The organism is Microcoleus sp. Pol12B5, assembly GCF_036701335.1.
Classification (GTDB): Bacteria; Cyanobacteriota; Cyanobacteriia; order Cyanobacteriales; family Microcoleaceae; genus Microcoleus.
This window is the reverse complement of sequence record NZ_JAUBQQ010000016.1, coordinates 57,672-102,095: the sequence shown is the minus strand read 5'-3', so window position 1 is coordinate 102,095 and position 44,424 is coordinate 57,672. Positions and strand designations below refer to the sequence as shown.

Here is a 44,424-nt window from a genome sequence, read left to right as displayed (position 1 = left end):
GGGGCGACTTCGCCGGAACTCGTTTGCGCGAAACCAAATTCCCCTTGTCCGTGTAAACCGATGACTCGCGCTTCGGAGTCAAAAACTGGGCCGCCACTCATGCCGCTCCAAGTTACGGCTTGATAGCGCAAAGTGTAACCTTCCGGGCGGTTGCGTGGGCGGCTGGTAACGAGTCCGGGAGAGAGTTCGGGTTCTCGTTCGGCGCCAAAAAGCCCGCCCGTAGCGGGATAGCCGTAAACGAAGATTTGAGTGCCGATGACGGCTTGATCGGAATCAGCGATCGTCGCGACTGGATATTCTTCGGGGCTTTCAAATTTGACTACGGCTAAATCCGGGTCTGTTTCGGCGGTTTGCAAACGGGTGACGGAGGTTGCTTGATAGTTTTTGCCTTTAGACGTGCGAACGGTGTATTTCACGTCTGCTTTTTCTACGACGTGGTTGACTGTTAAAACTGTGTAAGTTTTGCCTGTTTTGGCAATAATTACCCCAGAACCGTCTCCGAGGGAACTGTTAATTTGTACTGTCAGTGGCCCAGCAATGCTGGCGACTTCTTGGGGGGTTTTGGCGATCGCACTTTGGCTGATGACTATGGTTAAGGCGGCCGTAGTTCCTGCTAGCAGGGTGGTTAAGGTGTCGTAACGAGAAAAATTTATATTCATGGCTATTGCTAATTAGTAGTTGGGTAGGGGGATTTGGCGGAGAAAGGGCTATCGGCAGTTTGTGCTTTTTTCTGTTTAGTTTTATTACTGGCTTGACGCAAAGGATCTCGGCTTTGTTCTTTAGTGATAATTTTACTCGCTTTTTTGTTCCGCGATTCGCTATTTCAATGTAGCGTGAGTACGCCGCACCTTACTTAATCTCAACGTAGGGTTCCCACTTACTTATTAAAACTTAAAAATACATGACTCGAACTCGGTGGTTAGTTCTTCCTTAGTCATGGTTCCCCGTGCGACTCCCATGACTAAATCATATACTCCATCGTCGGTCAAATTCAGAGCGCCACCATTCAAACGCAAAAAGGTATCTGTCACCGCAAAAGCCTTTCGTTTATTGCCTGCCGTCAATAAAGGGATGATTCATCGCTATGTGATAGAGATAGGCTGCCAGTTGTTCGCTAATTGTTGGATGCAACGATTGACCGCCAAAAGTTGCTTGTGGCTGAGCCAAAGCCGACTCCAACAAACCTTCATCTCTAACGCCGGGAGTGCCACTAAACCTCTCTATCTGTCTGGCGTGGATACTTAAAACCATACTTTCGCTGACAAAATTAGGAGTTGGCAAGGCAACGGTAAACCTCCTTTCTTTCGCGTTCTGAATCTAGATATGTCTGCCATGCTTTAGCTTCGAGTTTTTGTTTTTTTTCTTCAGTCTTTAAGAACGGACAAATTCAAGAACTTTCAGCAGCAAGGGTTCTGGTACTTGGTCGAGTTCTTGAAGAAGTTGGTCTTTTGCGGTCATGTTTTTTCCTTTGATCGTACAACTATTTTACAACCTCGATTGGGCCCATTCAACGATCGCCTCAGTCAATCCGTCTAAGGTATATTCCTTAGCTTCCACATCTAACTTACCCAATAAATTTTGGCAGCTTTTGGAAGTTTCCGGCCCGATGGATGCGATGCAAACGCTTTCTAACCAATCCTTAGACAGGGACAATTCTGGGCTTTTTTCTAGGAGGTTAAAAAAGTTATGCACAGTTTTTGAACTAGCAAATGTTATGATATTTATGGCTTGATTTTGGAGTGCGGATAGGGCGCTCGGCTCGATAGTTTTAGGAGAGCAAGATTGGTAAGCTGGCACTTCTATTACTTGCGCTCCTTTGGCGGTGAATTCTTTAACTAAAACTTCTCTACCTCCGCTTTCTACTCTCGGAAATAGGATTTTGCAGTTTTGCAAGTTGTCGGGGAAATTCTCGACTAGGGAATCGGCGATAAAGTTGGGGGGAATAAAGTCTGGTTGTAGAGAGTGCGATCGCAAACTTTCTGCTGTTTTTTTGCCGACAACTGCAATTTTAATACCAAACAAGCTGCGGGCGTCTTTGCCTTTTGCTTGTAATCGTTGGAAAAAGCAGTCTACAGCGTTATGGGAAGTGAGAATTAACCAGTGAAAGCTTGACAATTGTGCGATCGCACTGTCTAATCGTTCCCAAGTCGAAGGTGGCCCAATTACCAAGGCGGGCATTTCGATCACGCGGGCTCCTTGTTGCTGGAGTTTATCGCTAAATTCCGCCGACTGAGAAACAGATCGCGTGACTAAAATGGTTTTTCCTGCTAGCGGCAATTTGCTGTTGTTAGCGGTGAGTGGTTTATCGATCATATTTTTGCTTTCTGGCTGGATTAAATATTCGCGCAATCTGACTACTTCCCCAATTACGATCACGCAAGGCGATAAAGATTGACCTGCTGTTTGCTGTACAATGTTGGAGAGAGTGCCGAGCCAAATTTGCTGTTCGGGGCGGCCGCAGTCTCGGATAATGACGATCGGAGTTTCGGTAGATCGTCCGTGCTTTTGCAATTGCCAGACGATCTCACTCAGATTTCGCCCTCCCATCAATATTACCAAAGTTTCTATCTGCACTAATGCTTCCCATTCCAGAGCGTCCGATTCATGGGCGCTCATCACTGCAAAACAGCGACTCATTACCGGATCTGTGAGGGGAATTCCTGCTAGTAAAGGTGCGGCTAGGGCGGAGGAAATTCCGGGTATTACTTCAAACTCGCAGCCCGCTGTGATTAATGCTTGAATTTCCGAACTGGAGCGACCAAAAATAAACGGATCGCCACTTTTTAAGCGGATTACTTGTTTTCCAAGTTGGCAATGTTCTACCAGCAAGCGGTTAATTTCTTGCTGCTGGGTGGAAGGTTTGCCGCCACGTTTGCCGACTTCGATTTTTCGACAAGTTGCTGGGATTAATTCGAGTTGCGGGATGTCGATTAGAGCGTCATAGATTAAGACTTCGGCTTGGGATAGCAGTTTGTGCGATCGCACTGTCATCAAGTTACAATCTCCGGGCCCCGCACCGACTAGGTAAACTTTCCCTTTTTGGTTTTTCACAATTCCTCCTCGATAGTATAGTTGTATGAATATTGCTAGCCTATAGTAAGACGCGCCAAGGCGCACCCTACACTATAGTAAGACGCGCCGAGGCGCACCCTACGGTATACTCCGCAGTTTATTGTATTAGAAAAGCTATTTATGCAGATTATCATCATCACGGCCGCCGATGCAAATTACTTTGAATTGGTGCGAGGCACTATTTTATCGGTGCGGGAAAAACCAGAGGGTGAAAATGTTGCGATCGGCTTTTTCGATCTCGGCTGCACTCCCGAACAGTTGCAGTGGCTGGAAAGACAAGTTAATATCATTCAAAAACCAGATTGGGACTTTGACTTTCCGGGCAGAAATGAATCTCCCGAACATTTAAAAGGACTATTAGTTAGACCTTGTTTGCGAAAATACTTTCCCAATTTTGATATATACCTTTGGATCGATGCGGATGCTTGGGTTCAAGACTGGAGAGCAATTAATTTGTTGGTTGAAGGAGCATCGCGCCGGGGTCTAGCCATTGTTCCCGAAGTTCACAGGGCAAGCTTGCAGCAGTACGGGCAACTGCCTCAGTTTTGGCAGTGGGTTTATCAACAATATGAAGCTAACTTTGGTGAAGAAACCGCTAAAAAATTCTACAGTTATCCTATATTAAATGCCGGAGTTTTTGCCCTCCGAAAAGATGCTTTGCACTGGGAAGTATGGGCTGAAAAACTCCATCAAGGATTGCAGAGATCCGGCTGTGTCATGACAGATCAATTTGCCCTCAACCTCGCTGTTTACAGTAGCGAATTGTTCAATCTCACTGAAATGCTCCCAGCTTGGTGCAATTGGATATTCAACGGTTTTCCGGTTTGGGACAAGCAGCGAGGCTGTTTTGTGGAGCCGTACTTGCCGCAGGAGGCGATCGGCATTTTGCATTTAGCTGGCCGCCAGCAGTTTGACCGAGTACAATTGATGGCAACTGACGGCGATATACTGGAAATTAGCGTCCGTTATCAACCTAAAAAACAGGAAGCAATACAAATATTTCAAGAACAAAAAATGACTTACCAACAACCTGAGCTCAGCAAAAATAATTTATTACAACCAGGCGATTATGTTTCCACAGGGTTCCAAATAATTATACCTGACTCCTATTTTCCCAATATGATTATTGCTGATCCAAATGCAAGTAACTGGCCTTACTTGCGCCGGGAAATTCCGCATAATTGGTATGCAGACAAGCGCTATCCATTCATCGGGTTTTTGAATCGCGACGAAGCACATATCCTTTACAATACAGCCCTGCAATTCAAAGGTAAAAAAGCCTTAGAAATAGGCTGCTGGCTAGGGTGGTCTGCCTGTCACTTAGCCCTCGCAGGAGTTAAGTTAGATGTCGTCGATCCGCTGTTAGAAAGAGAAGATATCAGACAAAGCGTAATCGATTCAATTCAAGGTGCTCTAAATGCGTCGGCCGTTCAAACATCAGTCGAGCTAATACCCGGCTATAGCCCCCAAAGAGTAGAAGAATTTTCCGCTCAATTCAACCGAAAATGGTCGTTAATTTTTATTGACGGAGAACACGGAGGTGATGGGCCGTTAAATGATGCCATTGCGTGTGAAAAATTGGCTGAGGAAGATGCAATAATTTTATTTCACGATTTAACCGCTCCAGATGTTGGTAAAGGTTTAGATTACTTGAAACAAAGGGGATGGCAAACAGTAGTATATCAAACAATGCAAATTATGGGGGCTGCTTGGCGGGGCAATGTCGAGCCAGTAAAACATCGACCCGACCCCAATATTTCCTGGCAGTTGCCATCACATTTGCACGGTTACAATATTAGCAGTTTAGAGGCAATTAATTCTCAAACAGCCAGCCAAACCAATCAAAACCAACAGTCATCTTATACAAGAGATTTTTACCAATTAATCGGAGAAGGAACTCGCACTTCTGCTAGAGAAATTATTCCCCTGCTGTTAGACTTGCTGCAACCGATTTTACCTAAAAGTGTTGTGGATGTCGGCTGCGGTACGGGAAGTTGGTTAGCTGCGTTTCACAAATTGGGAATTGCTGATTGTTTGGGAATAGATGGCGATTATGTCGATCGCACTATTTTACAAATTCCTTTAAATCAGTTCCAATCCGCCGATTTAAAGCAACCGCTGCAAATAAACAGAAAGTTTGACTTAGCAATTTCCCTAGAAGTGGCCGAACATTTGCCGGCTACCTGTGCCGAAAACTTTGTTAATTCTCTCACTCAACTAGCACCAGTAATTTTGTTTTCAGCAGCAATACCATTTCAAGGCGGTGTCGAACACGTTAACGAACAGTGGCCACAATATTGGGCTTATTACTTTCAGAAAAACGGTTATGCAGTTATTGACTGCTTGAGAAAAAAAATATGGAACAATGACAAAGTAGAGCCTTGGTACGCTCAGAATGTCTTGATTTTTGTTAAACAAGAATACTTGTCGGGATATCCGAGGCTAGTAAATGAATATCAAAATACCGCTCTGAATCAATTAGCCATTGTCCATCCCAAGATTTATTTTTACAGTTTGCAAACTGCTAGAAATTCGGCACATAATTTACAATCAGAAAGTGTCAAACAAGTTACAGCATCGCCACAATTGGCAGATCGACCTTTGGTATCTGTGATTATTCCCTGCTACAATCAATCTCATTTTTTGGTAGAAGCAGTAACTAGCGTGATTAACCAAACTTACAAAAATTGGGAAATTATCATTGTCAACGACGGCAGCTTAGATAGTACCAGCACAGTTGCCAAAAATTTAATATTAGCAAATTCCCAATATCAAATTACGCTTGTAGAACAAACAAATCAAGGGCTTTCAAGTGCTAGAAATGCGGGCATAGCAGCCGCAAACGGTGAATACATTATGCCTTTAGATGCCGATGATATCCTAGCTGAAAACGGCTTGACTGACCTTTTAGAAATATGTTTAAAATCAAATGTACCTTGCGTAGCTTTTGGTTCTTATCAAATGTTTGGCACGGAAAATCGCATAGTACCAAGTTACGAGTTGTATTCGCCCGAAAATATCAAGAAATCTAACATGATTCACCCGTCTTCACTTTATCACAAATCTATTTTGGATTTGGTCAGCGGGTACAAAGTTGGGATGAAGGAAGGTTACGAAGATTGGGAGTTTTGGGTGAACTGCCACAAGCACAGTATTCCCTTTTTGGGAACGAGAGAAGTCGTTGTCAATTATCGGCGTTCCCAGAGCTCTATGTTGGCAAAATCTCAGCAATATCATCACAAGTTGGTAGCACAAATTGTTTGTTACAACCGGGAACTTTACGATATTGAAAGCGTGAATCTTGCGGAAAAGCTATTGAATAAAATTGCAAGTTGAGCCGGATTATTTACTATTTAGTCCGCCTTCGCAGACTTTGTTTGTGTAGTAGCGAATTCTATTCGCCGGAAAAGATGATTTTTAAAGCGAATTTGATATAACATCTAGAAAGCGTTTAACTTTTTTTTCCCAAGTCCAATCCAGCATAAAGTTAGCCGCAGCTAAACCGATCCGTTTTGCTTCTTCGCGATTAGTATAAACTTGCTCCAAAGCCTCGACAACTTCTGCCACATCAGACTCTCCCCAACCTTCTACACCATAAAAAGGAGCCGTCAGTTTAACTCGTCTTTGACTCCATAAAGGATAGCAAATGTGGCTGTAAATCAAGTCTAAATGACCAGTATTTGCTGATAAAATAGTCGGAATTCCGCAAGCCATACTTTCCATTGCGACTAAATTAGTGCCGCCTTCACAGCGGTTAGTGAAAACAGCACAGTCGGCTTCTCGCAAAATTTGTCCGGTGAGGTGATTGGGAATTAAGCCGATGTCGATAAAAGAGTCAATCGGCAAACCATTAGCCACTAACCATTGGGAAATTCCTAAACTTCCGTCGCGGTTGATATTGGGAAGTCCCGCAACGTTTCCGGTTTGTTCGATTCCTAGCATATACTGAGGCCAAAAATTGTGCCATGTTGTTAATAACAAAGCCTCTGGATGTTTGGCGCGAAATCGTTTGAAAGCGGCAATTACAATATCTTGACCTTTGCGATATTCTAGTTTGCCGCCGGAGAAAATGACGAAGCGATCGCCAAATAGATTAGATTTGGGTGCAGGATGGAAAATTGTTGGGTCAATTCCTTGATGTACCATCGCTACATTAGTCAAGCCCCGGCTTCTCAAAACATCCGCATTCCAGTTGGAACCTGCGACAATCGAGCTATATTTTTTGGCTGTTTCTAGTGCTTCTGCTGTGACTCGTGTGTCTTCAAAAAATATGACTCCTATTTGACAAGCGCTGGTAATTTGATTGTCAACTCCAGAGGATGCTAAATTATTCCCCAAAGCATAAAGTACAGGAAAATTACAACTGATTTGTTTGTCGGAATTGGCTGCTACTAATTCCTGAAAAGTTTTTTGCTTTTCAATTATAGGTAACAACAGCGATTTATGCAGCGGATTCATCGATTCTGAGGTGATTGATGGCGGTGCTAAAAGTGCAACTTCCCAGCCCGGATTTTGCCGCAGTTGTAGTGTTAAATTCATGGCGTAAATTCCCCAGCCGGTGGTGATGCTGAGGGGCCAACTAATGCCGATTCCGGTAATTTGTGGGGGAGTTTCTGGGGGGTTAATTTGAGGCGAAGTTTCTGGGAGTTGAAACCGAGGGGAAATTAGCTGTTCTAAGGCTGCTTTTATACGATCGCACACTCCATCCCAATCACCCGCTTTTTGCTGCCTAAACAACCGTACAGTGGGATACCAAGGGCTATCTTCGCGTTCCAGCATCCAGCGCCAATCGGGAACAAAAGACAGCAAAATCCAGACTGGTTTGCCCAAAGCACCGGCCAAATGCGCCACAGAAGTATCTACGCAAATTACTAAATCGAGTTGCGAAATAATTGCTGCGGTGTCGGCAAAATCTACGCAATGGTCGCTCAAATCTTCAATTTGGTGTTGCTTTAATAAAGTAATATCGCCCCCTGACAAATCTTTCTGAAGGCTGTAAAAACTCACTCCCGGAACATCTACAAATTTCAGAAAATCGCTCAATTTACACGATCGCCGATGGTTGTTGCGGTGCAGCGGGCCGCCTGCCCACACAATACCTACTTTTAGGTTATTATTCGCATCTAGGGAAAATTTAAAATCCTGTGGCGGAGCTAAATAAGGAATATTCGCCGGTATATTTTCCAAAGTCGTTCCCAGAATTCGGGGCAAACTTAGCAGCGGGGCTTGCACTTGAAAATCTATCAAATCGCTGGGCTTGACTCCTACTCGATCGACTCCTGCAATTCCTTCAAATAAACGCTTCAGCAAGACATGACAAGCAACAATAACTTTGCCGCCTTTTTGCTTAACTAAAGCCGCGTAGCGGATAAATTGTATCGTATCACCAAAACCTTGTTCAGGGTGCAATAAAATTGTTTTTCCCTGCAAATCCGAGCCGTCCCAAAGTGGTTTCTCAAAAGAGCGCTGATCCAATTGTTGAGTTTGCCAGCGCGATTCGTACTCCGCAAAACCACGCTCAAAATTTCCAGTTAAGAGCAAAGCTAAGGCTAGTCTCAAGCGCCAATTTGGCGAGTTGGGACGTAGTTGAATTGCTTTATTGTAGAAGTCGATCGCCTCTGCGACTTTTCCTTGTTCTTCGAGGGCGGAACCAAAATATAAGTTTGTTTCGCTCAGGTTGGGATTGGTTTCTAATGCTTGTTTGTAGTGCGAAATTGCCTCTGTTATTTGCCCGTTTTCCTGTTTGAGATAACCTAAATAACTGTGGGCTTCGGCGTAGCTGGGTGAGGCTGCAATTACTTGTTGGTAACGAGCGGCTGCCTCTGCTTTTTTACCTTGTTTTTCTAAGGCTTTGGCTATGTGAAATTGTACCTGTGCGGGCGACAAAGAAAATCGAGCCGAAGCTTCGGTATCTCCGTTACCAGGCACAGCTTGGGAACGAGTAGATTGTAGGGGCGGTTCCCTCGTGCCCGCCCTTTCTAGCAAGGCTGTTTTTACGCGATCGAATACTTCCTCCCAATCGCCCGGTGTTTGCTGCCGAAACAGTCGCGCCGTCGGATACCAAGGGCTGTCTTCGCGTTCCAACATCCACCGCCAATCCGGCATAAAACACAGCAGAATCCATACGGGTTTACCCAAAGCACCGGCTAAGTGCGCGACAGCAGTATCCACGCAAATTACTAAATCTAGTTGCGATATCACCGCCGCAGTATCGGCAAAATCGTTCAAATTGTCGCTCAAATCTATCACGGGAATTTGAGTCAACAAAGTACGATTTTCCGCCGACGCTTCTTTCTGAAGACTGTAAAAAGTTACACCGGGAATATCTAATAATGTCAGGAAATAGCTTAAATCGCTTGATCGCTGAAAATCCTTCAAATGTTCCGCACTTCCCGCCCACGCAATCCCAACTTTAAACTTACCATCGGAATTTAGAGAAAATTGCCAATTGGGCGGCGCAGCTAAATAAGGAACATTTGCCGGTATATTTTGTAAATTTGTTCCGAGAATATACGGCAAACTCATCAGAGGTGCTTGCACTTGGAAATACGGCAATTCATCCATCCGAACCGCCACTTGTTCGATGCCAGGAATCTGCTTAAATAAACGCTTCAGTTCTTGATAGCAAGAAATGATTACTTTGCCACCTTTTTTCTGCACAATTGCCGCATATCGCACAAATTGAATGGCATCGCCTAAACCTTGTTCGGATCGGAGCAAAATAGTTTGTCCGTTCAAATCTGAACCGTCCCAAACTGGTTGATCAAAATTCAACCGTGGTAATTTTTTCGCCTGTTCAGTTTGCCAGCGCCACTCGTATTCTGCTAAACCGCGCAGCCAATCTCCAGTCAACAGCAAGACTAAGCTTAAATTGAAGTGAGCTTTGACACAATTTGCATCAAGTTTTATAGCTTGATTGTAACACAAGACTGCTCGATTTACGTCTCCTAATTTTTCAACAGCACTGCCTAAATTAGTAATAGCTTCTAGATAATTAGGGTTCAAAGATATGGCTCGTTCCAAGCTAGAAATTGCCTGTTCTATTTTTCCCGCCGCCAAGCATAACGTTCCCAGGTGATAGTGTCCTGTAGGATTGTTTGGTTCTGCTTCAATTGCACGCTCGTAAAGGCGTTCAGCCTCGGCTAGCTGAGATTGTGTTTGCATCGCCGCACCCAAATTTACCAGCGCGGCCGCATAATTGGAATTGACGGAAAGTGCTTGATGAAAATACGCGATCGCAGTCGGCAACTCGCCCTGCTGCTGAAGTATCGCGCCGAGATTGTTGAGAGCTTTGACGTAAATCGGATTCAGGGCGATCGCCTTTTGAAAACAAGATACAGCATCGGCTATATTGCCTTTATCTTGCAGCAAAATACCTAAGTTATTCTGCGCTTGAGCGCAGTTAGGGTCGATTTCGATCGCGCACTGATAATAGGTGGCAGCTTCGGCTAAACTGCCTGTTTGGTGCAGTGTCACTGCCAAATTAGTGGCGGTTTCGATCGAATTGGGCTGCAAGATTAAAGCTTTTTTAAAACAAGCGATCGCCTCGGAAAATCTACCTTGTGATTTCAGCACATTTCCGCAATTAAACTGTTTTTGAGCTAAGTCAACATTGGGCTGACTTTCTATTAGTGATTGAGCTTCCTGATGCTGATAAATTCTGTCTCTCAGCGCGAAACCCGCTTCTTCTAAAACTCCTTCCCAATCCCCCGCTGTAGACTGGCGAAACAGCCGCGCCGTCGGATACCAAGGACTATCTTCGCGTTGCAACATCCACCGCCAATCCGGCACAAAACACAGCAAAATCCACACTGGTTTGCCCAAAGCACCAGCCAAGTGTGCCACACAAGTATCTACAGAAATCACTAAATCCAGAGCCGAGATTGCCGCCGCAGTATCCGCCAAGTCGTGCAAATAAGAGCTTAAATCTGTTACGGGCATTTGCTCTAACAAAGCGCGATCGTCTGCTGTCATTTCCTGTTGCAAACTATAAAATTCTGCTCCGGGAATATCTAACAGTTTTGTCAACAAATTTAGGGGGAACGATCGCACCTTATTTTGGGAATTTTTAGGATTTCCAGACCACACAATTCCTACTTTCAAATTAGTAGTTGGATTGAGAGTAAATTCCCAACCGGGCGGCGGAGCTAAATAAGGAACATTCGCCGGTATAGTTTCTAAAGTTGTTCCCAGAAGGTGTGGCAAACTCATTAGCTGGGCCTGAACTTGAAAATCCGGCGCATCCTCTGGATTAACTATTAACCCATCGATTCCAGAAACTTGTGCAAACAAGCGCTGCAAGTGTGGCAAACACCAAACAATTACCCTGCCTCCTTTTTGCTTGACTAAATCTGCATAGCGGATAAACTGAATTGCATCGCCTAAACCCTGTTCCGGGCCAAGCAAAATAGTTTTCCCCTCCAAATCTTTACCATCCCAAAGCGGCTGAATAAAGTTGTGGCGCCGGAACTGTTTTTCTTTAACTAGGAGTCGCCATTCGTACTCGCAAAAACCACGCTGCAAGTCTCCAGACAGCAGCAAAGCTAAACCTAAATTTAGGTGAGATTCGGGGCTAGCGACATTAAATTTAACTGCTTGGCTGTAGTAGGTGAGAGCCTCCGCAAATTGTCCGCGATTGTGCAAAGCACTTCCCAAACTGGTGAGGGGATTGATATAACCGGGTTTGAGTTCGATCGCCCGACGGTAACAATCGATCGCCTCTGCCATTTTTCCCGCTTCCTCAAAAGCTTTGCCGAGATTGTTCAAAGCTTGTGGAAAGTCGGGTTTCAGGCTCAAAGCTTGCTGATAGCAGGCAATCGCATCTTCAATTTTGCCCTGTTTATGCAGGACAATTCCTAGATTGCCGTGAGCCTGTGCAGTGGCTGGCGATGCCTGAATCGCTTGCTGGCAAACAGCTAAATCCTCATCCAACTTATGTGGACTAGACAGCGAACTCCCGCAAGCGAGATCAGTTTCTGCCCCATCCGGTTGCAGCGCCAGAGCTCGATCATAGTATGCGATCGCGCGGTCAATTTTGCCCTGTCGGATCGAGGCGTATGCTAAATGCTGCAAAGCCTCCACATCATTGGGAGCGATCGCGATCGCCCGTTCGTAATTTGCGATCGCGCGTTCGTAATTCGCGATCGCATCCTCCCCTTGTGCCTCCAAAGCAATTCCCAAATTCAAATAAGCCACCGCGCAATTAGGATTCACTTGAATCGCTTGCTCATAGCAGCTTATAGCCTCCACCACATCCCCTTGTTCTTCCCGCAACAGGCCCAAATTAATCAGCGCTTCCGCGCAATTCGGGTTTAAAGACAGCGCCCGCTGATATTCTGCGATCGCCTCTTCAGTCTCCCCTGCTTCCGCGAGCGCGCTGCCCAAATTGCTCGCAGTTTCCGCCAAATTCCCGTCGATTGCTAGGGCTTGTCGGTAGTGCGCGATCGCCTCTGGGAGCCTGCCCGCTTGTTGTTTGACAACGCCTAAATTGCTGTGCGCGGCTGCGTAATTAGGATTGATCGCGATCGCTCGCTCATAACAAGCGATCGCACCGCCAAAATCGGCTTGCTGCTGCAAATCCACGCCCAACCGAAACTCTGCATCTGCCGAATCCGACGGCACAAATGCAGCAGCAACCGCGCCTAGAGCTGCCGCCACCCGATCGAAAACGTCCTCCCAGTCGCCCCGCTGATGCTGGCGAAACAGCCGCGCCGTGGGATACCAAGGACTATCTTCCCGTTCCAACAGCCACCGCCAATCCGGCGAAAACGCCAGCAAAATCCACACTGGTTTGCCCAAAGCGCCCGCCAAATGGGCGACAGCGGTATCGACACTAATGACTAAATCCAGTTTGGCGATCGCAGCAGCAGTATCAGCAAAATCGCCAAAATACGGGCTCAAATCTACGATCGACGTTTGATTCAACAGCGCGCGATCTGCCTCAGAAACCTCTTTCTGCAAGCTGTAAAAGCTTACCCCCGAAACGTCCAAAAGCGGCAGAAACTGACTCAAACTGCACGAACGCTGCTTGTTTTTGCGGTGTTTTGGATTCCCCGCCCAGACAATGCCAACTTTCAAAGTGCGATCGGGCCCAAGCGTAAATTCAGCACCCGCAGGCGGAGATAAATAAGCAGTATTTGCTGGTATTGTTTCCAGCTTTGTACCGATAATATAGGGCAAACTCAACATCGGCGCTTGCACGTCAAATTCCGGCAGTGGCTCCCCTTTAACTATTAGCAAATCAATGCCGTCAACCGTTGCAAATAAACGGTGCAATTGCGGGTAACAGCCCACAATGACCCTACCGCCTTTATTTTTGACGATGGCAGCGTAGCGAATAAACTGAAGCGAATCACCTAAACCTTGTTCGGCGTGCAGCAAAATAGTCTTTCCCACCAAATCAGAACCGTCCCATAGCGGCCGGTATTCTCTGGCCGAAACAGTATTATCCGGCCCCGTCAAAAAACAGGAATGACCAGTGTGAAATTCTTTAATTTGCCAGCGCCACTCGTATTCAGCGAGACCATTTTCCAAATCTCCCACCAACAGCAAAGCCAAGGATAAATTAAGGTGAGCGCTAGCATGATTTGGACTTAAATCAATCGCTCGTCTGTAGCAGGCGATCGCATCTTCTACCGCGCCTTTTTCCAGAAATGTCCTGCCTAAATTGTTGATAGCTTCCACAAAATCCGGCAGCAATTCTAGAGCTTTGTGATAATACTCCAGCGCATCTTCTAAATTGCCCTGTTCTTGCAACACTGTTGCCAGATTGTTGTAAGCTTCCCAGCTATGCGGATGAATTTCCAGCGCTCGCCGGTATAGCTCGATCGCCCTGAAAAGTTCGCCTTTTTCTTGCTGCGCCACAGCTAAATTAATCAGTGCGGGTACGAAATTCGGTTCAGCGACAAGAGCTTGTTCGTAATGTGCGATCGCCTCTTCCACTTGACCTTGTTCCTCAAAAATCTTTGCCAAGTTGTAAGCTGTTTGAGGAATATTTGGATCGATGGCTAAAGCTTCTCGGTAATGTGGGATAGCGGCTTCCAATTCGCCCTTTTCTTGCTTGAGAAAACCAAAATTAATCCGCGCTTGAACGCAATTTGGCTCAAGAGATATAATCTGTTCGTAAAGGGCGATCGCCTCTTCCCGATCTCCTGTTTCCATTAAATGTTCTGCTTGCCGCAATAAATTCTCTAAAACAACCAAATTATCGCCAGGAGTTCCGATCGCAATCGATGTCTCAATTCCCTGCGATTGCTTAGCTGCGGAGCCTTCTGCTAACCCTTCGCTCGCCATCACAAATATTTGTTTACTCTCTTTAACCACGCTTCCACTTGTCATTTTGAGAGGCACATAATCGAGATCAGGCGTATTATTAGCAGTCATTGCGAGGGAAACGAAGTCAAGCTGGCCGTGGGCAGAACCCTCGGAATAACTAGCAGTATTGGCGATCGCAAATAAACTCAAAGCCGCCTGTACTTCCTCAAACAATTCTTGCCAACTTTCCGGCTGACTTTGGCGGAAAAGCCTCGCAGTTGGATACCAAGGATTATCTTCACGATCCAGCAGCCAACGCCAGTCAGGAGCAAAAGAAAGCAGCACCCAAACCGGTTTTCCTAAAGCACCGGCTAAGTGCGCCACAGCCGTATCGACACTAATGACTAAATCCAGTTGAGATATAGCCGAAGCGGTATCAGCAAAGTCGTTCAAATGCGGAGTTAAATCCGGCACTAAGTGTTGGTGCAACAAAGTGCGATCGCTCTCGGACAAGTTTTTTTGTAAACTATAAAAAGCGATTCCCGGAACATCCAAAAATCGAATAAAATCGCTCAATATGCAAGAACGCTGATTGTCTTTCCGGCGCTTCGGACTCCCTGCCCAAACAATCCCCACCTTCAATTTGGCATCAGAAGAAAGCGCAAACTTGCACTCAGCAGGCGGATATAAATAAGGAACATTGGCAGGTATTGTTTCCAGAGTTGTCCCGACAATTCGCGGCAAACTCATCAGCGGCGTGTGAACATCAAATTCTGGCAAACCTTCAAGACTAACTGATAAATATTCAATACCGGCAACTGTGGCAAACAACCGCAGCAGTTCTGGATAGCAAGCCACCATAACTTTAGCGCCTTGGCTGCGAAGAATTGGGGCGTAGCGAATAAACTGAATCGAATCGCCAAAGCCTTGCTCGACATGGAGTAAAATAGTTTTCCCCTGCAAATCCGAACCATCCCAAACCGGCTGTTTAAATTGCCTCGGTTGTAGTTGCGGAGTGCGCCACCGCCACTCATATTCAACAAAACCGCGCTGAAAATCTCCAAACAATAGCAAAGTTAAGGCGAATTCCAGGTGGGCGGTGGCGTTGTCTGGCTGCAATTCCAAGGCTCGACTGTGACAAGAAAAAGCTTCTTGAAATTCTCCTAAATCGACCAAAGCGTGTCCGAGATTGTTAATAGCCTCCACGAAGTCGGGCTTTAAGTTTAATGCTTGTCTGTAGTAGGATATTGCGGCTTTTACATTGCCTTGTTCGTGGTAAAATGCTCCTACATTGTTGTGAGCTTCGGGATTGTTGGGATCGAGTTTTACCGCTTGCTGGTAGCAGTTGAAAGCTTCGGCTAATTTACCTTGCTGCTGCAAAACTGTTCCCAAGCCCATCAGGGAATATGTCAAATTTGGATTTATTTTTAAAGCGTGGAGGTAATAAGCTATTGCCTCGTTTAATTGATTATTTTGTTTAAATAAATGTCCTAAATTGTGGGCGGTTTCCGACAGGTTGGGGTCGAGTCGTAGCGCTGTTTGGTAATATAAAATTGCCGCGTCAATTTCGCATAATTGCTGTTTTGCCCAACCCAAATTATTGTAAGCGAGTGCGGAATTGGGCTGGATTTTGATGACTTGTTCGTAACTGGCGATCGCCCTTTGATACTCGCCTACATCCAGCAAAAGATTAGCCTTATTTAAATGTGCTTCTACAAAATCGCGGTTTTGGGCGATCGCCTGTTCGTAAAAGTCGATCGCCTCTGCAATTTTTCCCTGCTGTCTCGCCGCTATTCCCAACAAACACAGCACGTTTGCTGATTCCGGCTGTACTTCTATTATTTGCCGGTACAAATTCTCAGCTTCTAACAAACGGCCCGCTTGGTGATGTTGCCAAGCTAATTTCAAAGAGTCTTCGGCACCCAGTTTGCAGGCAGATTTCCGCGATTTTTTTTGAGAAGCCATAGTTGTCTTGGTTGTTTGGGAGTTCGCTAACTTGTAATTGCCAAATTCTTCTAATTTGTTAACTCTTCCTTCCTTCTTCCTTCTTCCCCCTTCCTTCTTCCTTATTCCCCCTCCCCCCTTCTTTCTTCTTCCTTCTTCCGACGGACATCGCACTGACATCCGTGACATCCGTTACATCCGTTACACAATCCGTTGCCGAACTTCCCCTTCTACCCCAACAAACAAGCTGCGGGAAAAATCAGATATTCTAAGAAAAACAACTTCCAGATAAACTGATAAAATGCAGCAATTTCTATTTTATCGTCCAAATCAACTTTCGTGCTCCAAAACCACATCAAACCCAAAGCCGCCAAATGAGAAACTGCCAGAAACACTAAATTAACATTAGACAATACGATCGCTCCCGCCAAAGTCGCGCCCAAATAACAAACCGTCAACACCCAGCGAGATAAATTAAAGACCGTCGGCTTGCCCAGCTTAATCGTAAACGTAGTAATATTATATTGCTTGTCCCCTTCCATGTCGGGGATATCTTTAAAAATGGCGATCGCCAACGTAAACACCACAACAAAAACCGTCAGCACCCAAACTTCCGCAGGAATATCAAAAGACATACTCTCCAAACTCCAGCCAGAAAAAGCGCTTTTCGCCCTTCCCAAACCCAACACCCAATTAAAGTGCAAAAATAACCCTAAATTTACGATCGCGCCCCGCACAGTAAAAATGCACAGCGCCGCCCAAAAAGGAAACCGTTTCAGCCGAATTGGGGGCAGAGAATAAGCAGTCCCGATCGCCAAACTAACGCCAACGGTAGCCAGCAAAAACGGGCCTTGCAAAACAGCCGTTAAAATTGCTATAATTCCCGTGGCAATTACAATTAATTCCCCGGTTTTCTGAGAAAACACTCCCGAGGCGATCGGCAAATACGGCTTATTTATTTTATCAATTTCAACATCTTCTAACTGGTTCAACCCCACAATATAAATATTGCCGCAAATGCAAGCCAACCAGGCAAAAGCTAGGGGTCCAAATACAGGATTCACAAACAGCCGCGCACTTTGGGCGATCGCGTACAAAGCCAATACACTCAAGCTAGTACCCACAATTGTGTGCGGCCGAGAAAACTCCCAAAAAGCCCTCACCCAGCTTTGCGGAGCCGAGCCATTTTTATCAATCCAAGACTTGCCAATCGAATCATTGCCCATAAAACTCACACCCACCCCAAACAAATAATATTCTGTAGGGTGTGCAATGCACACCTTACTCATCAACTCAAGACTCAAAACTTCTCTGATATATGCCTGTTATTTTACAGCACAAATCAGCCCAAAACGAATCAACCCGCTCTGATATCCACGGCTCATCAATCCGAGAGCAAGTGCTGCTTGAATAGTCGTCCAACCACTCGTTAGCAAACCCCAAATCGCGCTCGGAGTCAAAGCAGAATCGATCACCACATCCCAAAAAGGAGCAACAGCTTTTGACCAATCAGCGGTGCGAATACTTGTCAAAAGCAAACTGCGGACAATTTCCTCATATTCCGGCAAAGAAATCACATAAGGCAAAGCATAAACCCGGTAAATTTCTGCCAATTCCTTTCTCTCTTCATCAGTTAATTCTCCCGCCGTTTCTCCCAGCGGGCGGTGACACCAAGTTGCCAATATCAAAGTTCCTCCCGGCTTGAGTACGCGGCAGCATTCCTGCAAAAACTTAATTTTGTCGGGCATATGTTCGCCACTTTCGAGCGACCAAACCAAGTCGAAGGACTCGTCAGGAAAAGGCATATTCAAAGCATCGGCCACCAAAAAGTTCACATTGCTTTGAGCATCGGCAATTTTAGCGCGTTCGGTCGCTCTGTTGGCCTGTACCGGACTCAGAGTAATCCCGGTCGCTGTAACCCTAGCGCCCGTTTTATTTAGTTCGGCAGATCTGCTAAAATCACGATCGCTCCTGCCATCCAACTTTAAATTATTTGCCGCGACCGAACTAAACTTTTCAGTCAAATACAGTGTGCTGCCACCAATCCCGCAACCGACATCGAGAATGCGGTAAGATTCACACAGTGCCTTCTCTGACGGTACTCCAGCCCATGCCAGCAGTTCTTCAATTAAATCTATCTGAGCCTGTCGGCGCTCTTTTTTCAAATTGCCATCCGGGCCGTAGTAACCGTGGTGCATATGTTCGCCCCACACCTGCTCCCACAAACCGCTAGAAGCGTCGTAAAGTTGCTGAATTTGCTGGTAAAGTGTTGATGTCATCGCCGGATCGCAAGTTATTAAAGGAATTCTACCGTTATTTTCCCGCTGTTGTCATAGAATTTGGCGATTGAGTTCGATCGGTCTCCGGCCTTCGCCAGATAGAGATGTCCTGACTTCAAGCCCGACGCTCTATTTGTGGGTTCCCTCTAAAACCTCAAATCTCAAATCGATTTGTGGCTTCCCTCTCAAACCTCAAATCTCAAATCGATTTGTGGGTTCCCTCTCACATCTAAAATCTCAAATCTCAAACCTAAAATCGAATGACTGTCTCGCGAACCATTGCTTTGGGCTTTCTCGCTGTCATCCTCGCAGGTACTCTATTGCTGATGATGCCCTTTTCCACAATTGATGGAACTTGGAGCGATCCAATAACAGCACTGTTTACCTCTACTTCCGCTGTCTGCGTCACGGGATTGTCGGTTGTGGATGTCGGAAAATATTACTCTTTTTGGGGGCAACTGTGCCTAGTTTTACTGGTGCAAATAGGAGGCTTGGGCTACATGACAGCCACGACTTTCTTGCTTCTGTTATTGGGCCGCCGCTTTGGCTTGAAAGACAAAATTGCCCTGCAACAATCTCTCGACAAATCTGGACTAGCCGGCGTAGTACAACTCGTGCAGTCAATTCTAGCAACAACGCTTTTGTTTGAATTAACAGGAGTGTTTTTGCTGATGACGGTTTTCGTCCCTCAATACGGATTTAAAGAGGGTGTGTGGTCTGCTATATTTCACAGCGTTAATTCCTTTAACAACGCGGGTTTTAGCATCTATTCAGATAATTTGATCGGCTACATCAATTCGCCTATGGTTAACTTCACAGTCAGCGGTTTAATCATATTTGGCGGAATCGGCTATCAAGTAATTATGGAAATGTACCTGTGGCTGCGCGATCGCTTCAACAAAAGCCCTATCTGCACAGTTTTTTCCCTGAACTTCAAAGTTGTTACCACTACAACGGCTGTCCTTTTAATTTTAGGAACGCTAGCCTTTTTGGTGCTGGAATATGACAACCCAAACACTTTCGGCGCTCTAAAATTTCCTCAAAAGGTGATGGCAGCTTGGTTTCAATCTGTTACTCCCCGCACGGCGGGATTCAATACAATTGACATTGGCAAAATGACCGAAGCCTCGCTATTTCTGACTATCGCGCTGATGTTTATCGGCGCCAGTCCTGGCAGCACGGGCGGCGGAATCAAAACCACAACTTTTAGGCTATTGTTTTGCTGTACCACAGCAGTTCTCGAAGGGCAGGAAGATGTGGAGTGCTATCAGCGTCAAATTCCGCCAGCAATGATTCTAAAAACCATTAGTGTAGTCTTCGGTTCCATGTTGGTCGCATTCACATCTGCAATTTTAATCGAGCTGACCAATCCCGAAGTAGAATTTATCGCAGCGCTGTATGAAGCAGTTTCAGCTTTTGCCACGGTCGGTCTTTCCACAGGGATTACAGCCAAGATTTCAGCAATCGGTAAGCTAGTTTTGATTGCTACAATGTACATAGGTCGGGTTGGCGTGTTGCTGCTGATGAGTGCTGCCTTCGGCGATCCAAAACCCAGGTCTTTTAAGTATGCTGAGGAAAGTTTGTTAGTGGGATAAAAAATTCTGCCTCTTTGCTGATAATCTAAACAATGGGTGACAACCCAAATCAACTTTTACTACTTACCCAAAAATCAAAAGGAGGCGGCGCTGTCTCTGCTAAAATTTCAACAGCAAGACGCTCAGCGCTGGATATTCAGTGAACCTGTCATCTTTAAATTTTTTTCGCACTTTGCGCGCCGACAACAAGCAGTTTGCCGTTATTGGTTTGGGACGCTTCGGCAAAGCTGTGTGTTCTACTCTGCACGGTTTGGGTTACGAAGTCCTGGGAATTGACACCGATGAAAAAAAAGTAACTCAAGCTTTGAACGATCGTATTGCTGCTCACGTTGTGCAGTTAGATTCTACTGAGCCTAGCGCTCTTCAGGAAGCTGGTATATTTGAATTTGAAACAGTGATTGTTGCGATCGGCAATTACCTAGCAGAAAGCATTACCACCACCTTAAACCTTAAGGAAGGCGGGGTAAGTCACGTAATAGCCAAAGCTTCTTCGGAAACTCACTTAAAACTGTTGAAAAAAGTCGGCGCAGATCATGTAGTTTTTCCAGAACGAGAAATGGGCTGCTCTTTGGCCCGCCTTCTTACAAAACCCAGCATTTTAGAACGCTTTGACCTCGACCCAGCTCACAGCATCGTTGAGTTGCTCGTTCCTGAAAAGTTTGACGGTAAAACCATCTCCGAATTGGAACTCCGGCGCAGGTATGGTTTGAACTTGCTAGCAGTCGGGCGCGCCGAAAAGTTCGAGATTAATCCGGAGCCAAGCGAACGCTTGAGAAAGGGCGACGCGATGGTAGTAATTGGTTCTAATAAAGATATCAATCGCTTGCCAATTTAACAGCTCGCCATTTTACGCACATACACCAACACTCCTGGGTTCAGAAACCCACTTTCTTGTATTCCGAGTGTCGAAGTCCTCAGCAATTCTTGCGGGATGTGTGAAAATTTCCGACCTTCACAAACCCGGTTGCTCTAAAATAAACCGGGTTTCTCTGTCGATCTTTATGTTCTAATTTTTAACTGAAATATATAAATTGAATTTCACCAGTTCTGGGGTTGGTTCCGTCTTTGCGACCCCCTCGGAGAACCTAGCCAGACAAATCGCAAAAAACTTTAACAAGGTAGCAGCACTCGATCATCGCGCTCCCGCAAATCATAGGAGCGCTAGCCCTGAAAATTCAGCCGACTTTCAAGATTTTTTGCAAATAAGCTTTGCCGAAAACCAGCACCGCCAATACTAGAGCAAGTTCAACAGGCCAAGGGCACGCCGCCACCAACCAAATTAACGAACACATTCCAATAATTGCAGCTATGGGAGCCGGAATTCCGTCTAGCGTTCTGTTGTCAGTCCCGGCAGTCACCCACCAAGCAATCAAGCATACAGTCAACGGAATCAAGCAACTTGTGATCATGATTTTTACCCCATCAATTTTTTGACATATGGCATCTGAGCATATTGTAACAATACATCAAAGATTCGGAAATGCACCAATAATTACGATAAAATTTAAGGTTAGGTAATTCATACGCTGGAGTGATAAATTTTTTAAATTTTTAGCTTTGGCTCTCTCCGAAGGCATAATTAGGCGGGCATCAAGCATGATTTAGGGATTTTTATTTCTAGAAAAGTGCTTTTCTTTTCTACCTTCAGATGAATTGCGATGCGCTCATCTCTGCAAGTTATACTCAGGATGGCAGTCAGTTACTGTAGAGCGTGAATCAATGGTGGGCAAATTTTTTCGCAAGCCAGAATCAGAAAACATCGATCGCGTCCCCCCGGGTCAATACCTCGCCAACGGCTTTCCTGTGCTGACCTACGGCGATACACCCTCGGTCAGCATTGAAAGTTGGGAATTTAAAGTCTGGGGATTGGCACAACCACAAACTTTCACTTGGTCGGACTTCCAGGCCATGCCCCAAAATAACTTTACGGCGGATTTTCACTGCGTCACCCGGTGGTCAAAACTCGATGTGCAGTGGACGGGAGTCAAAGTCACAGATTTTATGAATTATATAGAAGTCGATCCGAAAGCTCTGCACGTCCTAGAACACTGCTACGGCGGCTACACTACCAACATTGCGATCGCCGACTTCCTCCGAGAAGAAAACTTTTTCGCCCACACCGTCTTCGGCGAACCTCTATCCGCAGACCACGGCGGCCCAATGCGGCTCGTAGTTCCCCACCTGTACGCTTGGAAAAGCGCTAAATGGATTAACGGCCTGGAGTTTACAGAAACCGAAGAACTCGGTTTTTGGGAACGCAACGGCTACCACCAGCGGGGCGAACCTTGGGCAGAGGAACGCTACAGCGGTCTGTTTTGATGTGGGCGATCGGGAGCAAGGACGGAACCACAGCTTCTCTATAGAATCTTTGTTGAGGGGCAATCCGCTCTTTTACCGCTTCAATCTGCGGAAATTGCATCTCCTCGATCGCATCTTGGGGATATCTCACGCCAGGGGCTCTATTTAATTCAACCAAAATACCTAGACCCAACGATCGCATTTTGTACGTAATTTACCCGATAGATAAACTACTTTAACTCCCCTACACCAGCCCCAAAAAACACATATTCCCAGTTTCTGGCTAATAGAAAACTTCTGGAACTGTCAGTACCCACGAATCTTACCGTATTTATACTTAAGTATTTGCTATTGAGAATTTAAACTTGAGAATATCATAAAAAATTAGCATAAACCCGATCCAAATTACTTGGGCTGACCCGCGCTCCATGCCCGCGACTGCAAGGTTTCAAGCCACAATATTGATAATTATTGAGTCGGCATTATTAGGGAGCGATCTGCCGTCGGCAGATGCGATCGATAGCATTTGTGAAGGTTATGTAAAGGCTTGATAAAGAATATGTCAAAATTCACCTAAAGTGAACCAAATACAAACAAAGTATCGCATAATGAAAATATTAAGACCATCGCACAAAAGGAACAGGTTATGAATACCAAACTCTTATCCGCCCTCACAGCTACCGCCGCCGCCACAGCTCTGTTTGGCGCCGGAGCTCCAGCTCAAGCCTTCTCCTTTGGTACCAACGGAATCACATTCAGCCAAGATACAAGCGTCAAGTTTAACTTCAAAGAATCTCACGGAATGTACCAATCCTCTGTGGGAGTCTACAGTGTGAAGGACTCGGCGGTCTCTCTAGTTAGCACCCTGTTTTCGGAAACTAAATCCTCAGACAACGAGTGGGCAAACGAATGGAAAGGAACTCTGGGCAATACAGTCGTGGGTTCTGGCTCGGCAGTATTCACATTCCTGGCAAATCAAGTTTACACTTTGGGGCTCGACAGTGGCTGGGGTGGCAGTGTGTACTCGACCTCAAGCTTGAACAAGGGCAGCAGCCAGCAAGCGGTGTTTGGCGCGCAATCGCAACTGTGGGACGCACTTGGCAAAGAAGACACCAAAGTCTTCCAAGCTGCCGGAAAATTCACAAACGGTACAAGTTCTCTGTTTAATGGAGGCACGCTAATCTCATTCGACGATCGTGGTAACAAAAACGACGCAGACTTCCAAGACTTCGCAGTGAGCGCAGAAGCAGTTCCAGAACCGATGACAATGACTGGTTTGGCTCTCGGTTTGGGTGGCTTGGTTGCAGCACGCCGCCGCCGCGCTAGCAAGACGACTTCATGATTTTTTTCAAATGGGAACAATCTCCTCATTTACGTTTTACAAAATAAAATTCAATTAGGAGGCGCGCTAATGAGAAATCGGCTCGCCTTTTGCTTGATTTGAAAAGTCAGAAGGGAGAAGTCATATCAATTCTGGTTGCACTCCTCATGATTGTTGACTATTGACTGTTGACTCGGGGTCGCCAAACTGAATGATGGTTGAGTGTTGGATGTTGACTCGATTTTACGCCAGACGATGAAGCGCGGATTTGATATCAGAGGGAAGTTCGGCAACGCCCAGTGTAGGGGATTTAATCGATTTAACAGATGGGTGTTGAGGGAAGAAGTCAAGCGTGAAGAAGTCCAGCGTGAAACAAGAGGATTTTTCCCACTCTCCCACTCTCCCACTCTCTCCCTCTCCCAACTCAAAATTCAAAACTCACTCACGGTAAATTGTTCGATCGTACAAAGTCACCAGTATCGGTTGAGGAATTTTAATGTCCGCCCGGATGCACGCTACTTTAATCGCCATCACAGCCCTGGTGTTTGTCCGTCGCACCTGTGCTTGTTCGCGCAGCGTCCAATAGCCGACAATAAGATGCAAAGAACCATTGCTAAAGCCTGAATTATCAACATCCTAGGCTAAATTTAAAGGCAAGTTAGTTCGCCTGTGGGGCAGGAATATTAATAAGCTGTTGTGCATTTCAATTGTATATTGAGGGCGGTATCTCCTGCCCAACCCCTACTCCCCACACAAGTAAAGATTTATTCTATCGGCTCAATAAGTAGGGGTAGCAGAGGAAAATAAATGAAGCGGGGTAAGCTGTCAAACAGCTAAATATCTAAACTGTATTAACTAAGTTACCTTTATTTTTTATTTTTCGGTTCCATTTCATAATTAGTCCTCCTTCATGTAACAGTTTATGTAACAGTGCTTCTATTTTTTCAATTGATTCAAATAATCTATTAGCAACATATTCCTTGGCAGAATGCCATACTATAGCAATTATCAGAAAGATGAGGTAGGATATAACTGACTTGAACGGAGTGAAAAATATAGAACCCCAAAATGTTATGCAGCTCTAATTAAATGGAGCGCGAGCGAACAGTCGCTCGACCCACAGCAGTCACTCGAATGACAAATATCAAGGATTTTAGTAAGTATCACACATTAGTAAAAATGAAAATTTATTGTCTTGATTTCCGACAAAAAATTATGGATGTGTAGCATAATGAAACCCTGTCACACAGAGCAATAGCTAACCGTTTTTGTGGAGCCTCGGAGTTTCGTCCAGAAATTAGTTAAACAGTATCGGGAGACCCTTGCATATTGCTCCTCGAACTGAGCGATGCAGAGTCAAATTGAAACTCAATGCAGAACAACTACTGATTTTTAGCCGAATTGATTGAAGCTTCGGATGATGCAACTCTCGAAGAACTCCGTTATTTACTGTACCAGAAAATTGGTTTTACCATCAGCGTAGCAACGATGGGAAGAATGGCAAAACTCTTAAACATGACTTTAAAAAAACTCTCTTTCCGATCGCGAAAGGCACTGACAGAGTTCAGGGTATGCGATATGAGTTCTGGCAAAAAGTCCGAGAAGTTTGTTTCAAAGACTTGATATTCATTGATGAATATGGAGTAAAATTGGCAGTGGTTGGGTTATATGCTAGGTATCTAAAAGGTGAAAGAGCTCTCGTAGCCAAAACCGAATAAACGCGGAAGAAATGTCTCAATAATTGGAGCTATATCGCTCAATAAATTCTTAAGATCAGTCAATTTAATAGGTACAATCGATGCCATTACATTGGAGGCTTTTATCATCCAAAAGTTAGTACCAAAATTATGGAAAGGTGCTTGTGTATTGATGGATAATTGTACTATTAATACCAGAGAAACAATAGAAAAAGCCATCAAAAAGAAAGGTGCAAAATTAATATATTTGTCGCCATATTCGCCGGATTTTCCACCAATTGAAAATTTATGCTCAAAACTTAAAACTATTCTCCGTTTTATCAAGACACGTAATTATAAATAGTTCGCAAAAGTCATATAGTTTGCATTTAGTGAAGCTACATCAGCAAATATTTGAATTGGTTTACTCACTGTTGTTATTGTACCTCACCTTTGTAAGAAATGCTATATTTCGATCGCGCTTTGGACAGAGAGAAACTCCAAGTGGGGGAACAGGGAATAAGATTCTTCATCCTGACCGTTATTCACGCGGTAAGACAGCTTGAAATCTTCGGGAAACTCTACAGCAAAGAATGCTTCTGCCCTATAAATATCCTCATCAGTCGCGCCCGGTATGAGACTTTTCAGTACTTGAGGTGCATTGGCTGCCAGCCAATTATCAATTCTTTCCCAAATTATTTTCATGATCAAACCTCCGAAGCTGGAAACTCAGTCTATGCGAGAACTGAGAGGAAAGCGAGATAACGGTTTTAACCGCCTAAAAATTAAAGCGGGGTGCTGACTCTGTTTCCCTGCTACTTTTTATCGACTCTAACGATCACTCAGGTGATTATAGCAATTCTAACCACGCTCAACTGCTTCAATCTGAACCTTTTGTCCATCTTTTATTCCCTCCTCTGCGTCCTCTGCGGTTTGTTCACTCTTTCCTGGATTCAACTCAATCTTTTTCTGGTGACGTTCCGAGGCAGCTTTTTGCAGCATTTTCAATTTTTCTGAATCAGCATTCGATCGCCAAAACAAGCGATGACCTTTAATTTTAACGCAGTTTTCCTTCAAACACTTCACCCATTCCCGATGCTTTTTAACTACGCCACGATCGAGAATCCCTAACTTTTCTTCTTGGCGAGTGAGTTTCACCAACTTTTCGTAATGGGGATAGCTAGCAGTAACAAAAGCTTATTTTTTAACTATAATTGGAGGATTATACATATCAAAATTGTCTTGATAGCTCACAGAAAGGTCACGCAAATCTATGTGTATAGAAGTGTGAATGGCTGGATGCGGGTTACTGTCAAAATCGGGATAAAATAAATAGGGAACTTGAGGTTGGCGAGTGTGAAATTTGATAATTATAGCGCCGTCAAGTCTGCCAATGGTGCGTTTGGGGCAGCCTTCCTAGAGCCGCAGGAAAGGGTCTAGTTCTTCTAAAGCTGAGACGTGAACTGAAAGAGTACCGGGCTGTTTGTAGCCGATCGCACTATATTCACAGCAATCCGCAACAATATCAGCTTTGCCCAAACTGTGTAGCATTAAATATGCCAAACTGCAAGCTTTTTGATAATTATCAAACAAACCTTTGATGTCATTGCAGATTTGAGCTAGGAGGCGGCGCATTGAAGGTCGATCGTGGTTTCGTTTTGTTGCCATAAATCTTGAAGCTTGACGGGAATTTTCTTAGGTTATGCCATTGCTTGAATAATGACGAGTGGAGAAGGAAAGACAGACAAGAAAGCTGCATCTTGGTAGAGGCTTATTCCGTGAAATATGCAGCTTTATTTATCACACTTTACCAATCGTTTCTCTCTAAAATTGATTGGGCAAAATCTCTCGTTGCTTCACCTGAGTAATACCACCAAGATATATTTAAGGGAAAAGCTGGCAAATGCCCTTTAGGAGCATATTGTAAGTTAAAGTTTAAATCATCATAGGATTTCCAACCAAAAACGCCACCGAATAAACCTGCTTTTCCTCGCCAGCCCATCTTTTCTCCAAAATCGCCTACTTTTTTTGACACATCCCAATAAATTTGTTTTTGCGCCTTAAAACCAAAATGTCCATTACTATTCTGTGACCAAAGTTGATTGATAGTCCGTAAATCCTCAATGGGCAAGATTCTCAAATTTTGCTCAAAACCACGGCTAGCTATCTTTACTATGATCTCACAGGTTTCTTGGTCTGCTTTTTTCCATTCTCGCACTTTTAGTAAACTACTGAGTCTAGTATAGTCTATGGTCAAAGCCGTATTGATTTCGCTAGAAATCAGAGCAACGATTCCTTCTTCGGAAGTAGCGTTATCTAAATAATGTTGACTTTGTTCCCTAATTTTATTTATAATTGTTGGCGAAGTTAATGGATTAATATGTTGATTAAGTTTGGCTTCATATAACTTACAAGCAGCATTTCCTACTGCATAAATCATGAGGGCTTTAGCAGAAGCACTTATTATTTTACTGGGAATCATGCCATACTTTAGCCAGTCTATACCTGCATCAATAGCTCTTTCTCCCAAAAAAGCTGCACCAAAGGCTGTTAAAGCTTCAATTTTTCGTTCGGGATCTTGTAAGTTAAATCCATAAATATCGGCAATCTGATAAACCATTTCTGCCGATAGTTTGCTGATTTCTGGTAAATCGTACTTAGCTATCCCCCTGATAACAGCTTCTGCTCTTGGAATTCCTCTAACTAAATCCACTCCAGCCGCTTGTAATGATTTGTGAACAATAAGTACATGAGCCATTTCATAGGGAGATTTGTCTCGGTAGCTGTGCTTAGCCTTTTAACAGACGATTCAGATGCAGTAAAATTAATTTCACAAATAGATTCACCAATCCAATTAACCAGACTATTCCAAGCACTTGAATTAGATTCTTGCTTCAGTTGTCGTAGTTGAGGATTAGCATTGACTTCAGTATTTATTTGAAGAATTTGTTCCCTGGGTTGTGGCGATGATGTTGTATTTGTCGGCGATGTTGGTGCGGGTGTTGGTGCGGGTGTTGGTGCGGGTGTTGGTGCGGGTGTTGGCGATATTCCTTCAAATGAAGGTTCCATAACTTCATCAATAATCTCTGGGTATGTCAGCTCATCTGACATACCCATAATTGCTCGTATTACTGGTTTCGCCATCAGGTTATCATATTCCAAATCATCAAGCCGATAGCGCTTGGCACGCTTAGCAACTTGAACAGTAATGCGGTAGCGATTGGAAGATTACACTAACTCTTCAGCACGTTGGATGACTTTAAAGGAATTAAATTGAGGACGTTTATATGACATAACTGAGTAACTTATGGTAGAAATTTACCAGTAATAGGAGGGTTACTTATTAAGATTAAATAAGAGCTAGTCGAACTTCTCAACAGGGTAGGCAAGCGACGCTTTTTTTCCTACCCTTATCGCTTAAAACCAGCGCTTTTTCAGTTTCTTCAAGTGCGATCGCCTCAAATTTTCCACCAACCCCCGCAACTGGTTCAAATTACCCGCTTCGCCCCCGTACTTCCACCGCACGTAAGCCTGCGAAACCTCATCAATCACCTCAGCTTCATCAGTTGCATGATTCCCGCGCATAGCCTCAGCATACTCCAAAGGCGTTTGAGCGCGAGGTTTCACAAATCCCCTACTCGCCAAATCTTTCAGCATTTCCTGATAAACTCCCTCCACGGGTGGCAACTTCGCCAGCCAGCGGCGGTGGCGCCACTTGCGCCACAGTTGCCAAATTAACCAGCCAATAAAGCCAAAGGCGATCGCAGCAATCAAACCAGTAAATAACCCCACCCAACCCTTAGCAAACTGTCCCAGAAACCAGCCTACAATCAAAGTTATCCAGCCAATTACAAAACCTATGACTGAATCCAGCCCGCTTCTGAGAGGAGTCGGTAGCCAACCCGCGATCCAATTCCAAAACGATTCCAGCGCACTAAAAGTCTGGTTGTCTTCCACCGAAGCCGGAATCAGCGGATAACCGGGAATCGGATTAAAAGCAAACCAGCCATTATTGGGAAAATATACCTCCGTCATCAAAAAAGCGTCGGTATTTTTCACAACATAGTAACCAGTAAACGGGTTGAATTCCCCCGTATCGAAACCGCCCACCAGCCGGGCCGGAATCCCGATCGACCTCAGCATAATTGTCAGTACCGTCGAAAAGTGGTCTGGATATCCACCTGTAACTTTTTTGCCGTCCTGGGTGTTTTTGTAGCCAAACAGAAAAGCCTGGACTAAATCTTCACCTTCTTCTAAGTAAGGCAAAGCTTTTTCTATTTTGTAATTCGGATTTTGCTTTAAATATTGAGCCAAATACAAAGCTTTTTCGTAAGGAGAATCGATCGCTCTATCAGACTTAGCTACTCTCGTCCTTGCTAGCAATATTTCCTCAGTTTTTGCCCGCACCTTTGCGGCAATTTCCGGCGGCACATCCAAATAGAAATTGCGAATATTTTTCGGGTAATTAGTACCAGTTTTACCCAACAAAGCTCGATCGCGAAAAGGCACATTAGAAATCACCGTATAAGTCACACCTTCTCCCAATTCTGCAGGCGCTCGCAAACCCCCCTCCGCATCAATCGCTGCCTCTGGACTAGGAAAATAAAGCTCCTTCGGCTTGTTTAAAGCCGGAATCAAATTCGGCATTGGAGCAACAATAGTATAACTTTGAATCACCTCTTGAGTCCGAGGCGCATTGGGAAACGGATTCAAATAAAATTGATAAGACCAGCTAGGTCGAGTCAGCTTTTGAGCTTGTTCGTTGCGAGAAATTTCCCAACCCTGACCAGTGTATTTGTCAAAGCCTAATACCCGCCAAAAACCCGCAGCCTGCGATCGTACCCGCATCACCACTTGAGGTTTCATTTCCCCCCGCAAATTTTGATTAATGCGCTGGTTGAAACCGTAATAAAAAGTAGAGTCTACCTCTCCTGGCCCAGAGTCTGGATTTCTCCCCGTTCCTCCGCCAGTTCCTTTTTCATTTCCCCCTCTAACATACCCCGGATTCAGAATGCTGCGCGAGTCAAACTCCCCCTGATATTCAATAGGAGCACTCACCGGAAAAGTCCGCAACTGATAGCCAGGGAGGCGTGGCAAAAACGCAAAAATAGTCAGCCCCAACCCGACAGTTATCAGTAGCAGCCAACCAAAATACTTTGGGGATAAAGTAGCAGCAAATAGCGACAGGCTTTCATTTTTCCCTTTACCTTGTGCTTTTTCGCCAATGGCTTCTGGCTTCAAAAATCCCAAGCGCGATCGATAATCCAACACTAAAGTCGGAAGTGCTAAAGCCAAAAACACCAACAACAGCGGCCCAAAAGTCAAGGTTTGGCTGAGAGTCGCTGCTACCCCTAACAAAATTAGCCCGATTACCATCGAATAGCCCAAATCCTTGCGGCGGGGCAAATCGAAACTGTGCAGCACTTGAAGTTGGATTAACAGTTGCGCCAAAACTAACCGCGTATCGTTCAATTCTCCCACCAAGCGGCTAAAAAAAGCGAACAGCGCCACCAGCATTCCAATAGCTATGCAGAACTTAGCAGCTACATTGCGATCGCGGCGGCGGTACCAACTCCAAGTTGCTCCCACAATACTAACAGGCACAGCCCACAGGTTTAGAGCTTCTTCAGCAGCAACGTCAGTAGCTACAATTCCCACAATTACCAACAACTGAACTAGGATTCGCAGCAGTAAAGAATCCTCAATCACCGGCGGAGGCATGGCCTCAATCTGCTCCCACAGCTTACCCAACACAGGTATATTTCGCAGGTTATCAGTTGTCATGTGCACCCATCCAACTATTTTAGATTTTAGATTTTAGATTTTAGATTGAATCCACAGATAAATCTGGATTTTAACTAATATCTAAATCTTATTTCCCTGTCAAACGATTTTAGATTTTAGATTTTAGATTGAACCCACAGATAAATCTGGATTTCAACTAATATCTAAATCTTATTTTTCTGTCATTAGATTTTAGATTGACTCCACAGATGAATCTGGGGGCTTGAACTAAGATCTAAACTTTTTCACTTTCCACGACAGCAGTCGAGGGATTCCATCTGTTTTTGTGTGAGGTCAAACCACAGAGTAAACACCTACATTATTTACTCTAAATAGACCTTTCTAGTTGCTATCTTGTCCTGCCCAAATTGGACGAATAGCAAACATCAAAGGTCTGGTCTCGAAGTTTTGGAATCGAACTTCTAGGGCATAAGTCTTGTTAGGTTGCGGGTCAAACAACTCCACACTTAAATGCCCCGAATTCGGACGGTGGGCAGTTGCTTCGGCATCTCCTCCCTTGAGTTCCAAACTTCCTGCCCCCGGAAATTGGCACTCAACTCTTAAACACGGCATGGGCTGTTCTCTGTTGGGGTTCGAGAGGTATTGAGCCTCCAGAGTCAGCGCACCCAAACCAGTCAGCCACTCCCGGGAAACCGGCGGCTGATTCACAGGACAATCGAGAGTTAGAGACTCAATGATTTCCTTGGCGGCCAACAGCGATAGCACCATTTGTTGATCGGTACTGGCTGCTTCGTAATTCGGGAAATCTTCTAAATCTAGAAGTCCCCGCAAAGAACCTCGGAGCACTAAACCAGCTAACTCGTTGAGTTCCTGAGACTGGCCCGGAAATAAGCTATCTACAGCGCGAACTAACTTTGAGCCTTGCCGCAGCGACGACATTACCAGTTCCTGACAAGGTTCTAGCAGTTGAGCAAAAACCCCTTGGGCGATCGGAATTGGCAGGCGGCCCCACCTGATATTTTGTAGTTGGGGAGTCCAGATGTGTAGGGGGGGAACCCATTGCGGGGCTACATCGTCTGGGTAGTCGTGGTCGTAGCTTTTGAATTCTGTTTCCCAGGGGAACAGCGGCGGGTTAGATTCAATTTCGGCTCTAAGCCTTTCTTTTAACAAGGTCTGAAAACGGTCTTGCACGGTCGGTATTTCTCCAATTGTCAGCGGTTGTGCGGGTGCATTGTTGTGCGCCCCCACTTGATAGTCCAGCGGGTCTGGTTCGTCCCATTCCCAGTATTCCACCCCGGAATTGTCTTCTGTGTCGCCCCACTCTTCTGAGCGAGGGGATGGATTGAGGTTTTCCTCATTTTCGTTAGAGGTATTCGCGATCGGCACCTGCAATATCCAGTCTAAAAAATGGCGATCGAAAGCCTCTGCATCCCTGTTCGTTTCGTTATTCATCACTAGATGCCCCTTCTCCGGAATCTGAACGATTTCGCAATTCCCACGCAAGTTCCAGCAATTTAAACCACCGCTTCTGTACCTGGGCTACCGTGCTACCCAGGGTTTGGGCGATCGCTGATTCTGACAGACCCTGTTGTTTCAACTTTAGCAAACGCTGTCCCTCTGGACCAATTTGCTCGCCAAACGCCTGCCACTGAGAAGGCAGCAAACCCAAATTGCGGTCTAAGTCTGCTTCCAGCCACTGGTGAACAAGTTCCCAGCGGTGCGACATGGCGAACCTGAGCAAATGGTACTTGAAGCGCTGCTGTAAATAGTCTCTTTGGCGGGGAGTTATGCCCAGAAGCGACTCTATTTCATTAGTCGGCAAGTCTTGCAAGCGCAGCACGAAGTAATCGGCGCAGTCTTGTTGATTGCGCTCTTTCAAGTAAGCCACTAATTCGTCAATCACGTTTAGCCGCAGAGATTCTGACTCGTCGCCTTGCGGGCGAATTGCAGCGGAACCCTGTCCTGCCATCGCTTCCCGCACGGAGTGCACCGAGGTGTCGTTCCAAGTTTGGTCGGAATCGGAAGCCCCTCCGTCAGCGGCTTGTTCCATATCTACGGAGGTTTCTTTGGGCTGCTGCTGGGAAAAGGTTTGGGCCCGTAAAATAATTAGTTGCTGACTGCGGTTCCGAGGTAAAGGAATGCGCCGCTTGCCGAAGCGCTCTACAAAGGCCATGTACTCTGCTAGTTCTAAGCGAGTGCGGGGACTGTAGGTAGGTGGCAGTTGGGTTTCGCGCCGGAATGCCTTTAAAGCTTCCAGATAAAATCCTTGCAAAAAATCTTTGATCAGTTCTACTCGCGCCTGATAGCTAGACTGCACCTGCGGAGGGGTGATGTAGCGATAGACGATCGCGCTGAGGGTACTGTGCAATTCTACTCGCCCGGGCCCGGAGCCTAAATTGTAATAGTGGAGGCATTGTTGCAGGCGGTGCTGAGCTAGGCTCTGGGCTGAACCTTCTATATCTCCAGAGGCCTGAATCCGCTGGCTTTCAGTGCATATCCTGTTGACTTCTGCTGCGAGTCGCCCTGCTACATCTTGGCAGTTCTGCTCAGACGCGCGAGTGGACTTTTTGAGTTCGTCTAACAGCAGTTGAAATATGGTTTCCACGCTCTGGCAGATTTCCCGCATGATGGTTTACAGCTAACAATGAAAGTAGCACAGTTAGTCAAAGTATGGATAAATATTTCCTACCGCTACTTTACCCCGGATTCCCCAGATAGGACAAACTGCAATGCCCTCTTTCTCCTCCTTCGCGCAAACACAGAGGATTGCTTTTTTTATCTCTCCTGGAGACGCCATCCGCCAAGAACCAGGTTTAAACAGTTGCCATAACGATGGTTCATCAGAGTGTCGGGTTGGACAAAGCATTCATGGGGGCCCAAAACGCTACACGGCCGTTGATACCTTCGGCTGAGTGCTGTGGTGGTCACAGCAGCGCAAGTCCTTCCCAAGGTGAAGCGAGCAAACAGGCTCTCTCTTTCGGTCTACTAGATGGGGTCAAGGGTTATATTTAATTGCAAGTTCCTTATGCCATCATTTAAACCCGCCCGCACAATTAAGTGTGTGTGATGTTCGTTAACTTCGGCATAAATTCCTTGATTTTTACTAACAATCAGAGTGCAGCCTTTTTATATAGCGGGATTGAGCGGGGGTTCCCCTGCTGCCCAATCGATGCGATCGGCAAACAAAAGCGCTTCGGAACAATAAGTTTGATTGCATCTATCTAAGGGTATCAATATTGCAATTACTTTAACCTGAAAAGCAGATATTTTACTAAAATGCGATCGTCTTCGATCGTCCTCTGGGTTGATGTAAGTGGTTGGGTAAATTTGTTCTAATAAATGTAAAGTTAGATTTGAAGGAACAATTTCAATGCGTAAGTTAAACATAGGTCTATCTGACGAGCAGCGTGCAGGCGTTATCGAACTATTGAATCACGACCTGGCAGATGCTTATCTGCTGTTAATCAAAACCAAAAAGTATCACTGGGATGTAGTTGGCCCACAGTTTAGATCGCTCCATCAGTTGTGGGAAGAACACTATCAGGCGTTAACACTAAATATCGATGCTATGGCTGAACGGGTGAGAACTTTAGGTGGTTATCCAATTGGTACTGCTGAGGGCTTTCTGAAGTATGGTTCGATAAAAGAACATATCGGCGATTTGCCTTTGGCTACGGAAATGGTATCGCGTTTAGTTGACGACCACGAACTGATTATTCGCAATCTCCGCAAACACGTTGAACAGTGCGGTGAAGAGTTTAAGGATGACGGAACCGCAGACTTTTTGACTGGTTTGATGGAACAGCACGAACAAATGGCTTGGATGTTGCGATCGTTTATTGAAGGGGAATCTATTTCGCCCGATGGTAAGCAGCCCCAAGCTCAAACTGCTACAGCTTCTCACGCTTAGAGATATTAAGTAGAGGGAATAAGGAAGTTCGGCAACGGATTCGCTCCACGGATGTAATGGATGTAACGGATGTCAGGAAGCAGGAAGCAGGAAGAAAAGGAAGAAGTAAGAATGGAAAATTAATTTTTTTTATTTAACCCTCTTTCCTGATTCTCGATCGACCAACCAGGCAGAATTAAACGCCCTCTAGCTTCCTCAAAAACCCGGTTTCTTCAAAAAACCGGGTTTTTCAACATAGGGTTTATGTAGATTTTCGATTTCCTAAACTATTGAATCGCATTCTTTCGTATAGCTGCGATGGCAACATTCTGTGAGCCTTGGTTCGCGCCTCAATCCTAGCAAGTGTCGTCCCTTCACTCGATTCTGATGCTTGTTTTAACTCTAACCCTGATTCTGTTGGCGGTGGGAGTATTATTTTTAATATACTTTCAATTGACAGCAGATACAAATTGTGGCGCAAAAGTGCCATTAATAAATCTTCTTTGAAAGCTCGATACAGCCAAGATAATGTACTGCGGTGATTGCCGCTGCGGTTGCTTTTAACAGCTAAGTAAATGTAAAAATTGCTGCTAGACCAGTGATAAATTCTGCTGGGAATTTCGGGATGTTGCTGTCGGACATCTGCCATAATTAAAGAGTGAGCTTTGGCCATTGCTGCATAGTTGCTAGACATACTGCTGGCAATCTGCCGATAGCCAACTAAGTATTCTGGTACGACTTTAAATTGATAATGTTCGGCTATGCGGAGGTGCAGTTCCCAGTCTTCGCAGCCTTGAGCGTTTTCTAGTTTAAGTTGGCTGTTGTAACCGCCGACTTTTGCAAAACAAACGCGGCGGATTAGAGATGAGCTGGCATTGCCTATAAAATATTTATAAATTAATGCTGTGTAAACTTCTCCTTCGATGGTGGAGTTATAAAATCCACCTGTGAGCAAGTCTTTTTCATTTATATCAACTGACCAGGAATAGACAACTCCGACAGATGGTGCTGAGGAATTCAGGCAGTTAACTTGTTTTTCTAGGTTTTGCGGATACCAAATATCGTCGGCATCGATGGGGGCAATATATTCGCCTTTTGATTTTTCAATTGCTAGGTTGCGGGCGACGGCGACGCCGGAATTTGGCTGGTGGAATAAGCTGACTCGGCTATCTTTTTGAGCAAAAGATTGGACGATTTTGGCTGTTGTATCTGTAGAGCCGTCATCAACTACTAAAACTTCTATGTTTTGATAAGTTTGAGATAAAACAGACTCTAAGGTTTTAGCAATAAAATTGTCAGCGTTGAAAGCTGGTATGATGACTGAAACTAATGGCTGATTTAAAGTGTTTTGGGAGTTGTTCATGTAATATAAAAAAGGGTTTATGTAAAAGTTTTGGTTCAAAGGGAGCTAGCTAAGGGTATGTTAGCAAATTACGAAAGCTCGATCGTACAGCGTCAGAAATTTTAAGACGTATATTTGACGTATATTTAAAATATATTGCCAAAAATAATAAAATGTGCATTGACTCCGCAGTCGCGATCGACACTTGGTGCAGGAGTCATTCGGAGATGAGGTCTGTAAAATAAATTGTACCGCACAAGTCCTGACAGTTCCCGGATACCCGTAGAAAGTATGTTTTATTTTATACGGTGTACTTACTTATAAAATCACAGTCTTGTGCGGTGCAACACAGCCGCACAAAAATCCTGCCGGTGCTTTTTCGCAAGTTTACACAAACAATCCTATATTTAAAGATTTTGTAAAGCTGTTGTCTGCATCAGGTCAGTCTCAGCAAGATATGGCGTAGAATACAGGTATGAATTGGGGAAAATCCAATCGAGAATGCCAGCAAAAAATCTAGTTGAATACAAACAGCAATCGAGTTATAAATAAAAAAGTAGAGCTAATTTTACCCTTAGTAAAGTAGCAACAATAAAATCCCAGCAAATTTTAGCCCCTGCAACTTAAACAATTTAGGTAATGATTTCTACCGCCGACCCCACTGTATCCGTTATTATCCCTGTCCACAACGGGGGCTCTTACTTCCGCACCTGTTTGTCAAAACTGGCTCAAGCTGTGCCCAAACCGATCGAAATTATTGTAGTAGCAGATGGCGAAAGCGACGGTTCCTGGCGTCTGGCCAAGGAATTCGGCGCCAAACTGATCAGGATTCCCGAATGCGGGGGGCCAGCGCGGGCAAGGAATTTGGGTGCCCAAGCTGCAAAGGGAGATATTCTGTTTTTTGTGGATGCTGATGTCGCTGTTTGTCCAGAAGCTGTGGGCTATGCGATATCGGTGTTCAAAAATAATCCCTACTTAGCTGCTTTCATTGGCTCTTACGACGATGATCCTGGAGATCCTGATTTTCTATCGCAGTACAGGAACTTGCTGCACCACTACGTGCACCAAACAGGTAACGAAGAAGCTTCGACTTTTTGGGGCGCTTGCGGAGTGATTCGCCGGGAAATTTTTTTGCAAATGGGTGGCTTTAATGAGAGTTATCGCCAAGCTTCGATCGAAGATATTGAGTTCGGCTACCGTTTGAAACAAGCAGGTTATAACATTCGGCTGTGCAAAACATTGCAGGTTAAGCATTTAAAGCAGTGGAAACCTATGGGGATGGTGAAAGCTGACTTTTTCTACCGAGCACTGCCTTGGACAGAACTGATTTGGCGCGATCGCCAATTGAATAACGACCTCAACTTGCAAGTTTCAAATCGCATTAGCGTGATTTTAACTTATGCAGTGCTGCTGGCAGTTTTGGGAACGTGCTGGTCGCTGAGCTTTCTGTTACTGGCTAGTTTGCTGGCCATACCACTGGTAGCAATTAATGCACCGCTTTACCGATTTTTTCACCGTAAACACGGTATCCTATTTGCCCTGAAAACTATTCCGTGGCACTGGCTTTTCTACTTTTACAGCGGACTGGCATTCGCGATCGGCACTGGTCGCTACTTATACCAAAAAAAGCCTGTGACTGGCAAAGTTAGCTTGCCGGTATCCGCTCAATAAATCAAGGTAATTTGTGCTTAAACATCAGGTAGATCGATAGTTTCTCAGGGTATTCACGGGTGCATCTATCCCTTTGACAAGTTATAAATAACTGTATAGTTTCGATAAAAAAGCTGGAGGTAGGCTGAGTGAAACATTATCCTGTTGCGATCGTGGGTGCAGGCCCTGCGGGCTTGACTGCTGCCTATGAGCTCGTCAAGCAAGGCATCATCCCTGTTGTACTAGAAAAAGGTGATAAAGTTGGGGGAATAGCTCGCACAGAAACCTACAAAGGCTATCGTTTCGATATTGGCGGCCACCGCTTTTATACTAAAGTTGAAGCCGTGCAGCAGTTGTGGCAAGAGGTTCTGGGAAATGAGTTTATTAAAGTGCCACGATTGTCGCGAATCTTTTATCGAGGTAAATTTTTTAACTATCCGATCAGTGCCTTCAATACTCTCTTTAATTTGGGCATAATTGAGAGTACGCTAATTATTTTGAGTTATCTGAAAGTGAGAGTTTGGCCACTTACCGAAGAAAAAACTTTTGAACAATGGGTGATCAATCGTTTTGGCGAACGCTTGTATAAAACATTTTTTAAGACTTACACTGAAAAAGTTTGGGGCATTCCTTGTTCGGAAATTCAAGCAGATTGGGCGGCCCAGCGGATTAAAGGATTGTCGCTGACGACAGCAATTATTAATGCTTTGTTTGGTAGCAACGACACTAAAACATTAATCAAAGAGTTTGATTATCCAGCTTTGGGGCCGGGGATGATGTGGGAAAAGTTCGCGGAAGCTGTGGAGAATAAAGATGGCAAAGTTTATCTCGATACTAAAGTGATTAGCTTTGAGCGTGAAGGGAATAAAATTAAAAGTATTACTGCTGAGCAAAACGGAGAATTAATTCAATATTCCGCGGATAATTTTATTACCAGTATGCCGATATCGGCGCTGGTAGCAAGAATGAAACCGCAGCCGCCCGAAGAGGTATTGCACGCCGCGCGATCTCTCAAATATCGAGATTTTTTGATTGTATCGCTGATTGTCGATCGCAAGGATTTGTTTCCTGACAACTGGATTTACATTCACTCTCCCGAAGTCAAAGTTGGACGAATTCAAAACTTTAAGAATTGGAGCGCAGCTTTAGTTCCCGATGTCAGCAAAAGTTGTTTAGGAATGGAATATTTCTGTAGCGTAGGCGACGAGATTTGGGAAATGTCGGACGCTGAACTGATCGAATTAGCAACTCGCGAATTGGTTGGTTTAGGGTTAGCAACAACGGCTGATGTGGAAGATGGAGTGGTCATACGGCAACTTAAAGCTTATCCAGTTTATGATGGAGAATATCGAGGACACTTGCAGGTACTTGAAGGTTTTTTGAAGGGATTTGAGAATTTGCAGACGATCGGGCGCAACGGTATGCACCGATACAACAACCAAGACCATTCCATGCTGACGGGGATGCTGGCTGTGAGAAATATTCTCGGCGAAAAGCACGATTTGTGGGATGTGAATACTGAGCGATCGTACTATGAAGACTTTAGTGTCGATCGCTCAAAAGAAAAGAAGGATTCGGATTTGATTTCGCAGTCAATATAGGCAGCCGAGATAGGGATTGCCATGAAAAAAGCGAACCTGCCAAACTTAATCGGCTTGACAGCAAGCATCTTCGTACTCCTGCTTTCTGTGCAGTGGTTTGTCCCTATCCAACTCGACTTAATGGAAGCGATAGCCGCGATCGCTTCTGCTTGGAGCGTTTGGCTGCTTGCTAAAAACAATCCCCTAGGCTGGTGGATCGGCTTAATCGGAGTTATCGCCTACGCTGCGGTGTTTTATCAAGTTAAACTTTACGGCGAAGTTGCGATTCAATTTTTCTATTTAATCACGAGCTTGCGAGCAATTTATATTTGGCTGCAGGGCGGCGAAAACAGCACAGAAAAACCTGTATCTCGCATGGATCAACGCTGGCTCATCCTCACCGCAGTCTTAGTTACAGTTGGCGTATTTGCCTTGCGAACAGTATTAGTATATTTGGGCGGTGCGGCACCATTTTGGGACGCCCTGACCACCATCTTAAGCTCGATCGCCCAGTTGTACCTGATGGAACGCTATCTCGAAAGCTGGTATTTGTGGATTGTTGCAGACACGATTTACGTTCCCTTGTACGCCTCGCGCGGGCTATATCTGACGAGTATTTTGTACGCGATATTTTGGTTGATGGCAATTTACGGACTGCAAAATTTTCAGCGGATTTACTCGGAACAAAAGTTAAAACAGCAGCAATCTTTATGATACTGGGTGTTACTGTAGGCAAATTTTATCCCTTCCACAAAGGACACGACTACTTAATTCGAGAAGCTAAAAAAAAGGTTGACCGTTTAATCGTTCTCGCCTGTTACAAAACAAATCAAGCAGTTGCAGGAAGCGTTAGAGCCGACTGGATTCGGTTTTTGCATCCCGACGCAGAAGTTATCGAAGTCCTCGACGATTTGCCGGAAGCCCCCGAACCTTGGGCTCAGAGGACTCTTGAGGTGCTTTCCGGGCGAAAACCCGATATCGCTTTTACTTCAGAAGATTACGGGGAACCTTGGGCAAAACTGATGGGATCTCAACACTTTGCAGTCGATCGCGAACGGCTCAAATTCCCGATTTCTGGAACGCAATTGCGATCGCACTTAGCCGAACACTGGCAAATGCTGACTCCCCCAGCCAAAGCCTACTTTGCCAAACGAGTCTGCGTGCTCGGTGTAGAATCGAGCGGCACAACTACCCTGGCACGATCGCTCGCACAGCACTACCAAACTGTTTGGGTTCCCGAATACGGCAGGTGTTACTGGGAAGGTAGGCAATATTCGCCCGAACCTGAAATTTGGGACAGCTATGAATTTGTAGAAATTGCCAAAAAACAAGCTGCTATAGAAGACGATATTGCTACTCGTGCTAACAAAGTCGTTATCTGCGATACAGATTCTTTAGCTACTTGTATTTGGCACAAACGTTACCTTGGTTCCGAACACCCGATGGTCGAAAAAATTGCAGACAGCCGCCGTTACGATTTGTATATTTTAACTCAGCCGGATTTCGGGTTTGTTCAGGATGGAACGCGAGAAAGCGAATATTTACGGATGACTATGCACCAACAGTTTGTTGAGGTTCTTCAGAAGAAAGGAAAGCGGTATATTACTGTGGGAGGAACGCACGAGTTGCGAATGTTGGAGGCTCTGCGGGCGATCGATTCAGTGTTGGTGTTTGAACGATTAAAGGAGCTAGAGAATTAGGAATAAGTGGAGCGTGAGCGCGCACCTTTTATTTGCAGGCGATCGCTCTTTTGAAATATCTCTTTCTTCTGTAGATATCTATTAGAATAGTCGCACTAGGCGGTTAAAAGGATTGCAGGGAAACGATTTATGAAACTCATGGATTTGCCCCAAGATGTTCTCGATGATTTATGTCAGGATCAACAGTGGCGATTAGATATCGATCCAGGATTTGACAGCAAACACGAATTTTGGATGGCGTGGCACCATTTTCTCAAGTTACCGGAGGAATCCTACTTTGAGATCGCTGAAGATAGTCTCGCAGATTTTCTCACAGTTGAAGAGTATAACCTGCTGCTGCCAGTGCCGCGATCGCACCATGCCAGCATCGATCCCATTCGATTGATTCCCAGTGCTGACCAACAGACACTCACCCTGTTTCTTCAGGACTCTTACCATCGTGATTGGTTCACAAAGCCCAGCGATGCCCGTTCTGGATTTCTGGCGATCTGCGATCGCTATCAGAAGTTTGGTTGCGATTTCTATCTTGCCAGCTATTATCATTTCGCTTACCTCCTCGGAAAGGATTACGAAGTGGCTGTAGCGATTCTTACTCAAAAATTAGGTCAGCTACCGTAGTTGATGTCCGATTGAATGATATCGATTCAGATGAGTTTGTAGTGAGGACTTTAGTCATTCGATCCTGCGGACTAAAGTCCAAGGGCAAAGATTCTCCCAAGGTGAGGCAACGCTCTGCAAAAATTGTTGTTTGAGAATGCACGCAGGATTTGGCATAATGGAGAGATATATTTTGGTTGGTCAGGCAATTATCTATGTATATCTTGCCTTACAGATTTTTTGGGGCTCAGTTTTTCAGTGCCATTAGACTAAAGTCCTCACTACAAACCAATGTGAATGTAGTTGTTTAACCGGAGATAATAGGACTTTACGATTCTTTAAAGAAGCGGATGATTTCGCGGACATGGTTGAGAAATTGTCCGTCATCGGTGAGTTGGGCGATCGCACTTTCTGCATCTCTTCTCAGGTGAGTGTGCTCTGCTTGATTTGTCGCTTGCAAAGATTGTAGAGATGCGGATAAAGTAGTTAGTTCTCTTCTGATAGCTTCCCGTTCCCGATTTTGGACAGCCACCCATGAATTCGGATTGTCTGAACTTAATTGATTGCTCAAATCTCTAACTGTAGATTCTAAGTTTGCAAAGCGGCTGCGGAGTTCGACAATATCTTCGCGGGGGTGCAAAAATTGGCGGCGGATACTTGTCAGCCTTTGGGCTAAATACTGATAACCTCGAATAGCTGGACGCAGTACAGTTAACAGCAGTGCAGCAGCGGAACTGAGATAGCCAATAGCACTAATTCCGGCGGCGGCTAGGGCGTAAAGTACGATCGCGCTAAACAGGTGAAGTGCGATCGCCACAAAGAGCGATCGGCTAACTAATACAGTAACGTATTTGACTTGTTCCTGATCGACAGCAATGTTTTTTTTAGTCGATTCTGCAGCTTGCGCTAAAACTTCTTTAGCTTCAAAATGGATATTCCAGGGAACTGTAACTATCAGCAACAGCCATTCAAAAATAGCAATGGCAATTACCCAATCAATAAAACTGCCGGCCGAGACGTGCAGCCATTGCAGAATGGCAAAAACTAGCAGCAAAAATATGCCTGTGGCGGCACTAAAACCTGCGAAAGTGTAATACATAGCGATGCCTTGGTAGAATGTTGTTTTGATTGTGGGTAGGTGTTTTAGGTCTGGAGTAATAAACTGTGACAGTTAAGTGAGCGTCCTATTAATCCCGGTTCATTAGTTATGAGTAAAAGTGCAAGCCAAGGGTTGCGAGCAACCTGTTTTTTCCCACAAATGCTTGCTCTACCTCCATCGTGCAATTTAGTTAAGATTTGGGATAGGTTGTTTAGGTATGGATTCATAAGGTGTGACAGTTAAGAAATCGTCCTATTGAACCCAGTTTATTAGTAATTAGTAATAGTCCGGGAGACAAGGGTTTCCAGACGCCTGGTTTGTTCCATGAAAATACACGGGCTTGAACCCATCAATAATAGTTAAAGCAAACGGTTTGTTTGTTTGGGAGTGCGTAAGTCCTCAATAATGAGTCATTGGCGATTAATTAGAGCGACACAAACAAACTTGACAATGTAACAAAATGTAAACTAATCACAACCTCTGCGATTGCTTTATTTCACTGGCAATGACATACTTATGTTTTTCGCAGTTCATCTAGTTAGTAATCAGGATGAAGTCAATCGAGTTTAGATTTTAGATTTTAGATTTTAGATTAAAGAATTGAAGCATTGACCCCACGGATGAATCCGGGGGCTTGTATCCTGGATGCTTTGGGTCACATTCTCCCCTACTCATACCATTTGAGATTTGAGATTTGAGATGGGGAATGGCTGATTATGTATGGGTTTGCAGATTCTATACAGTTGCATTCATTTTTTGAACTGGTATCACTAACGGCGTTACGCGGTGCTAGTCCTAGAAAAGCAGGAATCTCAAAACGCTCCCCTCTATCTATTTTTATTTTCCAGAGCTGCTAAATCACCTGTGGCTGAGATAAACTGATTTGGAAGTAGAGCGCGCGTTTTGCAAGTTGCCTCTGTGTAACCGAGAGACTGCTACTGCAACCTGCCCTCAGCCACAGCAAGATAGATGCCTAAATTAACTCTACATTCTCGGATTTCCATTAACAGGGCGTCTACAATCTAAAATCAAAAGTGAGCAGCAAGGACAAACCGATGGCGAACTCAACTCTTGGCCTAGAACATCAACTTTACGATTATCTGTTATCTATTTCTCTGCGGGAGCCAGATATTCTCGCTTCACTACGGGAAGAAACTGCTAAACATCCTATGGGGATGATGCAGATTGCTCCCGAACAAGGTCAGTTTATGGAGCTCATGGTGCAGCTTATGGGAGCGACCAAAACCTTAGAAATTGGCGTTTTTACTGGTTATAGCGCGCTGTGCGTAGCTTTAGCACTGCCTCCTAACGGTCAAATTATTGCCTGCGATGTCAGCGAGGAATATACTGCGATCGCACGACGCTATTGGGAAGCTGCGGGCGT

Annotated in this window: 31 protein-coding genes and 3 pseudogenes (1 of these 34 cut by a window edge); 13 read left to right on the top strand and 21 right to left on the bottom strand. The window is 44.9% G+C overall.

Annotated elements, in window-relative coordinates; translation table 11 throughout:
* The 4 genes from QUA24_RS10950 to cobA all read right to left on the bottom strand — a co-directional run.
* A partial coding sequence (locus QUA24_RS10950; RefSeq protein ID WP_333229546.1) for a serine protease occupies window positions 1–659 on the bottom strand: 659 nt, incomplete at its 3' end.
* Window positions 660–884: 225 nt separating this feature from the next.
* On the bottom strand, window positions 885–1,031 hold the full coding sequence (locus QUA24_RS10945; RefSeq protein ID WP_333229544.1) for a hypothetical protein: 147 nt from the start codon (window positions 1,029–1,031) through the stop codon (window positions 885–887).
* 16 nt (window positions 1,032–1,047) lie between these two features.
* The gene (locus QUA24_RS10940) at window positions 1,048–1,251 is read right to left on the bottom strand and encodes a Fic family protein (protein ID WP_333229542.1); all 204 of its coding nucleotides are present in this window, start codon (window positions 1,249–1,251) and stop codon (window positions 1,048–1,050) included.
* A 234-nt stretch (window positions 1,252–1,485) separates the two neighbouring features.
* Window positions 1,486–3,051: a uroporphyrinogen-III C-methyltransferase gene (cobA, locus tag QUA24_RS10935; RefSeq protein WP_333229540.1), complete on the bottom strand. Its 1,566-nt coding sequence runs from the start codon at window positions 3,049–3,051 to the stop codon at window positions 1,486–1,488.
* A gap of 141 nt (window positions 3,052–3,192) precedes the next feature.
* On the opposite strand from cobA, the gene QUA24_RS10930 reads away from it, so the two are divergent.
* A complete protein-coding gene (locus tag QUA24_RS10930) occupies window positions 3,193–6,408 on the top strand; it encodes a glycosyltransferase (protein ID WP_333229538.1) in 3,216 nt (1,071 codons plus the stop codon).
* A gap of 81 nt (window positions 6,409–6,489) precedes the next feature.
* Here QUA24_RS10930 and QUA24_RS10925 read toward each other — a convergent pair whose 3' ends face one another.
* The 3 genes from QUA24_RS10925 to QUA24_RS10915 are packed head-to-tail and all read right to left on the bottom strand — an operon-like array spanning window position 6,490 to window position 18,548.
* Window positions 6,490–16,458 (bottom strand): tetratricopeptide repeat protein, encoded by a 9,969-nt coding sequence (locus tag QUA24_RS10925; protein WP_333229537.1) that lies wholly within the window; start codon window positions 16,456–16,458, stop codon window positions 6,490–6,492.
* A 41-nt stretch (window positions 16,459–16,499) separates the two neighbouring features.
* Complete coding sequence (locus QUA24_RS10920; protein WP_333229534.1) at window positions 16,500–17,558, bottom strand: homogentisate phytyltransferase; 1,059 nt, start codon at window positions 17,556–17,558, stop codon at window positions 16,500–16,502.
* Between the two features lie 36 nt (window positions 17,559–17,594).
* Window positions 17,595–18,548 carry a methyltransferase domain-containing protein gene (locus QUA24_RS10915; protein WP_333229532.1) on the bottom strand — a complete coding sequence of 318 codons (954 nt, stop codon included), beginning with the start codon at window positions 18,546–18,548 and terminating at the stop codon, window positions 17,595–17,597.
* A 260-nt stretch (window positions 18,549–18,808) separates the two neighbouring features.
* Between QUA24_RS10915 and QUA24_RS10910 the strand changes: the two genes are divergently transcribed.
* Entirely contained in the window at window positions 18,809–20,143 is a 1,335-nt protein-coding gene (locus QUA24_RS10910) for a TrkH family potassium uptake protein (protein WP_333229530.1), read from the top strand.
* A gap of 139 nt (window positions 20,144–20,282) precedes the next feature.
* Entirely contained in the window at window positions 20,283–20,978 is a 696-nt protein-coding gene (locus tag QUA24_RS10905; RefSeq protein ID WP_333137393.1) for a TrkA family potassium uptake protein, read from the top strand.
* Window positions 20,979–21,318: 340 nt separating this feature from the next.
* Here QUA24_RS10905 and QUA24_RS10900 read toward each other — a convergent pair whose 3' ends face one another.
* Window positions 21,319–21,552: a hypothetical protein gene (locus QUA24_RS10900; RefSeq protein WP_333080936.1), complete on the bottom strand. Its 234-nt coding sequence runs from the start codon at window positions 21,550–21,552 to the stop codon at window positions 21,319–21,321.
* 310 nt (window positions 21,553–21,862) lie between these two features.
* Here QUA24_RS10900 and QUA24_RS10895 point away from each other — a divergent pair, with 310 nt between their 5' ends.
* A complete protein-coding gene (locus QUA24_RS10895) occupies window positions 21,863–22,462 on the top strand; it encodes a sulfite oxidase-like oxidoreductase (protein WP_333229528.1) in 600 nt (199 codons plus the stop codon).
* A gap of 625 nt (window positions 22,463–23,087) precedes the next feature.
* Complete coding sequence (locus tag QUA24_RS10890) at window positions 23,088–23,783, top strand: PEP-CTERM sorting domain-containing protein (protein ID WP_333229527.1); 696 nt, start codon at window positions 23,088–23,090, stop codon at window positions 23,781–23,783.
* A gap of 417 nt (window positions 23,784–24,200) precedes the next feature.
* Here QUA24_RS10890 and QUA24_RS10885 read toward each other — a convergent pair whose 3' ends face one another.
* Both QUA24_RS10885 and QUA24_RS10880 read right to left on the bottom strand, forming a co-directional pair.
* Window positions 24,201–24,365 (bottom strand): hypothetical protein, encoded by a 165-nt coding sequence (locus QUA24_RS10885; RefSeq protein ID WP_333229524.1) that lies wholly within the window; start codon window positions 24,363–24,365, stop codon window positions 24,201–24,203.
* A 238-nt stretch (window positions 24,366–24,603) separates the two neighbouring features.
* Window positions 24,604–24,771, bottom strand: a pseudogene (locus tag QUA24_RS10880) (IS630 family transposase); the annotation flags it as partial.
* 230 nt (window positions 24,772–25,001) lie between these two features.
* On the opposite strand from QUA24_RS10880, the pseudogene QUA24_RS10875 reads away from it, so the two are divergent.
* Window positions 25,002–25,897 (top strand): annotated as a pseudogene (locus QUA24_RS10875) (IS630 family transposase).
* A 6-nt stretch (window positions 25,898–25,903) separates the two neighbouring features.
* Here QUA24_RS10875 and QUA24_RS10870 read toward each other — a convergent pair.
* The 9 genes and pseudogenes from QUA24_RS10870 to QUA24_RS10830 form a co-directional block, all read right to left on the bottom strand.
* Window positions 25,904–26,143 carry an SMI1/KNR4 family protein gene (locus tag QUA24_RS10870; protein WP_333229522.1) on the bottom strand — a complete coding sequence of 80 codons (240 nt, stop codon included), beginning with the start codon at window positions 26,141–26,143 and terminating at the stop codon, window positions 25,904–25,906.
* Window positions 26,144–26,299: 156 nt separating this feature from the next.
* Window positions 26,300–26,596, bottom strand: coding sequence for a hypothetical protein (locus QUA24_RS10865; RefSeq protein ID WP_333229520.1), 297 nt, complete (start codon window positions 26,594–26,596; stop codon window positions 26,300–26,302).
* Between the two features lie 258 nt (window positions 26,597–26,854).
* Window positions 26,855–27,106, bottom strand: a complete 252-nt coding sequence (locus QUA24_RS10860) for a hypothetical protein (RefSeq protein ID WP_333229518.1) — start codon at window positions 27,104–27,106, stop codon at window positions 26,855–26,857.
* A 139-nt stretch (window positions 27,107–27,245) separates the two neighbouring features.
* Entirely contained in the window at window positions 27,246–28,196 is a 951-nt protein-coding gene (locus QUA24_RS10855; RefSeq protein WP_333229517.1) for a GUN4 domain-containing protein, read from the bottom strand.
* Window positions 28,197–28,510: 314 nt separating this feature from the next.
* A pseudogene (locus tag QUA24_RS10850) lies at window positions 28,511–28,732 on the bottom strand (DNA-directed RNA polymerase subunit omega); the annotation flags it as partial.
* Between the two features lie 123 nt (window positions 28,733–28,855).
* Entirely contained in the window at window positions 28,856–31,222 is a 2,367-nt protein-coding gene (locus QUA24_RS10845; RefSeq protein WP_333229515.1) for a transglutaminaseTgpA domain-containing protein, read from the bottom strand.
* Between the two features lie 342 nt (window positions 31,223–31,564).
* Complete coding sequence (locus QUA24_RS10840; protein ID WP_333229513.1) at window positions 31,565–32,635, bottom strand: hypothetical protein; 1,071 nt, start codon at window positions 32,633–32,635, stop codon at window positions 31,565–31,567.
* Window positions 32,628–33,809, bottom strand: a complete 1,182-nt coding sequence (hetZ, locus tag QUA24_RS10835) for a heterocyst differentiation protein HetZ (RefSeq protein WP_333214106.1) — start codon at window positions 33,807–33,809, stop codon at window positions 32,628–32,630. The genes QUA24_RS10840 and hetZ overlap by 8 nt, the downstream gene beginning before the upstream one ends.
* 500 nt (window positions 33,810–34,309) lie before the next feature.
* Window positions 34,310–34,570, bottom strand: a complete 261-nt coding sequence (locus QUA24_RS10830; protein WP_333214104.1) for a hypothetical protein — start codon at window positions 34,568–34,570, stop codon at window positions 34,310–34,312.
* On the opposite strand from QUA24_RS10830, the gene QUA24_RS10825 reads away from it, so the two are divergent.
* Entirely contained in the window at window positions 34,554–35,093 is a 540-nt protein-coding gene (locus tag QUA24_RS10825) for a Dps family protein (protein WP_333080946.1), read from the top strand. The two genes, QUA24_RS10830 and QUA24_RS10825, sit on opposite strands and share 17 nt — an antisense overlap.
* Window positions 35,094–35,334: 241 nt before the next feature.
* Here the strand turns inward: QUA24_RS10825 and QUA24_RS10820 are convergent, their stop codons facing one another.
* Window positions 35,335–36,435 (bottom strand): glycosyltransferase family 2 protein, encoded by a 1,101-nt coding sequence (locus QUA24_RS10820; protein ID WP_333214102.1) that lies wholly within the window; start codon window positions 36,433–36,435, stop codon window positions 35,335–35,337.
* 618 nt (window positions 36,436–37,053) lie between these two features.
* Between QUA24_RS10820 and QUA24_RS10815 the strand changes: the two genes are divergently transcribed.
* From QUA24_RS10815 to QUA24_RS10795, 5 genes are all read left to right on the top strand, one after another.
* Window positions 37,054–38,085 carry a glycosyltransferase family 2 protein gene (locus QUA24_RS10815; RefSeq protein WP_333214100.1) on the top strand — a complete coding sequence of 344 codons (1,032 nt, stop codon included), beginning with the start codon at window positions 37,054–37,056 and terminating at the stop codon, window positions 38,083–38,085.
* A 128-nt stretch (window positions 38,086–38,213) separates the two neighbouring features.
* Complete coding sequence (locus QUA24_RS10810; RefSeq protein WP_333214098.1) at window positions 38,214–39,665, top strand: NAD(P)/FAD-dependent oxidoreductase; 1,452 nt, start codon at window positions 38,214–38,216, stop codon at window positions 39,663–39,665.
* A gap of 21 nt (window positions 39,666–39,686) precedes the next feature.
* Complete coding sequence (gene pnuC / locus QUA24_RS10805) at window positions 39,687–40,358, top strand: nicotinamide riboside transporter PnuC (protein WP_333229511.1); 672 nt, start codon at window positions 39,687–39,689, stop codon at window positions 40,356–40,358.
* Window positions 40,355–41,344: an AAA family ATPase gene (locus QUA24_RS10800; protein ID WP_333229509.1), complete on the top strand. Its 990-nt coding sequence runs from the start codon at window positions 40,355–40,357 to the stop codon at window positions 41,342–41,344. Before pnuC ends, QUA24_RS10800 begins: the two co-directional genes overlap by 4 nt.
* Before the next feature lie 129 nt (window positions 41,345–41,473).
* Window positions 41,474–41,962, top strand: a complete 489-nt coding sequence (locus QUA24_RS10795; protein WP_333229507.1) for a hypothetical protein — start codon at window positions 41,474–41,476, stop codon at window positions 41,960–41,962.
* 307 nt (window positions 41,963–42,269) lie between these two features.
* Here the strand turns inward: QUA24_RS10795 and QUA24_RS10790 are convergent, their stop codons facing one another.
* The gene (locus tag QUA24_RS10790) at window positions 42,270–43,040 is read right to left on the bottom strand and encodes a hypothetical protein (RefSeq protein ID WP_333229505.1); all 771 of its coding nucleotides are present in this window, start codon (window positions 43,038–43,040) and stop codon (window positions 42,270–42,272) included.
* 1,055 nt (window positions 43,041–44,095) lie between these two features.
* On the opposite strand from QUA24_RS10790, the gene QUA24_RS10785 reads away from it, so the two are divergent.
* Window positions 44,096–44,424: the start of a class I SAM-dependent methyltransferase gene (locus tag QUA24_RS10785; RefSeq protein WP_333229503.1), read on the top strand. The gene runs 370 nt beyond the window's last position; 329 of the gene's 699 nt are visible here — the first part of the coding sequence; its start codon is at window positions 44,096–44,098; the stop codon falls past the right edge of the window.

Excerpts from the sequence above, each read along its gene's own strand:
- hetZ (WP_333214106.1), bottom strand. The coding sequence starts at position 33,809 with ATGCGGGAAATCTGCCAGAGCGTGGAAACCATATTTCAACTGCTGTTA.
- QUA24_RS10930 (WP_333229538.1), top strand. The coding sequence starts at position 3,193 with ATGCAGATTATCATCATCACGGCCGCCGATGCAAATTACTTTGAATTG.
- QUA24_RS10845 (WP_333229515.1), bottom strand. The coding sequence starts at position 31,222 with ATGACAACTGATAACCTGCGAAATATACCTGTGTTGGGTAAGCTGTGG.
- QUA24_RS10925 (WP_333229537.1), bottom strand. The coding sequence starts at position 16,458 with ATGTCACGGATGTCAGTGCGATGTCCGTCGGAAGAAGGAAGAAGAAAG.
- QUA24_RS10815 (WP_333214100.1), top strand. The coding sequence starts at position 37,054 with ATGATTTCTACCGCCGACCCCACTGTATCCGTTATTATCCCTGTCCAC.
- QUA24_RS10840 (WP_333229513.1), bottom strand. The coding sequence starts at position 32,635 with ATGAATAACGAAACGAACAGGGATGCAGAGGCTTTCGATCGCCATTTT.
- QUA24_RS10895 (WP_333229528.1), top strand. The coding sequence starts at position 21,863 with ATGGTGGGCAAATTTTTTCGCAAGCCAGAATCAGAAAACATCGATCGC.
- QUA24_RS10910 (WP_333229530.1), top strand. The coding sequence starts at position 18,809 with ATGACTGTCTCGCGAACCATTGCTTTGGGCTTTCTCGCTGTCATCCTC.
- QUA24_RS10790 (WP_333229505.1), bottom strand. The coding sequence starts at position 43,040 with ATGTATTACACTTTCGCAGGTTTTAGTGCCGCCACAGGCATATTTTTG.
- QUA24_RS10890 (WP_333229527.1), top strand. The coding sequence starts at position 23,088 with ATGAATACCAAACTCTTATCCGCCCTCACAGCTACCGCCGCCGCCACA.
- QUA24_RS10820 (WP_333214102.1), bottom strand. The coding sequence starts at position 36,435 with ATGAACAACTCCCAAAACACTTTAAATCAGCCATTAGTTTCAGTCATC.
- pnuC (WP_333229511.1), top strand. The coding sequence starts at position 39,687 with ATGAAAAAAGCGAACCTGCCAAACTTAATCGGCTTGACAGCAAGCATC.
- QUA24_RS10915 (WP_333229532.1), bottom strand. The coding sequence starts at position 18,548 with ATGACATCAACACTTTACCAGCAAATTCAGCAACTTTACGACGCTTCT.
- QUA24_RS10940 (WP_333229542.1), bottom strand. The coding sequence starts at position 1,251 with ATGGTTTTAAGTATCCACGCCAGACAGATAGAGAGGTTTAGTGGCACT.
- QUA24_RS10870 (WP_333229522.1), bottom strand. The coding sequence starts at position 26,143 with ATGAAAATAATTTGGGAAAGAATTGATAATTGGCTGGCAGCCAATGCA.
- QUA24_RS10920 (WP_333229534.1), bottom strand. The coding sequence starts at position 17,558 with ATGAGTAAGGTGTGCATTGCACACCCTACAGAATATTATTTGTTTGGG.
- QUA24_RS10900 (WP_333080936.1), bottom strand. The coding sequence starts at position 21,552 with ATGATCACAAGTTGCTTGATTCCGTTGACTGTATGCTTGATTGCTTGG.
- QUA24_RS10825 (WP_333080946.1), top strand. The coding sequence starts at position 34,554 with ATGCGTAAGTTAAACATAGGTCTATCTGACGAGCAGCGTGCAGGCGTT.
- QUA24_RS10860 (WP_333229518.1), bottom strand. The coding sequence starts at position 27,106 with ATGGCAACAAAACGAAACCACGATCGACCTTCAATGCGCCGCCTCCTA.
- QUA24_RS10795 (WP_333229507.1), top strand. The coding sequence starts at position 41,474 with ATGAAACTCATGGATTTGCCCCAAGATGTTCTCGATGATTTATGTCAG.
- QUA24_RS10830 (WP_333214104.1), bottom strand. The coding sequence starts at position 34,570 with ATGTTTAACTTACGCATTGAAATTGTTCCTTCAAATCTAACTTTACAT.
- QUA24_RS10855 (WP_333229517.1), bottom strand. The coding sequence starts at position 28,196 with ATGGCTCATGTACTTATTGTTCACAAATCATTACAAGCGGCTGGAGTG.
- QUA24_RS10800 (WP_333229509.1), top strand. The coding sequence starts at position 40,355 with ATGATACTGGGTGTTACTGTAGGCAAATTTTATCCCTTCCACAAAGGA.